This is a genomic window from Rhodoplanes sp., from assembly GCF_013377085.1.
Lineage (GTDB): Bacteria > Pseudomonadota > Alphaproteobacteria > Rhizobiales > Xanthobacteraceae > Rhodoplanes.
Genome location: NZ_JACAAX010000022.1, coordinates 1 through 56,382, shown reverse-complemented (window position 1 = coordinate 56,382; position 56,382 = coordinate 1). Strand labels below are relative to the sequence as shown.

The following is a 56,382-nucleotide window of genomic DNA, read 5'->3' as shown; positions in this document are numbered from 1 at the left end:
GTCGGCGAAGCCGAGGTTGCGACTTCACCCCACCCCGGTCGTCCGCTGCGGGGACGCCCGACCCTCCCCCTCCAGGGGAGGGTGAAGACGCGCGAGGCCTTCTCATGAGCCGCGTGCGAACCATCCCGGACGCCGTCACGATCGTGCAGACGGAGGCGGCGGACCCGAAGGTCTCGGCGTTCGTGTCGGCCAATGCCGGCTCGGGAAAAACTCACGTCCTGGCGCAGCGGGTGATCAGATTGCTGCTCGCCGGCGTCGATCCGGCCAAGATTCTCTGCATCACCTTCACCAAGGCGGCGGCCGCCAACATGGCGGAGCGGGTGTTCGGCCAGCTCGCCGGCTGGATTTCTCTGGACGACGCGGCACTCGACGCCAAGCTCCGCGCGCTCGGCGTCAAGACCATCTCGCCGAAGGAGCGCGAACAGGCGCGAAAGCTGTTCGCCGCGGCGCTCGATACGCCGGGCGGCCTCAAGGTCGAGACCATCCACGCCTTCTGCACGCGGCTGCTGCAGCGATTTCCGTTCGAGGCCGCCGTGCCGGCGCATTTTTCGGTGCTGGACGAGCGGGCGACCGACGAGCTGTTGGACCGCGCGACGCTCGGCGTTCTGCTGGACGCGACGACGGCACGCGAAACCGCGCTCGGCCGGGCGCTGAGCAATGCGCTTGCAGCGGCGGCCGACCAGACGCTGCGCGACCTGGTGCGCGAGGCGGTGTTCCGCCGCCATGCGCTGACCGGCTGGATCGAGTCCGCCGGCGGGCTCGATCAGGCCATCTCCGCGCTCTCGGCCGCGCTCGGCGTCGCGCCGGGCGAGACGCTCGCCGACATCGACAGAGCGATCGTCGAGGGACCGCTGTTGCCGTCGTCCGAATGGGCTGCGGTCGCTGCGGTATGCAACGGCGGCTCCAGCAACGACCAGAAGCAGGGCGCACGACTCTCGACCGCAGCGGCCGCCGCCGGGCCGGAGAGGCTGGAGGCCTATCTCGACGTGTTCCTGACCGGCAAGCGCGAGCCGCGCAAGGCGGTGGTCACCTCCACGCTCGCCAAGAAGCACCCCGGGCTCGCCGAGCGACTGATGCTGGAGCGCGACCGCGTCGTCGCGCTGGTCGCACGCCGCGCCGCCGCCATGTGCCGCGACCGCACTGCGGCGCTGGTCACCATCGCGACCGCCGTGATCGCCCGCTACGGCATCGAGAAGAACCGCCGCGGCCTCTTGGACTACGACGACCTGATCGACAAGACGCTCGCCCTGCTCGGCCACACGGCGCCCGGCTGGGTGCACTACAAGCTCGACCGCGCCATCGACCACGTGCTGATCGACGAGGCGCAGGACACCAGCCCGAAGCAGTGGGAGATCATCCGCCTGCTGGTCGCCGAGTTCACGGCCGGGGCCGGCGCGCGAGCGACCAGACGCAGCATCTTCGCGGTCGGCGACGAGAAGCAGTCGATCTTCTCGTTCCAGGGCGCCGTGCCGAAGGAATTCGCCCGCATGCGCCGCCACTTCGAGACGGCCCACAAGGCGAGCGGCCTGACCTTTCTCAGGCGCGACTTCAAGTTCTCGTTCCGCTCCGGCGCCAACATTCTGGGTGCCGTCGACGCCGTGTTCGAGACCCGCGAGATGTTTTCGAGCGTGACCTCGGACGAGGCCGGCGTGCCGCCGCACGAGCCGCTGCCCGACGCTGCGCCCGGCGTCGTCGAGCTTTGGCCGCTCACCCCGGCCGAGCCGCGGCCCGAGCAGGAGGGCTGGGACGCGCCCTTCGACGCCACCGTCGAGACCAGCCCGCAGGTGCGCCTCGCCAAACGCATCGCCGAGACGATCCGCGACGCCATCGCGCGGCGCGAGCCGGCCGGCCACGAGAACCGGCCGCTGCGCGCCGGCGACGTGCTGGTGCTGGTGCGCCAGCGCGGCGCCATGTTCCAGGCGGTGATCCGCGCCCTGGAAGAGGCCGGCGTGCCGGTCGCCGGCGCCGACCGGCTGGCGCTGACCGAGCATGTGGCGGTCGTCGACCTGATGGCGCTCGCCGACGCGATCCTGCTGCCGACCGACGATCTGGCGCTCGCCATCGCGCTGAAGAGCCCGCTGTTCGGCTTCGACGACGAGCTGTTGTTTCAGCTCGCGCGCGGCCGCGGAGGCTCGCTCCACGCCGCACTCCAAACAGCCGCCGAGGAAAGCCCGGCCTTCGCGGTCGCGGCGGCGTGCTTCGCCCGCTGCGCCGAGGCGGCGCGCCGGCACGGCCCGTTCGACTTCTTCTCCTGGCTGCTCGGCGCCGAGGGCGGGCGCGCCCGCGTCCTCGCCCGTCTCGGCAGCGAGGCGAACGACGCGCTCGACGAGTTCTTGGCGCTGGCGCTCGACTATGAGCGGCGCGAGACGCCTTCGCTGCAGGGCTTTGTCGCCTGGCTGCGCGCCGCCGAGAGCGAGATCAAGCGTGACATGGAGATCACCCGCGACGAGGTGCGGGTGATGACGGTGCATGGCGCCAAGGGTCTGGAGGCGCCGCTCGTCTTTCTGGCCGACACCACCCAGCCGCCCGCCGGCCCGCGGCCGCCGCGCCTGCTGACGCTGGCGCCCGACGGGGCGCCGCCCGACACGCCGGGCGCCATCGTCTGGGCCGGCCGCAAGGAGGCCGATCCGGCTGTCGTCGCCCGCGCCCGCGCCGCCGCCGCCAAGGAGGCCGAGGACGAGTACCGCCGGCTCCTCTACGTGGCGATGACGCGTGCCGCCTATCGGCTGATCGTCTGCGGCTGCGCCGGTGTGCGAAAGCCGCCCGAGGGCTGCTGGCACGACCTGATCAGGACGCAGCTCGCCGGCAAGCCGGGCGTCACCGAGGAGACGATCGAGGGCCACGACGCACCCGTGCACGTCTACCGCAAGATTTTGGGGCAGCCGCTTCCGGCACCCGAGCCGCCGGAACCGGCGACCGCCGAGCCGGCCGAGCCCGGCTGGCTGCGCGCGCCCGTTGTGGCGACGCCGCTCTCGCTCGCGCCGGTATCGCCGTCCCGGGTGCTCGACTCCGTCGCGCCCGCCCGCCCGCGCTCCGCCGACACGGAGCTCGTGCGGAAAGCCGCACGGCTGCGCGGAACGCTGGCGCATCGCCTGCTGCAGTCGCTGCCCGATCTGCCGCGCGAGGCCCGTGCCGCGGCGGCCGACGCCCTGCTGGCGCGCAACGCCACCGAGCTCGACGCGGCCGAGCGGGCACGGCTGCTCGCCCAGGCGCTGGCGATCCTCGACGACACGCGCTTCGCCGCGCTGTTCGGCCCCGGCAGCCGCGCCGAGGTGCCGATCGTCGGCCGCCTGATGCGACGCGAAGGGCCGCCCCTCCTCGTCTCCGGCCAGATCGATCGCCTCGCCGTGACGGACGATGCCGTGCTGATCGCCGACTTCAAGACGAATCGCCCGGCCCCGCGCCGGCTGGCCGACGCCCCGCCGGCCTATGTGGCCCAGCTCGCCCTCTACGGCGCCGTGCTGGCCTCGCTCTACCCCGGCAAGCCGGTCCGGGCCGCCCTGGTATGGACCGACACGCCTGATCTGATGGACGTTTCGGCGGAGAGCCGCGACGTCGTGCTGGCCCGTCTCGGGGTCGCGGCAGTGGCGCCTTGACGCATCCCGGGCGCGTTCATACGTTCAGGCCCGACAATCAAACGCGAACGAGGTATGGCATGGGCGTGACCAAGGTATCCGACCAGGACTTCGAGGCCGAGGTTCTGAAGTCGGACAAGCCGGTCGTGGTGGACTTCTGGGCCGAGTGGTGCGGCCCGTGCCGCATGATCGCGCCCGCCCTCGAGGAGATCGCCGGCACGCTCGCCGGCAAGGTGAAGATCGTCAAGCTGAACGTCGACGAGAACCCCAAGGTCGCGGCGCAGTACAACATCATGTCGATCCCGACCCTGATGCTGTTCAAGAACGGCGAGCTGTCGTCGCGCCAGGTCGGCGCCGCCCCCAAGCAGAAGCTCGAGCAATGGATCACGGCCGCCGTGTGAGCGGCGCGGCCGTCTCCCGGCTCCGTTTCACCTGACGAACCGACGGCCGGCGCTCGCGCCGGCCGTTCGCGTGCCGGGCCCCCTGGGCCGGAGCGGTGGGCGGAACGCTGTTGCAAATCCATCGCCTCGCCTATACTGCGCCCGAGACCCTGGGCCGCGTCCCGGGCGCGGCGTTATCCGACGATGCATTGCAGCACGAAAGACACGAACCATGGCGGTCGACGTGATCGCGGAACGCGACACCGAGGAGCAGATCATCCTGGTCGATGCCGACGACCGGCCGCTCGGTGTCGCCGGCAAGACCGAGGTGCATCGCCGAGGCCTGCCGCATCGCGCCATCTCGGTGCTGGTGCGCAATGCCCACGGCGACATGCTGGTGCAGCGGCGCAATCCGGCGAAGTACCATTCGGGCGGCCTGTGGGCGAACACCTGCTGCAGCCATCCGAGGCCGGGCGAATCGACGCTCGACGCGGCGCTGCGCCGCCTGCCCGAGGAGATGGGCTTCGTCTGCCCGCTGGTGCCGCTGTTCAAGACGCATTACCGCGCGACGCTGTCCAACGGCTTCATCGAGGACGAGCTGGTGCATGCCTTCGGCGGCACCTGGGACGGCGTGGTCGAGCCCGCCCCCGACGAGGTGAGCGAGTTCGCCTGGGTGCCGTTCGACACGCTGTTCGCCGACCAGCAGCAGCATCCCGAAAACTACGCCGTGTGGTTCCGCCACTACCTGAACACGCACCGCGACGAGATCGCCGCCTGGCTCGCCCGGCCGGCGTGACCTGACGACACGACGGCGCGATCCGATCGCGCCGCTCGTCCTCCCGACGCCACGCTGTCGCCCTCCGCGTCCCCTCCCCTGCCGCCACGTCCAAGCACCATCGAGGTCGGCCCCATGCGCACCGAGCTCGTCACAATACCGACCGACACGACGCCGCTCGACGGCGCCTTCCATTGGCCGGACGACCGGCCGATCCGCGGCGCCGTGCTGCTGTTCCACGGCAACACCATGAACTTCTACACCGGCGCGCCGCGCTTCCTGCCGCCCGTGCTGACGCGGCTCGGTCTCGCCTGCCTCGCCTTCAACCGCCGCGGCCACGACATCCTCGCCATCCGCGACAGCCGCGCCGCCGAGGGCGCCGCCTTCCAGCTCACCCACGAGGCGATCGAGGACAACCGCCTCGCCGCCGCGTGGCTTTCGGCCCGCGGCTACGACGCGCCGATCGTCATCGGCCACAGCAATGGCGGCATGCTGTCGGTGCCGCATGTCGTCGCCCACCCGAGAACGCCGTGCCTGGTGCTGCTCTCGGCCCATGCGGGCGGACGCCAGAACGAGCGGGTCGGCCAGATCGGCCTGTTCGCCGGCGACAAATTCGCCGAGATCAAGGCGCAGGCCGAGGCCTTGTGCGCGGCGGGGCGCGGGCGCGAGCTGATCTTTCTGCCGCATTGGTGGTACGTGACCTCGGCCGAGGCGTTCATCGACCGCACCACCCAAATGCCCTTCACGCTCGATCTGGCGCCGCAGATCAAATGCCCGGTGCTCTATGTGCGGGGCGACCAGGAGCCGGCCCAGCACTACCCGGCGGAAGCGTTCCGTGACCGGGCCGGCGGCCCGTGCGACGTCGAGATCGTCCCGAACTGCGACCACTTCTACAAGGGCCGCGAGGATGCGGTGGCACGCCTCGTCGCCGACTGGCTGGCGGCCAAGCTCGGCGTGCCGGCCGGCTGATACGTCACGGCCGGCGATGGACTTCGGGCTCGGTTTCCATCACGGTGCCGGCGGCCGCGATGCCCGCCCGGATCCGCAAGGGCCGGCCGCGCGGGCAGGCCCGTGGAGGCACGGTATGATCACCAGCGGCAATCTTTTCGCCGGATCGCAGGAGCGGCGATCCGAGGAAACCATCGCGACGCTGCTCGCCACCCCGGATCTGCGCATCGAGCGCATCGTCTCGCACGGCCAGGTGAACCCGCCGGGCTTCTGGTACGACCAGGGCTGGGCCGAATGGGTGGTGCTGCTCGCCGGCGCGGCAACGCTGCGGTTCGAGGGCGAGGCGACGCCGCGCGCACTTTTGCCCGGCGATTACGTGCATATTCCACCGCATGCGCGCCATCGCGTCGAGGCGACCGATCCGGAGCGCGCCACCGTGTGGCTCGCGGTCCACCATCGGTGACCTGCAGCTCGTGCGACGACCGGCGGCCGCCCCGCAAAAGCCCGTCATGCGCGGGCGAAGACCCGCGCATCCATCCGACTCGCAAAAAAGAGCTTGTCACAAGATCGATGGATCGCCGGGTCGAGCCCGGCGATGACGCCGAGTGCAATGGCACCGGCCGCCCGTTCTCTGCTCAGAACCAGCGTTCGGAGATCACCACGGTGTCGCCCGGGCGCACCGGCGTCAGCATCGGCCCCTTCAGGCGCACCGGGCCCTGCGGAGTCGGCCGGGTGATCTCGATCTCCCAGCGATAGGCGCGCGGCGTGAAGCCGCCCGCGATGGCGACCGCGGTCTCGGCCGTCATGTGCGCCACGAAGGGATACTGTCCCGGGAACGTCACCTCGCCGAGAATGAAGAACGGCCGATAGGCCTCGACCTCGACGGCGACATGCGGCTCGCGCAGATAACCGTCGCGCAGGCGCGACGCGATGGCACGCGAGAGATCGGCGGTGGTGCGCCCGCGTGCCGGCACGGCGCCGATCAGCGGCAGCGTCAGGCGCCCGGCGGCATCGACCGCATAGGTGTTGGTGAGCCCGTCCTGGCCATAGACCATGACGCGCAGCCGGTCGCCGGAATCGAGCGTGTAGGGCGGATCGGGATCGTCGGCCCTGACGAGCGCCGCGGCGACCGCGGGCGACGGACCGGGAACGGCGCCCGTCACGTCAGCGCCGGGGCCGCCATAGACGACCGCGTCGATCGACGGCGGGGGCGGCGGCGCCGAAGGCGCGAACAGACGGGGCGTGGTCATGCAGCCGGACACGGCCAGCGCGGCGAAGATCACAACGAGGGTACGAACGTGCCGCATGGGAATCCGGACAACCCTTGAACTCTACTGTCCGGATTAACGCCCTATTATCGTTAAAAAAGCCTAAGCGTGTGCGGGCTTTTTGGTGGCGGCCCGCGGCTTTCGCGCGCTGTTGCCGCGATGCGCGATTCCAGTACGGTGCCGCGGCGGGGCAGCAACATGGCGCCATAAAGCGCCGGCCGGGACAGGCCCCATAGGCGCAAAGTCAGTGCTGTGCTGAAGCCCCAGCACTCCGTCATTCCGGGGCGCCGCGCAGCGGCGAGCCCGGAATCCATACACGCAGACCGGGGTTATGGGTTCCGGGCTCGCGGCCTGCCGGCCGCGCCCCGGAACGACCAAGACCGTGAGTCGTCACGTCACTCGTCAAGTTTGCGCCTATGGGGACAGGCCCGGCTGCCGCGACGTGACGAGATGGCGGCGAGACGATGCGGCTCAGCCGGCCGGCACGCCGGCGCCGACCGGACAGCTCACGCCGGTGCCGCCGAGCCCGCAATAGCCGCCGGGATTCTTGGCGAGGTACTGCTGGTGATAGTCCTCGGCGAAATAGAACGGCGGCGCGTCGCGGATCTCGGTCGTGATCTTGCCGTGGCGGCTCGCGTCGAGCGCCGTCTGATAGGCGTCGCGCGACGCCTCGGCGGCGATGCGCTGCGCCGGCGACGTCACATAGATGCCGGAGCGATACTGGGTGCCGACGTCATTGCCCTGGCGCATGCCCTGGGTCGGGTCATGGCTCTCCCAAAACGTCTGCAACAGGCGCTCGTAGGAGATGCGGGCCGGATCGAACACCACGAGCACCACCTCGTTGTGGCCGGTGCGGCCGGAGCACACCTCCTCGTAGGTGGGATTGGGCGTGCCGCCGCCCGCATAGCCGACCGCCGTGACATGGACGCCGTCGCCGAGCTGCCAGAATTTTCGCTCGGCGCCCCAGAAGCAGCCGAGCCCGAACACCGCGGTTTCGAGGCCCTCCGGATACGGTCCCTGCAGGTCCCGTCCGTTGACGAAATGGTGCGGCGCCGTCGGGATCGGCCGCGCGCGGCCCGGCAGCATCTCGTCGGCGGCCGGCATCTCGGCTTTCTTGCGGAACAGGAACATCGCGGTCTCCTCTCGGTCCTATGCCTCGTCGTCGGACGTTTCGACGTCTTGCCGTCGGACCGACATATAGGAGGAGGTTCCAGGCCCGGCACCGGCGCGAAGATCACATCTTGATCAGCGCCCGGCTCGGGCCCTGGGCCGCCACCGGAAATCCTTTCGCGCGCGGGCGGTGCCACACTATGCTGCCGGCGCACGTCCGTGCCGCCCGCCCATTCCAACGAGGCGGGCGCGACAACTTCGGGAGAACGTCGATGCGCGCCCAGACGATCGCCTGCCTGGCGGCAGGTATCACGATGCTTGCGACCAGCACCCTCGCCCAGCAGCCGGCCCCCGCGCCGGCCCCGGCCCCTGCCCCGGCGGCCCCGCCGGCCCAGCCGCCCTCGGGAGGCACGCCCGACCAGATGCCGTTCGACATTCCCTACGGGCTCGCCATCAATCTCGAGCAGGCCAAGCAGGCCGTCGCGGCCGCCTCGGCCGAAGCCCGCAAGGGCGCCCGCACCTGGAAGCTGGCGATCACGGTGGTCGATCCCAACGGCGACCTGGTCTATTTCGAGCGAACCGACGGCACCCAGGTCGCCTCGGTGGGGGTCTCGCAGGGCAAAGCCCGCACGGCGGCGCGGTTCCGCCGCGAAACCCGCATCTTCTACAATGCGATGGAGACCGGGCACCCCTATGTCGCCACGCTCGACCCGACTTTGGTCGCCTCGCCGGGCGGCTTCCCGCTGATCACGGGCGGCAAGATCATCGGCGCGATCGGCTGCAGCGGCGGCACCGGCGACCAGGACGCGGCGGCATGCAAGGCCGGCGCCGAGACCATCAAGTAATACCAGCCTTCACACACTCCGACTCGTCATGCGCGGGCTCGACCCGCGCATCCATCGAAAAGAGCTTCTTTCGAAGCTCGATGGATTGCCGGGTCGAGCCCGGCAATGACGATGAAGGTCGAAGACAGCGACGGCTTGTATAAGGACCCCCGGACAACCCGATGACGGACCGCGGCGGCAACGCCGCGGTCACGACCCGGCGCCCGCCGAAGGCCAAATCAGGGGCGAATCGAACGCCTCAGCGCCGCGCGAAGCCGATCAGCGGCTTCTTCTTGCGCCCGAGCAGCACCAGCACCATGCCGACGACGCCGAGCACCAGCCAGGTCGGCGCGGTGAGCACCGTCAGCATGCCCGGATCCCAGACGGCCGGCGGCAGGTGTCGCTCGATCAGAGGCTGCAGCGCCTGCAGGCTTCCTGCATGGATGTCGTTCCAGGTCTCCCCGAACGGCTTGATCAGCACGACGCCGGCCGCAATCGATTTGGTGCCGTCGTAGATCAGGAAGATGAAGGCGGCGGCCAGAATCCAGAGGCCGAAGAATCGGAAGACGAAGCGGATCATGGGAGCGGCTGCGCTGGCGGGACGATGGACGGAGCATAGCGTGCGTCGCCAGGTTTCGACAGAGGGGCCGTTGACGGCGCGATATCGCCCTTTTATAAGCGTCGCTCACTCGGCGGCGCGTGGGCGTGCCGCAGAAGTTTTTGTGCGCCCCTGCAGAGCGTGGCGCCGAACCGGATAAAACGTCAGATGGCCAATACATCCTCCGCCAAGAAGGCCACCCGCAAGATCGCGCGTCGCACCGAGGTGAACAAGGCGCGGCGGTCGCGCATGCGCACCTTCGTCCGCAAGGTCGAGGACGCGCTTGCGAGCGGCGACAAGGCAGCCGCGACCGAGGCGCTGAAGGCGGCCGAGCCGATGCTGATGCGGGCCGCCCAGAAGGGCGTCGTCCACAAGAGCAGCGCCAGCCGCAAGGTGGCCCGCCTGACCCACGCGGTGAGAAAGCTCGCCTGATCGCGTCGTCGGACCGATACGACAGTTTCGGTGGCCGGGCTCGTCCCGGCCATTTTCGTTTCGGGGACATCGTTTCAGCGACGTCGTTTCAGGGGCCGGTGCTTCGGACCGCGGTCCGGGATGGCGTCTCCTCGAAACCGGAGGAACGAGACGGCGGGCATCGCCCGGTTGCCTCTTTTCGGCCGCCGATGCCTCGCCTCGGCTGGGCGTCGGGTGACCCACCGCTGCCCCGACACCGCACGAAAAACGGTTGACGGCCATGTGCCGGCCGCAGGCCACCGCTTGCCCGATCACCTTTTCGTTGCGATGATCCAAACATGCGTGGGGAGCCGCCGTCAGGCTGGCACCGAAGACCTTGAACGATGCGATTCCGCTCTGTTTTTCGGGCGGAACAACTCAGGGAAAGCGTTGCTGTTTGGCACCACCGTTACCGAGACGCAACGGTTTGATGTCCGAATTAACGAAGACTGCCCCCATAAGCAGTTTTACGTATATGCAGACGCCTCGCGGTCTCTCTTGAAAAGCCCCGATATTTCCGGGAGTTACCCTGCCCGAGCGCGCAAGGATTTTGAAGTATTAACAAGACGTTAATGGGAATGCCGGGAAGAGCACTCGGCATTTGGGACGCCACCGCCATCGGCCGCCGTCGCCAGACTGTGTGGCGACTGTCTCCCCTGGTCCGGCCGGTTTGTCACAGGACGATGAAATAACCCGCTCAGACAGGCAGTTGTGGTTTGCAAGAGGATTCGGCGCCGCTCCGGCGGTAGTCGGTACGGGGGACGCCGCCCAGCCGCCCCATCCAAGGCATTGCGAGGCCGGGGGGCCCTGTGTATTGGTGGGAGACAGGCCCCGCCGACAGGCGGGTTTCACGAAGAAGAGGTTGAGATCGTGAGTCACCGGCAAAGCGTTCACATGGGCGATGGATGTTCCAAGTAGAAATGCGAACGCGCTAGGAACTAGTACGGCGTATCAACCCGCCTTCTTGTACTTGAAATAATGGGACTGTACGACAACTGCCGAACCAACACTTCGGTGGCTGAGCGTGATTTCTGTGGCTTCGAGGCCGAACTACAGACAAAGTCCAGGGGCTAGCATGACGAAAATGTGGCAAAACCGTTTCGGTACCCAGTCGGTACCGAACCCCGCGGCCGCCGGCAGGTCCGGCTTCGCTCTCGCGATCTCCCCTCGGGACATCCCGCGCTCCCCCGCCTCCTCCTCGTCTCCTTCTTCCCGAAGGACGACGCTCTGGCCTCCCGGAAGCTGACCCGCAGCAGGCGCCGCCCGAGCCCGGAAACGAGGCGCGAGAGACGCTTTCGCTGATCCCCTGCGTGTGACCTGTCGGAGTGGCCGCTCTCGCGGCTCTCGACACGTGACCTATTGTTGTCCGCCCCGGGCGGAATGCGTGAGGCCATGTCGATGACGAACGACCACCACGAACATTGGACGCGGGTGAAGGGACGCCTGCGGGCCGAGGTCGGCGAGGACATCTTCTCGAGCTGGTTCGGCCGGATGGAGCTGGAGAGCGTGGAGAACGAGACGGTGCGGCTGTCGGTTCCGACCCGCTTCCTGAAGAGCTGGATCCAGTCTCACTATGCCGAGCGGGTGCTGGCCTGCTGGCAGGGCGAGGAACCCCTCGTCCGCCGCATCGACCTGTCGGTGCGCTCCGCCATGATGCGGCCGGCGGCGGCTGCCGCCCGGGTCGCCGGCGCTCCCGCGACCATGCGAATGGACCCCGTACCCACGACCTTCGGCGCGATGAACGGCCATACCGTCCTGTCGCACGGCGCCGCGCCTCACGGCGGCATGTCGCACGGCGGCAATTCTCACGGCGGCATGTCTCACGGCGCCATGTCCTACGCCGCCGCCTCGCATGCGACCTCGGCCCACGACGCCATCGGCGGCTCGCCGCTCGACCCGCGGCTCACCTTCGACAGCTTCGTGGTCGGCCGCTCGAACTCGCTCGCCCACGCCGCCGCCAAGCAGCTCGCCACCGCGCGCCGCGGCGACAACATGATGTTCAACCCGCTCTACGTCCATTCCGCGGTCGGGCTCGGCAAGACCCACCTGCTGCAGGCGATCGCCTGGACCGGCAATGCCGGCGGCGAGCGGCGCGTCCTCTATCTCACGGCCGAGAAATTCGTGTTCGGCTTCGTCTCGTCGCTGCGCACCCAGACGACCCTCGCCTTCAAGGAGGTGCTGCGGGCGACCGACGTGCTGCTGATCGACGACCTGCAGTTCCTGCAGGGGAAGTCGACCTTCGCGGAGTTCTCCCACACGCTCAACGCCATGATCGACGCCGGCCGGCAGGTCGTGGTGGCGGCCGACCGCCCGCCTCTCGACCTCGAAAACCTCGACGACCGGGTGCGCTCGCGCCTCGCCGGCGGCCTGGTGGTCGAGATGGGCTCGTTCGGCGAGGATCTGCGGCTCGAGATCCTGCAGTCGCGCGTCGCCTGCGCCCGCACCCATTACGCCGACTTCGACGTGCCGGCCCCGGTGCTGGCCTTCATCGCCAAGTCGGTGACCCACAACGGGCGCGACCTCGAAGGCGCGCTCAACCGTCTGCTCGCCCACAGCAAGCTGACCGGCCAGCCGATCACCATGGAGCTCGCCGAGCGCGAGATCCGCGATCTCGTCCGGCCGCAGGAGCCGCGCAAGGTCAAGATCGAGGAGATCCAGCGCATCGTCGCCCGGCGCTACAATGTCAGCCGCGGCGATCTCTTGTCCTCGCGCCGGACCGCCAATGTGGTGCGACCGCGGCAGATCGCCATGTATCTGGCCAAGACGCTGACGCTGCGCTCGCTGCCGGAGATCGGCCGGCGCTTCGGCGGCCGCGACCACACGACGGTGCTGCACGCCGTGCGCAAGATCGAGGGCCTGGTCGGCAACGACATGGCGCTCGCCGAGGAGATCGAGGCGATCAAGCGCGAGCTCCAGGAGTGATCGGCACGTCGGCGCCGCCCCAGGCCGGACCGTGATCGGGACATGATCGGCAACCACGAGGGCCGTGACCGCGGCCGGCTCGCGGGAGTATGATACCAGCGGGAGCAGATCCGACGACGCCCGCCGGCCTCCCGCCAACGCGAGAACCGGCCGATGCCGACGGACGAGACCGAGCCGCTTCATGCCTACACGCCGATCATCGAGATCGGCGGAAGCGGCCTCCTGTCGCGGGTCGATCCGCGCACCGCCACGCTGCTGTGGACCAGCGAGGAGGATCTGGGCGAGCCGAAGCCGACCAATGTCCGCGAGTTCAACCTGCGGGAGCTGTGGCAGCTCTGGCGGCGCGCTTGGCGCTACGAGATCGACACCATCGTGGTCTATCCGCCGACCCGCCATCCGCCGTGGCACTGGCGGCCGCTGCGCAGCGTCTTTCACCGGCCGATCGGGCCGTGGCGACGGTTCATCCGGCTGTTCGGCATCCAGGCGCTGCGCCTCCTGCCGCCGCGCATGTCGATCATCGTGGTCGACAGCGACGACATGCGCACGATCCCGCGCTGCAACGCCTTCCTGCTCGACCGCTGCACCTGGTACTTCAAGCGCGAGCTGCCGATCGACCGCTGGCAGGTGTTCCAGCGCACCGTCCATCCGGAGATGCCGTCGACGCGCTTCCGCAAAACGCCGCGCAACCGGCAGCGCATCGAGAAGCTGCGGCCGTGGGCGATCGGGCTCATGAGCGACACGCCGACCCTGCCGCCGATGGAGTTCCCCGAGAAAACCATCGGCCTGTTCGTCGCCACCGCCACCAACTCCTCGACGGTGCGGCCGGCCGGACTGGCGGAGCTGCGGGCACTCGCCGCCCGCCGCAAGGACATCGTCATCGCCGACGGAAGGCTGCTGCACGACGAGTTCATGCGCACCATGACGCAGTCATGGCTGACCTGGTCGCCCGAGGGCTTCGGCTGGGACTGCATCCGCACCTACGAGGCCGCCTCGGTCTACTCGATCCCGGTGATCAACCAGCCGACCATCGTGCGCTGCCGGCCGCTGCTGGAGGGCGTCCACGCGCTCCATTACGACGCCGACGTGCCGGGCAGCCTGACCCGCGTGGTCGAGGCGGCGCTCGCCGATCCCGAACGGCTGAAGCGGATCGCAACCGCCGCGCGCGAGCATGTCGCCACCCACCACGTGACGCCGTGGCGGCAGGCCGAGCAGCTCCTGGCCTATCGCTCGGGCCTCGAAACACCGCCGGGCGGCATCAGCCTGTGAGCCGGCCCGGACAGCGCAGTCGGCCGGGCGGCGCCGGCAGCCCCGGCGGAGACGCCGAATTCGCGGGATTGTCCGGGACTTCGGCATGGTTACGCTTGCCGAATCCGCGCCGGCGCGGCACTTTCCCCAGTCCCGGCGCGCCCCCGGCGCCCGTCCGGTTCCCGCGCGAGCGGGCGGCCCGTCCCGGGCTCGCCGGTTCGCGAGCGTATTCAGTCGAGCGGGGTTCCGCATGAAGGTCACGGTCGAGCGATCCGAGCTTTTGCGATCGCTGTCGCATGTCCACCGCGTGGTCGAGCGGCGCAACACCATCCCGATCCTCGCCAATGTGCTGATCCGCGCCGACCGCGCCGAGCTGGCCTTCAAGGCGACGGATCTCGATCTCGAGATCATCGAGACGATTCCCGCCGAGGTTTCGGGAGCCGGCGTCACCACGGTGCCGGCGCACATGTTCTACGAGATCGTCCGCAAGCTGCCCGAGGGCGCCCAGATCACGCTCGACGCCACCGGCGACCGCGCCGTGCTGGTGATCCGGGCCGGCCGCTCGAAGTTCACCCTGCAGACGCTGCCGGAAAGCGACTTCCCGGATCTCGCCGCGGGCGACATGACGCACGCCTTCATGCTGCCGGCCGCCGATCTCAAGCGGCTGATCGACAAGACCCAGTTCGCCATCTCCACCGAGGAGACGCGCTACTATCTCAACGGCATCTACCTGCATGTCGCCGGCCAGGGCGCCGGCGCGACGCTGCGCGCGGTGGCCACCGACGGACACCGGCTCGCCCAGGTGGAGTTTCCGGCCCCGGACGGCACCGAGGGCATGCCGGGCGTCATCATCCCGCGCAAGACGGTCGGCGAGGTGCACCGGCTGATCGAGGATCCCTCGGGCGAGGTGAAGATCGAGCTCTCCACCACGAAGATCCGCTTCAGCCTCGGCCCGGTGGTGCTGACCTCGAAGCTGATCGACGGCACCTTCCCGGACTACGGCCGCGTCATCCCGGCCGGCAACGACAAGCTCTTGGAGGTCGAGAAGCACGATTTCGAGCAGGCGGTCGACCGCGTCTCGACGGTGTCGAGCGAGCGTGGCCGCGCCGTGAAGCTCTCGTTGTCCGGCAGCAAGCTGGTCCTGTCGGTGACCAATCCGGACTCCGGCAGCGCCACCGAGGAGATCGAGGTCGGCTACGATTCCGACCCGCTCGATATCGGCTTCAACTCGCGCTATCTGCTCGACATCGCGGCGCAGATCGAGGGCGACACCGCGATCCTCAGGCTCGCCGACCCGGGCTCCCCGACGCTCATCCAGGACAAGGACGCCAAGGGCGCCCTCTATGTGCTGATGCCCATGCGGGTGTGAGGCGTGTTCCGGGTGATCAGCTCGGATCCAGGACAACTGACGTCAGCGCCCGGGGCTTCCCCCCACCCCCGACCCCTCCCCGCCGCTTCGCGGGGGGAGGGGAGCCGCAGCGCCGTCTTCTCCCCTCCCCCCGCTCGCGAAGCGAGTGGCGGGGAGGGGTCGGGGGTGGGGGGCAGCAGCCGAACTGATCAGCCGGAACGCCCATGAGGCGCGCAATCCCTGAGGCCGTCATGCCCAGCCTGGTGCCGGGCCATGACAGGGAACCGACATGATCGCCCCCCGCCTCACCCGCCTGAGCCTGACCGAGTTCCGGAGCTGGCGCACGGCGACGCTCGTCGTCGAGCGGCGGCTGGTGGTGCTCACCGGGCCGAACGGCGCCGGCAAGACCAACATTCTCGAGGCGATCTCGTTTCTGGCGCCGGGCCGCGGATTGCGCCGGGCGACGCTCGACGCGGTCGCCCGCGACGGCGGCCCCGGCACCTGGGCGGTCGCCGCCGAGGTCGAGGGCGCGCTCGGGCTGGCGACGCTGGGGACCGGACTCGCGACTCCGGCGGCCAGCGAGGGCGGCGGCGCGCGAAAATGCCGGATCGACCGCGAGCCGGTCGGCTCGGCCACCGCCTTCGCCGAGCATCTGCGCCTGGTCTGGCTGGTGCCGACCATGGACGGGCTGTTTCTCGGGCCCGCCTCCGAGCGGCGGCGGTTCCTCGACCGGCTGGTGCTCGCCGTGCATCCCGACCATGGCGGCCGCGTCTCGGCGCTGGAGCGCTCGCTGCGCGCCCGCAACCGGCTCCTGGAAAACCCCTCGCCCGACCCGCATTGGCTGGACGCGGCCGAGCACGAGACCGCCGAGCTCGCCGTCGCGGTGGCGGCGGCGCGCGCCGAGACCGTGCAGCGGCTCGCCGCCGCCCTTGCCGAGAAGCGCGACGGCCCGTTCCCCTCCGCCGGGCTCGCCCTCGACGGCTGGATGGAGGCCGAGGCGTTGGATCGCCCGGCGATCGAGCTCGAGGACCGCTACCGCACCCTGTTGCGCGAAAGCCGCGGCCGCGACGCCGCTGCCGGCCGCACGCTCGACGGCCCGCATCTCACCGACCTCGCCGTCCTGTTTGCCCCGAAGGGCATTGCGGCACGCGACGCCTCGACGGGGGAGCAGAAGGCGCTGCTGATCACCTTGGTGCTGGCGCATGCCAATCTGGTCGCCACCATGACCGGGATCGCCCCCGTGGTGCTGCTCGACGAGGTGGTGGCGCATCTCGATCCCGGCCGCCGCGACGCCCTGTTCGAGGCGCTGCAGGCGCTCGGCGCCCAGGTGTGGATGGCCGGCGCCGATCCGGCCGCCTTCACCGGCATCGCGGCCGACGCCGACGTGTTCGAGGTGGCGCCGAACCGGGTCGCCCGCACGCCCTGATGGGGGTGCGCGAATTCTTCGCTCATCGCGGTTTTTATCGGCAATTACCACCCGACAGCAGGCTTGCTGCGTCGCAACAACTGCACATTAGTTGCAGTCGACCATCGTCCTCGTAGGGTCCCCCGCAACGCTGCAACCCAGGCGCACCGGCCCGGCCGCAAGGCCGCCGCCCCCGTTGCGCGACGAGACCAAGCCCACGGAGATCGCATGAGCCTGCTCGAAACCCTGCGGCAGGAGCTGCCCGACTACGCCAAGGACATCAAGCTGAACCTCGGCTCGCTGCTCGGCCCGGGCGGCCTGCCCGAGCTGACGCCGGCGCAGCGTTTCGGCGCGGCGCTCGCGGCCGCCGTCGCGGCCCGCCAGCCTCGCCTCGCCGGCGCCGTCGAGGCCGAGGCCGCGACCGTGCTCGATGCCCCGACCGCCGAGGCGGCCCGCACCGCCGCCGCCCTGATGGCGATGACCAATGTCTATTACCGGGCCGTCCATATGGCCGGCGACGCCGACCTAGCCAAGCTGCCGGCGGGCCTGCGGATGAACGCCATGACCAAGCACGGCATCGCCCAGGCCGACTTCGAGCTGTTCGGCCTCGCCGCCTCGGCCGTGAAGGGCTGCGAGGGCTGCACCCGCGCCCATGTCGAGGGCGCCAGGAAGCACGGCGTCCCGCTTCCCGCCGTCCAGGCCGTGCTGAAGATCGCCGCCGTCATCCACGCCACCGCGACCGTCCTCGACGCCTGCCCGACCCCGGCCGAGACCGCCGCGCCGGCGCTCGCCTGACCCCCTCCCGAACTCCCGCAACAAGACAGGAAAGACCACCATGCTCACGGTAGGCGACAAGCTTCCGGCCTTCGACCTCCAGGCCGTCGTGTCCACCGACCCGGCGACCGCGTTCAAGCGATTCACCACGGCGAGCGACGCCGGCAAGTGGAAGATCCTGTTCTTCTGGCCGAAGGACTTCACCTTCGTGTGCCCGACCGAGATCGCCGCCTTCGGGGCGCTGAACGGCGAGTTCGCCGACCGCGACGCCGTGATCTACGGCGCCTCGACCGATAGCGAGTTCGTGCATCTGGCCTGGCGGCAGAACCACAAGGACCTGAAGGCCCTGCCCTTCCCGATGCTGTCCGACATCAAGCGCGAGCTATCGGCCGCACTCGGCATCCTGCATGCGGGTGAAGGCGTCTGCCTGCGCGCCACCTTCATCGTCGATCCCGAGGGCATCATCCGCTTCGTCTCGGTCAACGACCTCAGCGTCGGCCGCAATCCGCAGGAGGTGCTGCGCGTGCTCGACGCGCTGCAGACCGACGAGCTGTGCCCGTGCAACTGGCACAAGGGCGAGGCGGTCCTCAAGGTCGCCTGACGAAGACCGGACGCGAGATCGGGATGACCCGATTCGGCAGTCATTCCGGGACGGCGCGGTGCGCCGGACCCGGAATCCAGCCGAGACTGCCGAGTTCGCCGCTGGATTCCGGGTTCGCGGCTTCGCCGCGCCCCGGAATGACCGAGAGCTGATGATCCAGACCTCGGCTCACGCCGCCTCGGGCGTGCGACGCGCCGCGTCGAACACGCTGGCAAACTCGGCCAGCTCGTCGGCGGCGATGTCGCTGACGGCCCAGAAGGCCAGGCCGCCGTCGCTCCAGTGGCGGATGTTGAAGCCCTGCAGGGTCGATACGCCGGGCGACGTGTCGGCCGCGCTGCTCGGCTCGACGAACAGATTGACGACGTGCCGGCGGCGCTTGTAGACGATCGCCGCGACCGGCTTGCCGTCGAGATAATCCAGCCGCCCGCCCAGCAGCGTAAAACCCTTCGCCGTGAGGTCGACGACCGGCGGGGCGAGGTCGAGCCTGCCGTTGAACCACGGCTTCACGGTGTGGCGGTCGCTGGTCTCGACATCGGTGAGCCGAGTGCCCTGCAGAGAGCGCAGATGCGCCGAGACGAGATCGCCGTGCATCCGCTGGCCGCGATCGGACCGCACCAGCAGGACCAGTGCCGTGGCGGCGATGGCGCCCGAAAACACGCTGCCGAAGGCGAAGCCCTTGAGCAGCGTGCGCCGGTCGGTCGGTGCCGGCCGCGAGCGCGGCTGCGGCAGCGCCGCTTCGATGCGGCTGCGCAGGGCCGCCGGCGCCTCGCGCCGCAGCGGAACGTCCTGCAAGGCGCTGCGCAAAGCGCGAAGCTCGGCCAGCGCCGCCGCGCAGCGCGGGCATGAGGCGAGATGCCGCTCCACCTCGCGGGCATGGCCGGCGTCGAGCTCGCCGTCGACGAGCGCGTGCAGCAGCAGATCGGCGTCCTCGCAGGTCATGGGGTCTGCTCTTTCTGATCGGCGCCGAGCCAGGCGGTGCGCAGCAGCGCGCGGCCGCGGGCGAGCCGCGACATCACGGTCCCGACCGGCACGCCGACGATCTCGGCGATCTCGCGATAGGACAGGTCGTTGATCTCCCGCAGCACGATCACCTCGCGGAACGCCAGCGGCAGCGCATCGACCAGCGCCCGCACGGCGTCGGCGTCGCGCCGGCGCAGCATCTCGCCCTCCGGCGTCTCGCGCGCGTCACTCCACAGCGGCGCGGCATCATCGGTCGGCTCGTCCGCGACGCCGACCTCGCGCGACGGCTGCCGCGCGCCGCGGCAGACATTGCGCAGGATTGCGAACAGCCACGGCCGGATGTCGTCGCCGCGGAACGTCTCGAAATGGCGGAGCGCGCGCAAAAAGCAGTCCTGCGTCGCATCGTCGGCGTCGGCGGCATCGCGCAGCAGGTGGCGGGCGAGCGTGTAGACCTCGTCGAGATGCGGCAGAGCGAGCGCCCTGAAGCGCCCGGCCGTGCCGCTGTCGTCGTCGTCACGCCGACCCTGCATGGCCGTCGACTCCGCCCCACCCTCCGCTCGTTCCCGCGCCAGCGGGAACCCAGGCGTCTTGCCTTGCGGCCCCTGGGTCCCCGCTTGCGCGGGGACGAGCGGACTTGGTGCCCGATTTGAAGCAGGCGACTTTGAAGCGAGCGACATGGGCTCTAGCTCTAGCTCCGGCCCGCCTCCACCACGATGGTCGCGTGCATGTGGGGATGCAACGAGCAAAAGTAGTCGAAGGTGCCCGGCGTCGTGAACGTGAAGGCGAAGCTGTCGTCGGTGTCGAGCGCCTTCGACCGGAACGCCTTGCCGGTCGCCACCACGGTGTGCGGGATGTCGTCGGCATTGGTCCAGGTCACGGTGGTGCCGGGCGCGACGGTGAGGCGGTCCGGCGAGAAGGTGAAGTTGTCGATCGACACCTTCGCCGCGGCCGGTGCACTCGTCTCGCCGCGGGCGGCAGGTGCGGCCAGCGCCAAGCCGAGCAGCACGGCGACACCGAAGCGGCGCAGCACGCTTTTTGAAACCTCCGTTCGCGACGTCATGGTCGGCCTCACGCCAGCGTCTGGTCGATGATGGCGAGGCGCTGCTCGCCGCGCCGAAACGTGACGCTCGACAGGCCCAGCTTGGTGCGCAGCTTGTCGTCGGCGACCTTCAGGGGACCCGGCGACGGCGCGGCGCCGGGCGCCGGCTGCGGGAACGCGGTCGAGCACGCCGTGTGGAACGTCACGTTGCCCTCGACCTTCTGCATCACCTGGTGGATGTGGCCGTTGAGCACCGTGACCGAGCCGAAACGGGCGAGCAGCGACAGCGCCCGGCCGCCGTCGTCGGTGCCCCAGCCCCAGGCCGGATAGACGGCCCACAGCGGGATATGGGCGAACACCACGATCGGCGTCTCGGCCGAGCGGCCGGCGAGATCGTCGGCGAGCCAGGCGAGCTGGTCGGGTCCGAGATTGCCGAGCCCGCCCGACTTGAGGTCGACCACGTTGACGAGCCCGATGAAATGCACGCCGGAGGCGTCGAGACTGTACCAGCCCGCCCCCTTGGTGCCGCGTCCGTAGCGCTCGCGATAAAGCTTCGCCTCCTCGTCGATGACGTCGTGCTCGCCCGGCACGTAATGCACGTCGAGCCGCGCCCCGCCGATGATGTGATCGGCGTCGTCGAACTCGGCCGCCTTCGACAGATGCGTAATGTCGCCGGTGTGGATCATGAAGGCGGGCTTGGCCGGCAGCGCCTTGACGCGGCCGATCGCCTCCTCGAGCGTGCGGCTGGTGGCCGGATTGGCCGCCTTGTCGAAACCGATATGGCTGTCGCTGATCTGCAGGAAGGTGAGACCGTCCTGACCCGACGTTTGGGACTGCGTCTGGGCTTGTGCCTGGTCGATCAGGCCGAGCGCGCGCGGCACCCCGCCCGAGACGGTCCACAGCACGCCGGTGCCGGCCCAGGTCATGCATTCGAGAACCTTTCGGCGAGTCTGGCCGTCACCCGTGACGGTGTCGCGGTCATGCCTGGTCATGGCTCGTCTCCCGTTGCGCCCGAATGAGCGTTGCAAGGAGGAGATCGGACGGGACGCTGGTTTATTCCCGCCGCGCGGGCCGGCGCGCAAGGTGGCCCTTGGTTACCGTTTTGGCGTTGCGGCGGCGGCCCGTGATTCGGTGCGTCGAAGCGCCCCGGCGCGGCCGCCGGACAGCCGCCGAACAGCCTTGATTTTCCTTGGTCGGACAACCATTTATCGAATGGCACAATATCCTGTACGCGCCTCTGCTTTCGTGCCACACCGAGGCCGCGACATCCCCCGTTTCCAGGACGCTTCCAAAGCGCGTTGGCATGGACGAACCGATCATTCCCCAGATCCCCTCCGACGGGTCCGACTACGGCGCGGAATCGATCCAGGTCCTCAAGGGCCTCGACGCCGTGCGCAAGCGCCCGGGCATGTATATCGGCGACACCGACGACGGCTCCGGCCTGCACCACATGGTGTACGAGGTCGTCGACAACGCCATCGACGAGGCGCTCGCCGGCTACGCCAGGCTGGTCACGGTCACGCTGAACGCCGACGGCTCGGTGACGGTGACGGACGACGGCCGCGGCATTCCGACCGACATCCACAAGGGCGAGGGCGTCTCGGCGGCCGAGGTCATCATGACCCAGCTCCACGCCGGCGGAAAATTCAACCAGAACTCCTACAAGGTCTCGGGCGGCCTGCACGGCGTCGGCGTCTCGGTCGTCAACGCGCTGTCGAGCTGGCTCAAGCTGACCATCTGGCGCGACGGCCAAGAGCACACGATGGAGTTCCGCCACGGCGTGGCGGTGGCGCCGCTGGCGTTGACGGGCGAGGCCGCGGGCAAGCGCGGCACCGAGGTGACGTTCCTGCCGTCGACCGAAACCTTCACCATGATGGAGTTCGACTGGGCGACGCTGGAGCATCGCCTGCGCGAGCTCGCCTTCCTGAACTCGGGCGTCCACATCGTGCTGACCGACCGCCGCCACGCGGTCGAGCGGCGCGAGGAGATGGTCTACGACGGCGGCGTCGAGGCGTTCGTGCGCTATCTCGACCGCAACAAGAAGCCGCTGGTGCCCGCCCCGATCATGATCAAGTCGACGCGCGACGGGATCGAGGTCGAGTGCGCGCTGTGGTGGAACGACGGTTATCACGAAGCCGTGCTGTGCTTCACCAACAACATCCCGCAGCGCGACGGCGGCACCCATCTGGCCGGCTTTCGCGGCGCGCTGACCCGCCAGATCACCGGCTATGCCGAGGCGGGCTCCAAGAAGGAGAAGGTGGCGCTCACCGGCGACGACTGCCGCGAGGGCCTCACCGCGGTGCTCTCGGTGAAGGTGCCGGACCCGAAGTTCTCGTCGCAGACCAAGGACAAGCTGGTCTCCTCCGAGGTGCGCCCGGCCGTCGAGGGCGTGCTCAACGAGGCGCTCGCCGCCTGGTTCGAGGAGCATCCGAGCGAGGCCCGGGTCATCGTCGGCAAGGTCGTGGAGGCGGCGACCGCTCGCGAGGCGGCGCGAAAGGCGCGCGAGCTGACGCGGCGCAAGGGCGCGCTCGACATCGCCTCGCTGCCCGGCAAGCTCGCCGACTGCCAGGAGCGCGACCCGGCGAAGTCCGAGCTGTTCATCGTCGAGGGCGACTCGGCCGGCGGCTCCGCCAAGCAGGGCCGCAACCGCGAGTTCCAGGCCGTCCTTCCGTTGCGCGGAAAGATCCTGAACGTGGAGCGCGCCCGCATCGACAAGATGCTGTCGAGCCAGGAAATCGGCACGCTGATCACGGCGCTCGGCACCGGGATCAGCGAGGAGTTCTCGGCCGACAAGCTGCGCTATCACAAGATCATCATCATGACGGACGCCGACGTCGACGGCGCCCATATCCGTACGCTGCTGCTGACGTTCTTCTATCGGCAGATGCGCGAGCTGATCGAGCGCGGCCACATCTACATTGCGCAGCCGCCGCTCTACAAGGTGAACCGCGGCAAGTCCGAGCAGTATCTCAAGGACGAACGTGCGCTCGAGGACTATCTGATCTCCACCGGGCTCGACGAGGCGGTGTTCCGCGCCCATTCGGGCGAGGATCGCGCCGGCGCCGACCTGCGCCTGCTGATCGACCAGGCCCGCACCGTGCGCGGCGTGCTGGCCAGCCTGCACAGCCGCTACAAGCGCGCCGTGGTCGAGCAGGCGGCGATCGCCGGCGTGCTCAGCCCGGCCATCGTCGGCGACCCCGAGAATGCCGACCGCGCGGCGCACTACATCGCGCGGCGGCTCGATGCGCTCGCCGACGAGACCGAGCGCGGCTGGGAGGGACGTTTCAGCGAGGGCGAAGGCTTCCTGTTCGAGCGCACCGTGCGCGGCGTGAAGGAGGTCGCGATGATCGACGGCGCTCTGCTCGGCTCGGTCGAGGCCAAGAAGCTCGACGATCTCGCGCCGCTGCTCCAGCAGGTCTACCCCAGGCCCGGCGCGCTCCGCCGCAAGGGCGAGGAGACGCCGATCCACGGCCCCATCGACCTGATCGAGGCGGTGATCGCGGCCGGCCGCAAGGGCGTCGCGCTGCAGCGCTACAAGGGCCTGGGCGAGATGAACCCCGAACAGCTCTGGGTGACCACGCTCGACGTCCACGCCCGCTCGCTCCTCCAGGTGAAGATCAAGGAGGTCGACGAGGCCGAGGACATCTTCACCAAGCTGATGGGCGACGTGGTCGAGCCGCGCCGCGAGTTCATCCAGGAGAACGCGCTGGCCGCCAGCGTCGACATCTGAGGCGGACAATAGGCATCATCGGTCGGCGAAGCCCCGCAGCCGCGTCGTCCTGCGGCCGCCGTGTCAGGCCGCCTCGATCCAGCGCGAGGCGCAGGGGCGGCGGATGATCGACACCGCGGTGCCGTGCGGCCCGCTGATGGCCTCCATGCGGGCATCGAGCCGCCGGCCGAGCGCCTCGACCAGCCGCAGGCCGATGCCCGGCCTCGCCTCGCCGCGCGCGCCGGGATCGTGGCCGGCGCCGTTGTCGGACACCGAGAGCCGCCAGCCCCCGTCGACGACCTCGTAGGCGATGGCGATGTCGCCCTCGGGCATGCCGAAGAAGGCGTGCCGCAGTGCGTTGCCGACCAGCTCGGCGACCATCAGGCCGATCGTGTCGGCCTCGCCGGCCGACACCGTGGCCCTGCCGGCCGCGACTGCAAGCGCCACCCGGCAATGGCCGCCGGATGCAGCGGCGAGACCTTCGCACAGCCGCGACAGATAGGGGCCGACCGCCACCGGCTCGCCGTGGCCCACCGCCTCGGCCTGGTCGTGGACGGCGGCGATCGCCAGCACGCGCCGATGTGCGGCCTGGAGCTGCAGCCGGGCCTCCTCGGACAGCACCGTGTCGGCCTGCAGGCGCAACGCGGTCGCGACCGTGTCGATGGCCTCGGCGACGCCGTGCCGGGCCTCCTGCATCAGCATGTCGTTCTGCCGGCGCAGCTCGCGCACGGCCTGCGCGGCGGCCCTCAGTGCGGTGACGTCCTCCAGGGTGAGCAGGATCAGCGGCGCGGCCCGGCGGCCGTCCGGCAGCGTGCGGACGTCGACCAGGAGCGTGCGGCGCTCGCCATTGGCCAGCTCGAGCTCGAGCTCGTGGGCGTCGATGGCCGACCGCTGCGGCAGCAGCACGTCGAGCAGGAAGCGCAGCTTGGCGAGGCTCGTCGGGTCCCTGGTCAGGGCATAGACGGAGCGGCCGACGACCGCCTCGGGCTGCGTCTCGAAGCCGGCGTGGAACGCGCGGTTGGCGGAGACGATCCGCCGCTCGCCGTCGAGGATCAGCACGGGCGCCCGGACCGTGTCCGCGATCGTCCGGGCCAGGGCTGGCGCGTCGTCCACGGACGCGAACTGATCGAAACAGGTCATCGGTGTCTCCTGGGGCGGCGGAGCATCGCAGGCGTGCGAGAGGCAGGCATACGACAGCGCGGCTATGGCCGTGTCGTCACGAACGAGGTCGAGAAGGCGACAACGGCAGACGCGACCAGCGCGACCAACACGCGCGGAAGCTTACGCGACGATGAACGCAGACCTGATGACACGCAGACCCGAAAAACGCAGCCCTGAAGCGCCCTCCCGGACGCGCTGTCGGCGAACGGCTTCGACGGGACTGAACCGAGGTGCCGTCGGCTTCGCCGGTTTTTTCTGTTCGTTACGGTCCTGAGAATAGGAGAAATACTAAGCGGTCACATCCGTACAACTTCTGAGATTAGTATTGCGAGGCAAGGCCTTAGTCTAGCCTCGGCATGATGGAACATCACCACATGCGACAGTCACGTCGTACAAAATTCACGGCATACGACAGTCGATGGAGTTGCGGCGTCGCTGGAGCGTGCTCCGATCGGTCGGTACGAAACACGCTCCCGACTTGTCGAGGTGATGATTTTTCTGCGGCGACCCTGTCCCCCGCCCCCGCATCAAGCCCGAGGACCAGCTTCGCCGGACAATCCTCTATCGCTCCACCCGAACGGCCACCTCGTTGCGACGTAGCATCGGCAGCGTCCAGGGCGGGTCGTAGAACTGGGCGACCGGCGGGCCGACGATCCGCCAGTCGGTGGTGCCGAGGATACGCCGCAGCAGCCGCGCCTGATGGTGCACCGCCTCGACGCTGGTCGCCCCCGAGAAGACGATCACGGCCACGGTCTCGGCCGGCACGTCGACGATGGCGATGCCGGCGTCGTCCGGCACCGGCAGGGTGTCGCGGGTGTATTCGCCCGGCATCGTGAACCGGATGGTCCAGCCCTGCTCGCTGCCGCCGCGCGGCCCGGCCGGTATCGGGGCGACCGGCATCTGCGCCACCGGCGCCGTCATGGCGATCTTTTCCGACCCGACGGACCCGGCCGGCGCCTGCGCCACCGGCGCCGTCATGGCGATCGACTGCCGCGCCGTGTTGGCACCGAAGATGAAGCGGGCGAGCCGGCGGAAGCCGGCCGAGCGCGCCTCGGTCTCGTCGCCCTCGACGATGACGTCCGCGGCGAGACGCGGCTCGTAGCGGCGGACCTCGACGGCACCGCCGATTCGCTCGACGACCGCGAATCGCGGCTCCTCGGTGCCGGAGCGAATGCCGACCACCCCGGCAGCCCCCTGGACGATGGACGAAATCAGCGACATGGCCCGGCTCCTTCGGCCTCGATCCGCCCCCCTGCGGAGGGCCGTATTTTGTACGTCGGGCGCCTCCGGGACTCTACTTATGGAGGGAGGTCGGCCGACGGTAGTCCCGACACCCGAGGAATCCCCGCCATGCGGTCGGCCGGCTGGACCGCCGTTTGGAATTTGTTAACCATAACAAGGCAAATCGGACATGGCATTTCCGTCCGATGGTCAAACCCGCCAGCACCGTTTTTCAGAACTCCATGACGATGCATCCCGACGACCTGCTGTCCCTTCACGCCGAAAGCCGGGCCCTGCTGGCGCAGAGCCGCCGGCTTCGCTCGCTGTCCGAGCAGTTCCGCATCGAAGCGGCCGAGCTGCGCGCCCGCAGCCGCGCCGTGCGGTCCGGCCACCTGCCGCGGCCCGACCACGCCTCGTCCTACCAGTCGTCGCCGTCGCCCTGATCCTGGCGGCCTCGTTCCGCAGGCGTCCCGGTCAGGCCGGCGCGCGCGGTCCCGTGCCGGCCCCGGTCGCCGCCAGGGCCGCGGCGATCTCGGCGAGGTCCTGTTCCGTCAGCACCAGGGTGGCGGCATCCCGCCAGCCGTCGACCTGCGCCGGGGTGCGGGCGCCGACGATCGCCGCCGTCACGCCGGTCCAGGACAGCGTCCAGGCGATCGCCACCGACGCCACAGTGGTGCCGTGCCGGCCGGCGATCGGCATCAGGGCATCGGCCAGCGCCAGGTTGCGGGTGAGCTTCTCGCCGGTGAACTCGGCATGTCGCGAGCGCCAGTCGTCTGCCGGCAGCGCGCCGGCGCGCGCGGCCGTGAAGCGGCCGGTGAGCAGGCCGGACTGCATCGGGCTGTAGACGATCACGCCGGTGCCGGCGCCGTGGCACCAGGGCAGCTCGGCCGCGGCGACGTCGCGGCGGATCAGCGAGAAGGGCGGCTGCAGGGTGTCGACATGGCCGAGCCGCTCGGCCACGGCGAGCTGCGCGGCGTCGTGGTTGGACAGGCCGACGGCCCGCACCTTGCCCTCCCGCTTCAGGTCCAGGAGCGTCTGCCAGTATGCCTCCAGGGGCGTGCCGTCGGCGGCCGGCCAGTGCATCTGGTAGAGGTCGATGCGCTCCACCCCGAGCCGCTTCAGCGAGGCCTCGCATTCGCGCCGCAGGCTCGCCGGCGCCCCCACCCGGGCCGCCAGCTTGCGCGGCTCCTGCGGGTCCCAGACCTGGCCGCATTTGGTGAACACATAGGGCCGCTCGGACACCGGGATGGGCTTCAGCGCCTCGCGCACCACCTCCTCGGAATGGCCGAGCCCATAGACGGCGGCGGTGTCGATCCAGTTGATGCCGCGCGCCACCGCATGGCGGATCGCCGCGACCGACTCGCGGTCGTCCTGGGCGCCCCAGCCGACCGCCCAGTCGGGTCCGCCGATCGCCCAGGCGCCGAAGCCGACCCGGGTGATCTCCATGTCGGTACGGCCGAGCTTTCGGGTGGGCAGGGGCGCGGAGGCAGCGGCCGGTGCGACCGGGCCGAGGGTGTCCTGGCTGGGCATGGAAAACTCCTTGCGGACCGCACCATAGAACGCACCGCCCGCCCTTCAACCGGCCCAGCCCGCGGGACCGGCATGCGGCGCGACACACTCCGCGTCCACCCCATTGGCCGGCGGCCCCCGCAGGCGCTAAACACGGGCGCTCTCGCGGCGGATCGCCGGCGCGGGGATTTGCGACGACCACCTCGGAAAGCCGCCATGCCTCAAGCTCCCGGATCTCGCGCTCCCGGCACCCTGTCGGGCCGCGCCATCGTGACCATCATCGGCGCGGACCGCGTCGGCATCATCGCCGGCATCTCCACCGTGATCGCCGACGCCGGCGTCAACATCCTCGACATCAGCCAATCGGTGATGCGCGACTTCTTCACCATGATCATGATGGTGGATCTCGGCGCCTCCGACGTCTCGTTCGACGCATTGCGCGAGCGGCTCGTCCGCAAAGGCGAGGAGCTCGGGGTGCGGGTCGAGATCGAGCGCGAGGAGATCTTCAAGGCGATGCACCGGGTCTGAGGAGCCTACGCGCGATCGTCCCGCGGTCATTCCGGGGCGCGCTGAAAGCGCGAACCCGGAATCCAGCGGCCAACTCCGAGCGTGTGGCTGGATTCCGGGTCCGCACGCTCGCGCGTGCGGCCCGGAATGACGGCCAGACAATTCACCGGATCTGATACGAGGGGCGCAAGCCATGAAACATCTCGGCTTCTCGGGAGAGGAAATCCTCGAGACCATCAACATGGTGCGGACCGAGAAGCTCGACATCCGCACCGTCACGGTCGGCATCAGCCTGTTCGACTGCGTCGCCGGCGACGGCGCGACCTTGTGCGACAACATCTACGACAAGGTGACGCGGATCGGCCGCGACCTCACGCGGGTCAGCGCCGAGATCGCCCGCGAGTTCGGCATCCCGATCGTCAACAACCGCATCGCCGTGACACCGGTGTCGCTGATCGCCGGCCGCTGCGATGCCGCCGCGCTGACCCGGGTCGCCGAGACGCTCGACCGCGCCGCCCACGCGCTCGGCGTCGACTTCATCGGCGGCTTCTCGGCCCATGTCGAGAAAGGCATGACCCGGATCGACGCCGGCCTGATCGAAGCGCTGCCGACCGCGCTCGCCGCGACCAAGCGGGTCTGCGCCTCGGTCAATGTCGGCTCGACCCGGGCCGGCCTCAACATGGACGCCATCGCCGCCATGGGCCGCACCGTCAAGGCGATCGCCGCCGCGACGGCGGCGCAGGACTCGATCGGCTGCGCCAAGCTCGTCGTGTTCTGCAATGCCGTCGAGGACAACCCGTTCATGGCCGGCGCCTTCCACGGCGCCAGCGAGGCCGACTGCGTGGTGAATGTCGGCGTCAGCGGGCCTGGCGTGGTGCTGCGCGCCATCGAGGAGGCCGGCGACGTCGACTTCGGCGCGCTGACGGCGGTGATCCGCCGCACCGCCTTCAAGATCACGCGGGCCGGCGAACTGGTGGGCCGCGCCGCCTCGGCCCGGCTCGGCATCCCGTTCGGCATCGTCGACCTCTCGCTCGCCCCGACGCCGGCCGAGCGCGACAGCGTCGCCCGCATCCTCGAAGCGATCGGCCTGGACGGCGTCGGCACCCACGGCTCGACGGCGGCGCTGGCGCTCTTGAACGACGCCGTCAAGAAGGGCGGCGCCATGGCGTCGAGCTATGTGGGCGGCCTCTCCGGGGCGTTCATCCCGCTCTCCGAGGACGCCGGCATGATCGAGGCGGCGGCCCGCGGCACCATCACGATCGACAAGCTGGAGGCGATGACCTCGGTCTGCTCGGTCGGGCTCGACATGATCGCGATTCCCGGCGACACGCCGGCCGAGACGCTGTCCGCCATCATGGCCGACGAGGCGGCGATCGGCATGATCAACCGCAAGACCACGGCCGTGCGGGTGATCCCGGTGGCCGGCAAGGGCGTCGGCGACTGGGTCGATTTCGGCGGGCTCCTGGGGCGCGCCCCGATCATCCCGGTGCACACGATGTCGAGCCGGCGCTTCGTCGCCCGCGGCGGCCGCATCCCATCGCCCCTGCAGGCGCTGATCAACTGAAGACGCCCGGCGTGACCAACCGGTGCGCACCGGAACAGCAAATTGCTGTCAGGTCGGGCTCGACTCTTTATCGAGCCTTAAGCAGAATGTGTGATCATCATCGATCCTGAGCCGGATGTCGGCACCACGCCGACATCGGGTGCGGGCCTCTAGCCCACAATCCGGTGGTGGCGGTCGCTCTGACTGTGCCGGAGCGCATCCGTCCAAAAGCCCCCGAGGCGTGGGAAGTCGGCCGGAGGCGGTTCTAGAACGCCCCTGGCGGGCCGATCCACCGTCGACGAGACGTTCTTGTCGCGGAGGCTGTCGTAACTCCATCCCGGAGCGCATCGGCGGGACCCGGATCCAATCGCGAGATTGGCAGTCCGGGTCATCGTGCGCGGAATCGCGCGGCGACACGGCAAGATTAATCAAACAACGCAATCGCAGCCGCTCGTCCCCGCGAAAGCGCTAAGGCATCGCTTGCCATGCATGAGAGCCGTCATGCGCGGGCTTGACCCGCGCATCCATCTCAAACGAGACGAGGTCTTGTCCGTCAGAATGATGGATCGCCGGGTCGAGCCCGGCGATGACGCCGGGGAAGCGCCGCCGCCTCACCGTCCCGGCAGCACCAGGAATTTCGGCTTGGCCGGCAGCGTCGTCTTGGAGACCACGACCGACGGCGTGTCGGCGGTCTCGACGTCCCAGAGCGAGCGCACCCGCTCGAGGAAACGGTCGAGCGTGGCGCGGCCGAAGAAGTGCATCGGGATCATCAGCGGCGCCTTCAGGGATTGCAGCACCTCGATCATGCCGTCGAGGTCGAGCGTGTAGCTGCCGTCGACCGGCACCAGCACGACGTCGACCCGGCCGATCTCGGCGAGCTGCTGCTCGGTCAGCGTATGGTGCAGATGGCCCAGATGGGCGATGCACAGCGAGCCCGCCTCGACGATGAAGATCGAGTTGCCGTGCCGCTCCGTGCCGCCCGACCAGTCGCGGATGTTGGTGGCGACGCTGCGCACATGGACGTCCTGATAGCCGAGGTCGTGCGCGGTCGGCTTGCCGTCCTCGCGCCAGCCGTGCAGCACGAAGCGGATGCCGGGGTCGGGCGCCAGCGTGTAGTGGGTCGAGTGCGCCCGGTTCATGGTGACGATGTCGGGGACCACGGGCGGCTTGACGTAGTCGTTGTAGTCGGTGGCGACCCGCACCAGCCGGGGGCTCTCGATCAGGAAGGTCGAATGGCCGACGAAGGTGAGCCGCACCTCGTCGGGCGCGAGCGCGACCGGGCGGAACGCCGCCGGCAGCACGCGGGGCGGCGCTCCGGAGACCAGACCCGGGCAGGTTTCCTCGCGGGCGGGGGGCGGTGCGGCCGGAGCGGCCGGCTGGGCGACGGCGGGCGAGGACAAGGCGAAGGCGAGCGGGGCGAGCAGGCAGGCGAGCAGGGTGGCGGCCGCGATCGCGGGCCGCCGGCAGTCGGGGGTCGAAGGCATGCGGGCTCCATCGGTCTTTCGACCCAGCATAACCCGAGCCGGGGGACGGACGGAAAGCCTTGCGAACACAAACCGCTGATTGCGTGTGCCGAAACGCGAAACGGGCCGGCGCCGCGCCGCGGCACCCGCCCGTTCGATAGCGCCGCGAAGCGTGGAGGATCAGCGCGCCAGGATCAGGCCGCGCGACGTCACCACGATCCAGCGGCCGTCCTGCTTGCGGATGCCCTCGATGCGGCCGACGCCCGGCAGCGTGTCGCCGGTCTCGACCTCGATCAGGCCGTAGCGGCCTTCGATCAGTGCGATGCCGCGGCGCACGTCGCGCACCACCCAGCCGTTGACGACCGCAGGCGCGGGCGGCCGCGGATCGCCGAGCGCGGCCGTGATGTCGGCGGAGGCGACCGTGGTCGGCGCCACCAGCGCGGGCGCCGGCGGAGAAGCCGGCGGGGCCGCGGCCTGTGCGCTCGATGCATAAACCGTGGCGGGTTGGGCCGCCTGGGCTGCGGCAGCCTGCGCCTGGAGGGTCGTGGGCTGGCCCGCGGGAGTCTGGGGCGCCGCCGCCTGTGCGGTGCGGCGCTCCAGCCGTTCGATCGCCTCGCCGAGCTTGGTGAGCTTCTGGGCGGGCTCGGCCTGGGCCTTCTCGGCCCGCTCCATGCGGTCGGTCAGCTTGGCGGTCTGGGTCTGCAGCGCCTTGGACGAGTTCTCCAGGCTGGTGCGCAGCCCGGTCACGTCGCGCTGCAGTTCCGCGACCGTCGCCTTGAGGGCGCCGTCGTCGGGCGCCGCGCGCACGATGGGCGTCGGATCATTCGACACCTTGGTGGCCGCGAAGGTGCCGGCGAGCGCACCGAACGAGGTCGCCACCGCGATCACGGCCGCGACCTTCATGTAGGGCGGCACCTGGAACGAGAAGCGCCGCCGCGGCGTCTCGTCGTCGATGTCGATGGTGTCGGCGGTGCGCCAGCCGTCGTGCTCCACGGCAGGGGCGGCCGGGATCGGCAGGCCGTCGCGGCCGGCGTTGCGAGCGGCGCCGTCGGGCCTGGGCAGCCGCGCCTGGCGCGCCGACTGCGAGCCGATCCTGGGCGTACTCGCCTCGGCGCCGGGCCGGCCCGCGCTCTGCTGCGCGCCGATGTCCTGCTCGTCGCTCAGATCCTGGTGATCCTGTGGGCCCAGATCGTGCTGACCCATATCGTGCTGGCCCATGGCGGGGCTCCACCTCGAATGCTCGTCGGACGGCTTAGACAACCGTTAACGATGTCCGCTTACCAAATGGTTACGGTTCCTTCCTCGCAGCCCGCTGCGGCCGAATAGCGGCCGGGCCATGGCGGATCGTGGCGCCCGCGCGGCACCTCCGAGGATGCTGAAAAAACCGTTAAGCGAGCAGACCGTTAGGCGAGCAGCGAGACGCGACCAGAGCGTTACGGGAGCAGCCCGTTGTCGCGGGCGAGCTCCTCGAGCGACGCCTCGGGGCGGGCGCCGAGATGCTGGATCACCTCGGCCGCCGCCAGCGCGCCGAGCCGGGCCGCGTCCTCGTTCGACTGCCCGCGGGCGAGGCCGAACAGGAAGCCGGCCGCGAACAGATCGCCGGCCCCGGTGGTGTCGACCACGCGCTCGACCGGGAAGGCCTTCACGGCCTCGGTGTTTTCGCGCGACACCACGAGGCAGCCCTTCTCGCTGCGGGTGATGGCGGCGAGGCGCGCGTCACGCCGCAGCGCCGCGAGCGCCGCGTCGAAATCCGCCGTCTGATAGAGGCTGTGCAGCTCGGCCTCGTTGGCAAACACGAGGTCGACGGTGCCGGAGCGCATCAGGTGCAGGAACTCCTCGCGCCAGCGATCGACGCAGAACGAATCCGACAGCGTCAGCGCCACCATGCGGTCGGCGCCGTGGGCGATCTCGGCGGCTTTCAGGAAGGCGTTCTTGGCGTTCTCCGGATCCCACAGATACCCTTCGAGATACGTGATCGCCGCGCCCGCCACCGCGTCGGCGTCGATGTCGTTCGGATGCAGATCCTGGGCCGCGCCCAGATAGGTGTTCATGGTGCGCTCGCCGTCCGGCGTCACCATGATGAAGCAGCGCGCCGTCGCCGGCCCGTCGGCCGCCGGCCTCGTGTCGAACGCCACTTTCGCGGCGCGGATGTCGTGGCCGAACACGGTGCCGAGCGGATCGTCCTTTACTTTTCCGACGAAGGCGGCGCGCGCGCCAAAACCGGCGACGCCGACGATGGTGTTGGCGGCCGAGCCGCCGGAGATTTCCACGGCCGGCCCCATCGCGGCATAGACGGCCTCGGCGCGGGGCTCGTCGATCAGGGCCATGCCGCCCTTGCGCATGCCGTGCGCGACCAAAAAGTCGTCCTCGGCGCGGGCGATGACGTCGACGATGGCATTGCCGATTCCGAGGACGTCGTAGCGAAGAGCCGTCATGGCGAAACTCGTGATTGGCCGGTCCGTGGCGCGCGCCGCGCTTGCCGGGACCGTGCGATTGCGCTTACGAGATGAAACGGCGCGAGCGCCCGACCGGGCGCGCCGTGCCGAATGCTGGGCGGCGCACTATACCGACGAGCCGCCGCGTTTCAACGCCGGCGCGTAGCCCGTCCGCCGGGCCGCCGAGCCAGGAGTGCGGAGACCGGACGGGATGGCAAGACCGGACTCCGCCGCCGGCCGGACGCTCGCTCGAAAAGTCGGCACGGTCGGCGGCGCGACGCTCGCCTCGCGCCTGCTCGCCTTTTTGCGCGATGCCGGGATCGCGGCGCTGCTTGGCGCCGGGCCGATGGCGGACGCCTATTTCGCCGCCCTGCAGGTGCCGAACCTGTTTCGCCGGCTGCTCGCCGAGGGCGCGCTGAACGGCGCCTTCGTGCCGCTCTGGCTGCGGCTGCGCGAGCAGCAGGGGGCGGACGAGGTGAGACAATTCGGCGAGGGCGCGCTCGGCCTGATGGCCGTGGTTCTGGGCGCCGCGACGGTTCTGCTGATTCTGCTCGCGCCGCTCGTCGTGCAGGTGATCGCGCCGGGCTTTGCGGCCGACGGCGCGCGCTTCGATGCGGCCGTGTCGCTGGTGCGGCTGTCGGCGCCCTATGTGGCGATCGCCGGCTGCGTCGCCGTGCTCGGCGCGATCCTCAATGCCGAGGGCCGCGTGACGGCGGTGGCGTTCGGCCCGATCGTCTTCAACGGCGTGCTGATCGCCGCCGTGGCCGGCCTGCTGCTCGGCGGGTCGGCGGCCACGGCGCATGCCGGTGCCGTGCTGGCGCTGGCGATCGTCGCCGCCGGGGTCGCCCAGACGGTGCTGATCGGCGGTGCCGCGATGCGGCTCTCCGTGCGTCCGCGCCGACCGAGCCTGACGCTCTCGCCCGCGCTGCGCCGCCTGTTCGTGCTGGCCGGTCCGGGGCTGGTCGCCGGCGGCATTCCGCAAATCACCTTGATGGCCGGCGCCATGATCGCCTCGCCCTCGCCCGCCGCGGTGTCGTGGCTCTACTACGCCGACCGCCTCTACGAATTTCCGCTCGGCGTCGTCTCGGTGGCGATCGCCGCCGTGATGGGCCCGGTGATCGCGACGCGCGTGCGCACCGGGACCGGCCCCGAGATCGCCGCCGTGCAATCGCGTGCCATGGAGCTGGCGCTCGGCCTGGCGCTGCCTTCGGCCGCCGCCTTCGTGCTGCTCGCCGAGCCCATCGCCCGCGCCCTGTTCGAGCGCGGCGCCTTCTCGCCGCACGACACAAGGATGGTCGCGGCGGCGCTGGCGGCGATCGCGGCCGGCCTGCCCGGCCATGTCGCCGAGAAGGTTTTCGGGGCCGTCTCGTTCGCCCGCGAGGACACCCATACGCCGATGTGGTCGGCGCTCGCCGGGCTCACGGCAGCGACCATGGCCGGGCTCATGCTGTTCCCGCACTACGGCCATGTCGGCGTCGCCGCTGCGATCGCCACGGCCGGCTATGTCGGGGCCGGCGTGCTCGCCGTGGTGCTGGCGCATCGCGGCTGGCTGCGCTTCGACGCCGCCGCGGCCGGACGGGTGGCCCGCATTTTCCTGTCGACCGTGGCGATGGTGCTCGCGCTGGTCGCCGCCCGGATGCTCGCCGACCGGGCCGGCGTGCCGGCCGGAACGCTCGGACGCTTCGCCGTGCTGGCCGGCCTGCTCGGCGCCGGGTTCGCGGCCTATCTGGCCGCCCTGCAGGCGCTCGGGGTGGTGCGCGGCACCGAGCTTCTGGCGGCGCTTCGCCGGCCGCCGCCCGTCGCGCCCTGACGGGCCTTTCCGACCGACGGCCCTTGCGCCCGGACGCCCCGGCGTGGCACACCGCCGCCGCGACCTCAAGGAGTATTCGATGGCGTTCAACGAACGGGTGTTTTCCGGTGTACAGCCGACCGGCAACCTGCATCTCGGCAATTATCTCGGCGCCATCGTCAACTTCGTGAAGCTGCAGGCGACCCACGACTGCATCTATTGCGTGGTCGATCTGCACGCCATCACGGTGTGGCAGGATCCCGCCGAGCTGCGCAAAAGCATCCGCGAGGTGGCCTCGGCCTTCATCGCCGCCGGCATCGATCCCAAGGCCCACATCGTCTTCAACCAGAGCCAGGTGCCGGAGCACGCCGAGCTCGCCTGGGTGTTCAACTGCGTGGCCCGCCTCGGCTGGCTCAACCGCATGACCCAGTTCAAGGAGAAGGCCGGCAAGGACCGCGAGAACGCCTCGGTCGGGCTCTATGCCTATCCGAGCCTGATGGCGGCCGACATTCTGGTCTACCGCGCCACCCATGTGCCGATCGGCGAGGACCAGAAGCAGCACCTCGAGCTGACCCGCGACATCGCGCAAAAATTCAACAACGATTTCCGGACACAGATCGAAGCCGCGGGATTCGCCGACGGCCTGTTCTTCCCGATGGCCGAGCCGCTGATCACGGGCCCGGCGACGCGCGTCATGAGCCTGCGCGACGGCACCAAGAAGATGTCGAAGTCGGACCCGTCCGACAATTCGCGCATCAATCTGGCCGACGACGCCGACACCATCGCCCAGAAGATCAGGAAGGCGAAGACCGACCCGGAGCCGCTGCCGAGCGAGGAGAAGGGGCTCGAGGGGCGCGCCGAGGCCGACAACCTGGTCGGCATCTATGCGGCGCTGGCCGGCGAGCAGAAGGCCGCCGTGCTGTCGCAGTTCGGCGGCGGCCAGTTCTCGGCCTTCAAGGCCGCCCTGATCGACCTCGCCGTCGCCAAGCTCGGCCCGATCGGCGCCGAGATGAAGCGCCTCACCGACGACGTCACGTATATCGACGGCATTTTGGCCGACGGCAGCGCCCGCGCCCGCGTGCTGGCGGCCGAGACCATGCGGTCCGTCAAGGAGATCGTCGGTTTCGTCGGGCGCTAGCGCTCTTTTCACCTCCCCTTGGAGGGGGGAGGTCGACGGACGCAGTCCGCCGGGAGGGGGTGATCGGCGAAGCCGACGTTTGTGGCCTCACCCCACCCCGGTCGTCCGCTGCGCGGACGCCCGACCCTCCCCCTCCAGGGGAGGGTGAGCGGCGCCACCTTGTGCCGGCCGGGTCCGCCGTGGCAGATTCGGTCCCGGAGGTGGGCGGCGCCGGGACGCCGTCCGAAACAAGCCATGAGCCGGAAGCGCCGCAGCTACGAGGCCGGGCACAAGCCGAAGTTCCTCGTGGTCATCGACGAGACGCCGGAATGCGACCGCGCCGTCTATTTCGCCGCGCGGCGCGCCGGGCGGACCAATGCCGGCATGCTGATGCTGCGGGTGATCGAAACGCAGGATCGGGCGCCGCAGTGGCTCGGGGTCGCCGACATCATGCGGGCCGAGCAGCGCGAGGAGGCCGACGCCATGCTGGCGCGCTTCGCGGCGCGCGCCAACGGCATCGCCGGAATCACGCCGGAGCGGATCGTTCGCGAGGGCGATCCGGCCACCGAGATCACCCGGCTGATCGACGAGGACGAGGACATCGCCGTGCTGGTGCTGGCCGCCGGCGACGACAAGGAGGGGCCGGGGCCGCTGGTCACCGGCCTGACCAAGTCGGCCGGGTCGTTCCCGATCCCGATGGCGATCGTGCCCGGACACCTCTCGGACGACGACCTCGACGCCATGACGTGAGGCCCCGGATCGGCTCCGAAAGGCAGCCGCGCGGGGGGGCCCCACCCGAAACGACCAGCGACCGAGACAGCGGGACGGTTGACGCCCGCCGGTCGAAGGGACATCTCTTTCGGGTCATGATGCACCCGCTGCGGCCTTGAACCGTGGCCGAGGAGAGACGCGATGTTCATCCAGACCGAATCGACCCCCAATCCCGCCACCCTGAAGTTCCTGCCGGGCCGGACCGTGCTGCCCTATGGCACGCTCGAGTTCCGCAGCAAGGCCGAGGCCGACGCCTCGCCGCTGGCGCAGCGCCTGTTCGACGTGCCGGGGGTGGCCGCCGTGTTCTTCGGCTCCGACTTCATCGCCGTCACCAAGACCGACAGCGAGTGGCAGCACATCAAGCCGGGCGTGCTGGGCGTCATCATGGAGCATTTCATGACCGACGCGCCGGTGATGGCCGAGGAAGGCCACACCCAGACGGACGACGAATTCTACGACGAGAAGGACACCGAGACGGTCGAGCTGATCAAGGACCTGATCGAGACGCGGGTGCGGCCGGCGGTCGCCAATGACGGCGGCGACATCACGTTCCGCGGCTTCGAGAACGGCGTCGTCTATCTGGCCATGAAGGGCGCCTGCTCGGGCTGCCCGTCCTCGACCGCGACGCTGCGCCACGGCATCCAGAACCTCTTGCGGCACTTCGTGCCCGAGGTGATCGAGGTGCGGCCGGTGTGAGCCGCCAAAGTCGTAGGGTGCAATGAGCGGAGCGAATTGCACCGATCATGACTGCGGCGCACAAGTCGTTTACGCGGCGCAATTCGCTCCGCTCATTGCACCCTACGCCGCCAGCCTGATCGTCCGGGCGGCCCCGGCGCCGAGGCCCGACAGGATCGCGGCCAGCCCCAGCGCGGCGTGCCAGACGGCGACCGCGCCCCAGCCGGCGGCGTCGTGGATCAGGCCGACGGCGAACGGGCCGAGCACGCCGCACAGCGTATAGCCGACGCCCTGGGCGAGACCCGACAGCCGCGCCGCCACCTGCGGGTCGCCGGCACGCAGCACGATGAAGGTCAGCGCCATCCCGAAGGCGCCGCCCTGCCCCAGCCCGAGCACGATCGAGCACAGCGGCAGCGACCACGCCGGCGCCACCACGTAGCCGGCGAGCCCGGCGATGATCAGCAGCACAGTTCCGACCGCGATGGCGCGCTGGTCGCGCAGCCGGCCGCCCAGAACCGGGGCGAGAAAGCCGCTCGGCATCTGCGACAGGTAGGACAGCGCGACCACGGCGCCGGCCGCCACCGGATCGAGCCCGCGCGCCTCCAGCATGCTGGGCGCCCAGGCGAAGGTCGAGTAGGCGAGCGAGGAGACCAGCCCCAGGAAGGACGTCACCTGCCAGGCGAGCGCCGAGCGCAGCAGGCCGGGCCGATGCGGCTGACGGCCGATCCGGGCCGGCACGGTGCCGGCGAGCTGCGGCACCAGCGCGCCGGCGGCGAGCAGCGCCGAACAGCCCCACACCATCAGGGCCCACCGCCAGCTCCCACCGAAAGCCGTTGCGAACGGCACGGCCGTCGCCGTCGACAGCGCCGCGCCAAAACCGATCGCCATGGTGTAGAGGCCCATCATCAGGCCGACCCGGTGCGGAAAGTCGCGCTTGACCAGCACGGGCGCCAGCACGCCGAGCAGGCTCATCGCCGCCCCGATCCCCACCGTGCCGAGATAGAGCGGCGCGATCCCGGCGCCGCGCAGCGCGCAGCCGGCGGCGATCCCGAGCAGCGCCCCGAACAGCACCGCCTCGACCCCGAAGCGGCGGACCAGCGGCGGCGCCAGCGGCCCGAACAGGCCGAGGCACACCACCGGCGCCATGGTCAGCACCCCGACGGCGAGGCCGGAGAGGTCGAAGTCATGCCGAATCGCCCCGATCAGCGGACCGACGCTGGTGATCGCCGGCCGCAGGTTCATGCCGATCAGCAGAACGGCGGCGACGCCCCAGGCGGGATGCAGCCGCAGCGCCGCGACGCCGCGGTGGGCCGGCGTGTCGCTCCGGGGGCCGGGCGTGGGGTCCATGGGCGTCCTCGGGGGAAGGTCGGGCGCGGACCGTGACCCGGGCAAGGCCCCGGCGCAAAGAAAATTCGCGCCCGCGATCGGAACCGCGAGCCGCGACCGTGGCCGGCGGCCGCCCGCGCCGGGCGGGATGCTGCCCTGCCGGCGGGCCGCCGCTTGAACAGCTTGCGGAATCCGCCCCGGAGCGGCAGGCTGGCAAAAATTCCCCCGGAGCGAAGCGGAGCCGATATCCCCGATGCGTTTGCTCGCCATCGATACCGCCCTGGCTGCCTGCTCCGCGGCGGTGTTCGATCTCGTCCGCGGCGGCGTGCTGGCGCACGAATCGGTGCCGATGGAGCGCGGCCACGCCGAGGCCCTGATGCCGATGATCGCCCGCATGATGAGCGAGGCCGATCTCGAGTTCACGGATCTCGACCGTATTGCCGTGACGATCGGGCCGGGCAGCTTCACGGGCCTGCGGGTCGGCGTCGCCGCGGCCCGCGGCCTCGCGCTCGCCGCCAACAAGCCGATCGTCGGCCTGACCACGCTGGCGGCGTTTGCGGCGCCCCATATCGCCAGCGACGACCGCTCGCCGCTCCTCTCGGTGATCGATGCCCGCCACGAGCAGGTCTACATGCAGCTCGTCGGCGAGGGCGGCCGGGCGATCATTCCGCCCCGCATCGCCAGCGTGCGCGAGGCGGCCCGGATCGCCACCGCCGCCCCCACCCGCATCGTCGGCTCGGCCGCCGGCCTGCTCTATGCCGCCTGGATGACGGGCGCCCGACCACCGCTCTGCGTCGACACCACGCCGGCGCCCGACATCGACTGGGTGGCGCGGCTCGGTGCCGTCGCGGCCGAGACGATGGCATCGCCGAAACCGCTCTACCTGCGCGCGCCCGATGCGCGGCCGCAGGACGGAGCCCGCCTCGCGAGGCGCTGATGGAGCTGGTCCGCCGATGGTGGAAAGGCGGTGATGCCCGGCTCGGCGCAGCGGAGCTCGCCGATGCCGCCGGGCTCGCCGTGTTGCATGCCGATTCGTTCCGCCGCGGCTGGAGCGAGGAGGAGTTCGCCCGCCTGCTCATCGACCGCAACATCATCGCCGATGTCGCGATGGTGGGCGAGGCGCTGGCCGGCTTCGTGATGTCGCGCTGCGCCGTCGAGGAGGCCGAGATTCTCTCGGTGGCGGTGGCGCCGGGCCGCCGCGGCCGCGGCATCGCCGGCCGGCTGCTGGCCGTCCATCTCGGCCGGCTGGCGGCGGCCGGGATCGAGCGGGTCTTTCTGGAGGTCGACCAGGACAACGCCCCGGGCCGCCGGCTCTATGCCGCGGCCGGCTTCCGCGAGGTCGGCCGCCGGCCGGGCTACTACGCCCGCCCCGGCGGGCCGCCGGCCGTCGCCCTGGTATTGCGGCGCGATCTGGCTTGACCTCGCTCAATGGACGATGCATCCGGCGGCTCCTATGATCCGGCCGCCCGGCAGGGTCGAACGGCGGAGCGGCGGGTGAACGAGCAGACCTCTACCAACATCGAAGCGCAGTGCGTCTCCAAGGGCATGCGGATGACCGAGCAGCGGCGGGTGATCGCCCGCGTGCTGGCGCAGTCGGACGACCATCCCGACGTCGAGGTGCTGTATCGCCGCTGCGCCCTGATCGACCCGCACATCTCGATCTCGACCGTGTACCGCACCGTCAAGCTGTTCGAGGACGCCGGCATCATCGAGCGCCACGATTTCCGCGAGGGGCGCGCCCGCTACGAGCAGATCCGCGAGAGCCACCACGACCACCTCGTCAACCTGCGCACCGGCGAGGTCATCGAGTTCCAGTCGGAGGAGATCGAGCAGCTTCAGCGCGAGATCGCGCGCCGGCTCGGCTACCGGCTGATCGACCATCGCCTCGAGCTCTACGCGGTGCCGCTGGACGACAAGGCCGCCTCGTGATGCTCCGGCTCGCCGTCACGGCGGCGGGGTTTGCGCTCGCGACGGTCGCGCTGCTGCCCTTCCAGTGGGTGTCGGTACGCTTCTCACTGCCGCTGCGGCGCCTGATTCCCCCCCTGTTCCACCGCATCGTCTGCCTGCTGTTCGGCGTGCGCGTTCACGAGATCGGCCGGCCGGCCACGCAGCGACCGCTGCTGATCGTCTCGAACCACGCCTCGTGGCTCGACATCGCCGTGATCACGTCGCGGCTGCCGGTGGTGTTCGTCGCCAAGAGCGAGATCGCCTCCTGGCCGCTGTTCGGGCTGTTCGCCAAGCTGCAGCGCTCGGTGTTCGTCGACCGGGCGCGCCGCCACAAGACCCGCGACGTCAATGCCGAGATCGCCCGAAGGCTGGCCGAGGGCGACCCGGTCGTGCTGTTCGGCGAGGGCACGTCGAGCGACGGCAACCGGGTGCTGCCGTTCCGCTCCGCTCTGATCGGGGCGGCCGGCGAGGCGCTGGCCGAGGCCGACCATGCGGCGCCCGTCACCATCCAGCCGTTGTCGATCGCCTATACGGGCTTCCAGGGCCTGCCGATGGGGCGCCAGCACCGGCCGGTGGCCGCTTGGTACGGCGCCGCCGACCTCGTCCCCCACCTCCTTCATATCGGCCGCCATGGCGGGCTCGACGTGACGGTGACCTGGGGCGAGCCGCTCCGCTTCGGCGAGGGCTCGGAGCGCAAGGCCGTGACCCGCGCGCTGGAGGAGAGCGTGCGCCGCCTCACCACCGACGCGCTGCGGGGCCGGAATACGGGACGGCGGGCACGCCGACAAGACCTCGCCACAAGCCTCCAAGGTGCTGATTAAATTTGATTTTTATCACCCTCGCCCGGCAATCCCGTCGCCTGCCATTCCATTTTCGGCAAAAAGCCGCTAGACGAAGCGGTGAGCACACGGCGCCGCGGACCCGCGATCGAGGCGGGCGTACAGGGTCTTCCGTCCGGGTCACCGGGCGGTCGCGACGGGGTTTCCGGTGGATCGGTGCGCGAAAAGACGGCTGGCGCGATGGCACGGCGCCGTCCGCGCACTACATGGGCCACGAGGGGCGGCGGCGACCATGACGACCGCGCGCCCGGAGAAGACGTCGAGGCAATGTCGAGCGTGACCAGCGGCCCGCGCAAGCTCTACGTGAAGTCGTACGGCTGCCAGATGAACGTCTACGATTCGCAGCGCATGGCCGACGTCCTGGCGCGCGAGGGCTATGTCGAGACGGCCGCGCCCGACGACGCCGACCTCCTGGTGCTCAACACCTGCCATATCCGCGAGAAGGCCGCCGAGAAGGTCTATTCCGAGCTCGGCCGCCTGCGCGTTCTCAAGGCGGCCGCCGCCCGCGACGGCCGGCGCCTCACGGTCGCGGTCGCCGGTTGCGTCGCCCAGGCCGAGGGCGAGGAGATCATCCGCCGGGCGCCCGTGGTCGACCTCGTGGTCGGACCGCAGAGCTATCACCGCCTGCCCGACCTGGTCGCCCGCGCGGAGCGCGACGGCCGGGTCGTCGACACCGAGTTTCCGGCCGACGACAAGTTCGACCACCTGGCGGCTCCGACCTCGGCCGCGACAAGGGCGCGGGGCGCCGCCGCCTTCGTCACCGTGCAGGAGGGCTGCGACAAGTTCTGCACCTTCTGCGTCGTGCCCTATACGCGGGGCGCCGAGTTTTCGCGGCCGGTTCAGAAGATCGTCGCCGAGGTCGAGCGCCTCGCCGACGCCGGCGTGCGCGAAATCCGGCTGATCGGCCAGAACGTCAATGCCTGGCACGGCGACGGACCGGACGGCCGCGCCTGGACGCTGGCGCGCCTCCTCTATCGGCTGGCCGAGATCCCCGGCGTCGCCCGGCTGCGCTACACCACCAGCCACCCGCGCGACATGGATGCGGACCTGATCGCCGCCCATGGAAACCTGCCGGCCCTGATGCCGCAGCTCCATCTGCCGGTGCAGTCGGGTGCGGACCGCGTGCTCGCCGCGATGAATCGCCGGCACGACTGCGCCGGATATCTCGACGTGATCGCCCGCCTGAAGGCGGCACGGCCCGACATTGCGCTGTCGTCGGACTTCATCGTCGGCTTCCCGGGCGAGACCGAGGCCGAGTTCCGCGACACGCTCGCGCTGGTCGACGCGGTCGGCTTCGCCGGCGCCTACTCGTTCAAGTATTCGCCGCGGCCCGGCACGCCGGCCGCCGACAGCGACGCGCAGGTGCCGGAGGCCGAGAAGACCGAGCGCCTCGCCCGCCTGCAGGCGCGCATCGACCACCACGCGGGCGCCTTCAACGCGGCGACGGTCGGCCGCACGGCCGAGATCCTCTTGGAACACCCCGGCAAGCATGCGGGCCAGATGGTCGGCCGCTCACCCTGGATGCAGGCCGTGCAGGTCATGGCCCCGACATCGTCGCGGGGCCAGATCGTGTCCGTGCGAATCAGCGGAACCGGCACCAACAGCCTGTACGGCACGCTTCTCGCAACGCCCCGGCCCGACGACGCGGCGCCGTGGCAGGACGATTCTCTCCGCAGCGAGCCCGTGTGCGTCGCCGGCGCAGGACCCTGACACCACCGTGCCAAGACGCGACCCCGACACCCCATCGCTGATGCCGCCCGCCGAGGAGGCACAGATGGTGCTCGCCTTCGACGACAATCGGCTGGCGCTCGCGCTGTTCGGCCAATACGGCCAGAACCTCGCGCTGATCGAGCGCCGGCTCGGCGTGACGGCCGATTCGCGCGGCAACCACGTCACGCTCGGCGGCCCGCGCGACGCCTGCGAGCAGGCGCGCCGCGTGCTGGAGACGCTCTACGAGCATCTCTCGCAGGGGCACGATCTCGGCCAGGGCGACGTCGAGGGCGCCATCCGGCTCGCCATCGCCCAGGGCTCGCTGTTCGACTACGCCGACGCCTCGGGGCGCGCGAGCTTCGAGGAGATCAACCTGCGCAAGCGCCTGGTGCGGGCCCGCACGCCGGGACAGGATGCCTATATCCGGGCGCTGCGGCGCCACGCGCTGGTGTTCGGCGCCGGCCCGGCCGGCACCGGCAAGACCTGGCTCGCCGTCGCCCAGGCGGTGGCGCTGTTCGAGCGCAAGGAGGTCGACCGCATCATCCTGTCGCGGCCGGCCGTCGAGGCCGGCGAGCGGCTGGGCTTCCTCCCGGGCGACATGCGCGAAAAGGTCGATCCCTATCTGCGGCCGATCTACGATGCCCTGTTCGACCTGATGGATGCCCGCATCGTCGAGCGCGCCCTGCAGACCGGCGAGATCGAGATCGCGCCGCTCGCTTTTATGCGCGGCCGTACGCTCGCCAACGCGGCCGTGATCCTCGACGAGGCGCAGAACACCACCTCGATGCAGATGAAGATGTTCCTCACCCGACTGGGCGAGAACGCCCGCATGATCGTCACGGGCGATCCGAGCCAGGTCGATCTGCCGCCTGGCCAGACGTCGGGCCTCTCGGAGGCGCTGCGCCTGCTCGCCGATGTCGAGGGCGTCGGCACCGTGACGTTCAGCAACGAGGACGTGGTCCGCCACGAGCTGGTCGCCCGCATCGTCGCCGCCTATGACCGCGCCGGCGCATCCGCCGAGCGCCCGGCGCCGTCCGGCGAACGCGGCAACCGCAAGCGCGAGGGCGGCGCATGACGATCCAGCACGACGCCGGCTCGCCCGCGGTTCTCCTGGAGGAGACGCTCGACGTCGTCCTCGAGTCGCCCCTCTGGCAGGACGCGATGCCGGCCGCCGAGACCGTCGTCCGCCGCGCCGTGGCGGCGACCTTGCCGTCCGAGTTCCGCGGTGCCGAGCTTTGCGTGATGCTCGGCGACGATGCCGCCGTCCGCGACCTGAATTCCCGCTACCGCGGCCGCGACTCCGCCACCAATGTGCTATCGTTCCCGGCCTTGCGCGACGGCACGCCGACGGCGGCCGGCTCCGCGCTGCCGACCCTGCTGGGCGACGTGGTGATCGCGTTCGAGACCGTCCGGGCCGAGGCGGAGAGCGAAGGAAAATCGTTGGACCATCACCTGTCCCACCTGGTCGTGCACGGCGTTCTCCACCTGCTCGGCTACGACCACGAGACCGACGCCGAGGCCGACCTCATGGAGGGTCGCGAGCGGGACATCCTGGCGTCGCTCGCCGTCCCCGATCCCTATGCCGGACGCGAATGCGCCTGACCGCCACCACCATGCCCGACGACCCGCCCAGTCGAAGCGATCCGAACGAGCCGGCGAGCGACCGCCGCACCGTCACGGCAAGCGACCCCCACACCCTCGTGGCGGGCGACTCGCACACCGTCATGGCGGGAGACTCCCGCGCCCTGCCGGTGCCGGCCTTGCGCGGAGAGGTGCTTCCGCGCGAGACCAGCGAAGGCTGGGTGCAGCGCATGCTGCGCGCGCTGTTCGGCTGGAAGCCCGGCTCGGTACGCTCCGACATCGCCGTGCTGCTCGACGGCAGCGCGCCGGCCGACAGCGGCTTCTCGCCGGAAGAGCGGGCGATGCTCAAGAACATCCTCGATCTGCGGGAGCGGCGCAGCGAGGACATCATGGTGCCGCGCGCCGACATCGTCGCGGTCCACCAGGACATCGCCGTCGGCGAGCTCGTCAAGGTGTTCGAGAATGCCGGCCATTCGCGGCTCGTCGTCTATGACGACACGCTCGACGATCCGGTCGGCATGGTGCACATCCGCGACCTCCTCGCCTTCATGGCGACGCGGGCGGCGGTGCCGCCGCCGAGCAGCAAGCGCAAGAAACGATTCCCGGCCGATCTCGATCTGCGCGCCATCGATCTCGCAATGCCGCTGTCGCAGACCAAGATCATCCGCACCATCCTGTTCGTGCCGCCGTCCATGCCAGCGCTCGACCTGCTCGCCAAGATGCAGGCGACCCGGGTGCACCTGGCGCTGGTGATCGACGAATACGGCGGTACCGACGGCATCATCTCGATCGAGGATCTGGTCGAGCAGATCGTCGGCGACATCGAGGACGAGCACGACGAGGAGAGCGTCCGCACCGTGGTGCGCCAGCCGGACGGCTCGTTCCTGGCCGATGCGCGCGCCCCGCTCGAGGACGTGGTCGCCACTGTCGGCACCGAGTTCGACGTCGGCGACGCCGCCGAGGAGGTCGACACGCTGGGCGGCTATCTGGTCACCCGGGTCGGCCGCGTGCCGGTGCGCGGCGAGATCGTGCCCGGCCCCGAGCCGTTCGAGATCGAGGTGCTCGACGCCGATCCGCGCCGCGTCAAGCGGGTGAAGATCTCCCGCAGCAAACAGCGCCGCAACGCCCGCGAGCAGAAGCGCGAGCCCGAGGAGGGCGGCCGCGGCCCGCATCGCGATGCCGCAGCCGAGACGCCGCCCGACGGGGCGGCCCCGCCGGCCTCCGGCCCACGCGGCCCGGCCCAGCCGTGAACCTCGCCCGGGTCGCCCAGCCGATCGTCCTCGCCTGGGGGGTGAGACGGGCCCTGATCGCCGTCCTGGCGGGGGCCGCCTCGACGCTCGCGATGGCGCCCCTGCATGCCTGGCCCGCCCTCTTCATCACCTTCCCGCTGGTGGTCTGGCTGATCGACGGCGCCGGCGCCGGCCGCTGGAACGGGGTCGGTGCCGCCGCCGCGGCGGGCTGGTGGTTCGGCTTCGGCTATTTCCTCGCCGGGCTGTACTGGATCGGCGCCGCCTTCCTGGTCGACGCCGACAAGTTCGGCTGGCTGCTGGTGCCTGCCGTGCTGGTCCTGCCGGCCGGGCTCGCCGTGTTCATGGCGGCGGGATTTGCGCTCGCCCGGTTCCTGTGGACGCCCGGCCCGGTCCGCGTCGTCACCCTGGCGGCGGCGCTCACATTGAGCGAGTGGCTGCGCGGCCATGTGCTCACCGGCTTCCCGTGGAACGCCTTCGGCTACGCCTTCGCCGAGCCGCTGGCGCTCGCGCAGGGCTTTGCGCTGGTCGGCCTGTGGGGCATGACGTTCCTGGCCGTGCTGGTGTTCGCCACGCCGGCCGTGCTGGCCGACGAGCCGGCCGACACGCCGCGGCCCTGGCTGCTGCCGTCGATCGCCGGCGCCCTCCTGGTGGCGCTCGCGGCGTTCGGGATCGCCCGGCTCGCCACCACGCCCACCACCTTCGTCGATGGCGTGCGGCTGCGCCTGATGCAGCCCAACATTCCGCAGGACCAGCGCTTCACCTACGCCGCCAAGGCCGACGTGATGCGGCGCTATCTGACGCTGTCGAACCGGGCGACCGGCGAGCGCTCGCGCGGCGTCGCCGACGCGACTCACCTGATCTGGCCCGAATCGGCCTTCCCGTTCTTCGTCGCCCGCGAGCCCGACGCGCTCGCCTCGATCGCCGACCTGCTGCCCGAGGGCACCGTGCTGATCACCGGTGCGGCGCGGCTCTCGGAGACGTCGCGGCCGGGCAATATCGAGGCCTACAACTCGGTCTACGTATTCGACCACGCCGGCTCGATCCTGTCGCTCTACGACAAGGTGCATCTGGTGCCGTTCGGCGAATACGTGCCGTTCCGCGGCCTGCTCGCCCGGCTCGGCATCGAGCAGCTCGTGCGGATCCCGGGTGGCTTCCTGGCCGGAGACCGGCTACGCAGCATCGCGACGCCGCAGGCGCCGCCCTTCGTGCCGCTGGTCTGCTACGAGGCGATCTTCCCGCATGCCGTGCTGCCGCGCGGCGAGCGGCCGGGCTGGCTTCTCAACCTGACCAACGACGCCTGGTTCGGCATCACGCCCGGCCCCTGGCAGCACCTGCTGCAGGCCCGCATGCGCGCCGTCGAGGAAGGCCTGCCGCTGGTGCGCGCCGCCAACACCGGGATCTCGGCCGTGATCGACCCGGTCGGCCGCACCGTGGCGCAGCTCGCCCTCGGCCGCGAGGGCGTTCTCGACTCCGACCTGCCGGGGCGGCTGTCGGCACCGCTCTATGCCCGAACCGGCGACGCACCGGCGGCCGCCGTGGTGGTGCTGGCCCTGATCGGCGCCGCCTGGCGGCGAAGGCGCCGCCGGACCTGACTGCCTCCCGGCAGGCGAGTGTCCCGGCCCAAATGCGCGCCTGATCGCCGGACAGACTTCGTATATCGCGTGTGGGGAGCGTGCGACCGCCGCCCCCGCGTCAGTTTGACACAGCCAACAGAGGTACCACGGTGCCTATTAAGCTGTTTTCACCCTTGGGGGCCGCCTTAAACGGCGAAGTTCGGCTGTCGACAGCCGTACCGTGTGCATACCAGTCTTGCGTCAGAAGCGGCCAAAACTAGCGCAATTACAGGTACCATCCTGCTGACAGGGCGCCGCGAGAAGGATACACAGCCTGCGTACAACCGGCGCCCACCGCGCTGCCCGAAATCCAGCCTCCAGGCAAATTCCCCGCGGTCCAACAGGCTTTAGCGGATAGACGTGGACCGATTGATCAAGCAAGTTACAGCATTGTTCATTAACTTGCATTGGTAAGCCCTCACAAACGAGGGTAGTGTTCATTTATTCCCATTCGAGTCGATTTCATTTCTGTTTTGAGGGTGACTGGAACAGCTATGCAATCCTGTGATTGCACAGCTTGGACTTTCGGCGGTAACACGTGGCGGCGGGGACATGAGGAGAGAGAGAAAATGATAGCCAAGAAGGCTCCGAACCCCATCGACAAACATGTCGGGAGCCGTGTCCGTATGCGCCGCATGATGTTGGGAATGAGCCAGGAGAAGCTCGGTGACGCGCTGAGCCTGACGTTCCAGCAGGTGCAGAAATACGAGAAGGGGACCAACCGGATCGGCGCGAGCCGTCTCCAGCAGATCGCCCATATCCTTCAGGTGCCGGTCGCCTTCTTCTTCGAGGGTGCCCCCGATCTCGGCGACGGCCCGGTCAACGGTCTCGCCGAGGCCCCGTCCCCGGCCTACATCTCCGACTTCCTGGCGACCTCGGACGGCCTCGCGCTGACCAAGGCCTTCATGCGCATCCGCGACGCAAAGCTGCGCCGGCGCATCGTCGACCTGGTCGAGCAGATCGCCGTCGAGCCAGTCGAAAACGGCAACGGTGGCGTCGAGCACTGACCAGCGGCGTCCTCCGACCCGCCCCCACCGCGAGACACGACCCCCGGCGCGCCCCAGTGGCGCGCCGTTTTCGTTCTGCAGCGCGTGCGGCAAAAGTGGATTGCGATTTTGCGTCAGAACGTGCGCAAGGATTCTAAAGACTCTAGAGCTGGAGCGTTATCTTCACCCGAACCGGTTCCCACCTCGCTTGAAAACGCTCTCGGGCCGCCCCATCGGCGCGGGCCGAGCCGTCACGTTATATCCTCTGCATCTTGACCGGGCAGGGGTACGCTGCAAGAACAGGCGCCGATTTGAACGACGCGGAGGTCCGCGTCCCGGGCTGGAGAGTCAACGTGTCCCGCGCGAGCTATCTATTCACCAGCGAATCCGTGTCGGAAGGCCATCCCGACAAGGTCTGCGACCGCATCTCCGACGAAATCGTCGACCTGTTTTTCCGAGAAGGCCCGATTGCCGGCATCGATCCGTGGCAGCTCCGCGTCGCCTGCGAGACGATGGCGACCACCAACCAGGTTGTAATCGCCGGTGAGACCCGTGGGCCGAAGTCGATCACGGCCGATCTGGTCCGCCACGTCGCCCGTCTGGCGATCCGCGACATCGGCTACGAGCAGGACGGCTTCCACTGGGAGAAGGCCGACATCAAGGTGCTGCTGCACCCGCAGTCCGCCGACATCGCCCAGGGCGTCGACGCCGCCGGCAACAAGGACGAGGGCGCCGGCGACCAGGGCATCATGTTCGGCTATGCGTGCCGCGAGACGCCCGAGCTGATGCCCGCGCCGCTCTATTACGCCCATCGCATCCTCAAGCTGATGTCAGAGGCGCGGCGCAGCGGCGAGACCGAGGCGCTCGGCCCCGACGCCAAGAGCCAGGTGACGGTCCGCTACGAGAACGGCAAGCCGGTCGAGGTCACCCAGATCGTGGTGTCGACCCAGCATCTCGACGAGAAGCTGTCGTCCCACGACATCAAGGCGATCATCGAGCCTTACGTGCTCAAGGCGCTGCCGTCCGGCTGGATCACCAAGCAGACCACCTGGCATGTCAACCCGACCGGCAAGTTCGTCATCGGCGGCCCGGACGGGGACTGCGGCCTGACCGGCCGCAAGATCATCGTCGACACCTATGGCGGCGCGGCTCCGCACGGCGGCGGCGCCTTCTCGGGCAAGGACCCGACCAAGGTCGACCGCTCGGCCGCCTATGCGGCGCGCTATCTCGCCAAGAACGTCGTCGCCGCTTCGATCGCCGAGCGCTGCACCATCCAGCTCGCCTATGCGATCGGCGTGGCGAAGCCGCTGGCGCTCTATGTCGACCTGCACGGCACCGGCCACGACGTCAGCGAGGCCAAGGTCGAGAAAGCGCTGAGCGAGGTGATGGACCTCACGCCGCGCGGCATCCGCGAGCATCTCGGCCTCAACCGGCCGATCTATGCCCGCACCTCCGCCTACGGCCATTTCGGCCGCGCCCCGGAGGCCGACGGCGGCTTCTCGTGGGAGCGCACCGACATCGTCGAGGCGATCCGCAGCGCCGTCGCCTGAGGCGATCGCGACTCGCGTCGGACGATCGAGACAGCCGACGGAGCGGATGCGCTTCGTCGGCTTTTTCGTCGCCGGACGGCACCATGGTGGACCTGCATGGACGGTGATCCGAAGCCGCCGGACGTCTCGGCGCCGCGTGCCTTTTTCGGCCGCCGCAAGGGCCACACCCTGCGCCCCCACCATGCCGACCTCATCGCCACCCTGCTGCCGCGCCTCGCCGTCGACCTGTCGGCGCCGCCGCCGATGCCGCTCGGCGCCCTGTTCGATCCGCCCCGCCCCCGCATGCGCCTGGAGATCGGCTTCGGCGGCGGCGAGCATCTGGCCGCCGAGGCAGTCGCCGATCCGGCCGCCGGCTTCGTCGGCTGCGAGCCCTTCGTCAACGGCATGGCGCAGGGCCTCGCCCTGATCGAGCGCGACAACCTCGCCAATGTGCGCCTTCACCACGGCGACGCCGCCGACCTCATCGCCTGGCTGCCCGACGCCTCGCTGGCGCGGATCGACCTGCTCTATCCCGACCCGTGGCCGAAGCGCCGACACTGGAAGCGCCGCTTCGTTCAGGACGACAGCGTCACTTGGCTCGCCCGGGTGCTGGCCGACGGGGCCGAGTTCCGCTTCGCCTCCGACTGGGCCGACTATGCCGCCTGGACGCTCGAGCGCCTGCTGCGCTGCCCGGACTTTTCCTGGACGGCCGAGCGGGCCGACGACTGGCGCAAGCCCTGGGCGGGCTGGACCCGTACCCGCTACGAGGCCAAGGCGATCCGCGAGGGCCGCACGCCCTGCTACCTGGTGTTTCGGCGCGTTTCGCGCAATTGAATCCGTCTCGCACGGGCTCGACCCGCGCATCCATCGCTCTTCAAAAAAGACTGTCTCGCAGAGAGATGGATCGCCGGGTCAAGCCCGGCGATGACAGGGAGAGCAGGTCTTGGGCGCCCAGGCGAGCGCCTGCTCGAGCCGGTCGTTGCCCCAGAAGAGCTCGCCGTCGGCGGTGACGAAGCTCGGCGCGCCGAACAGCCCCAGCCGCTGGGCCTCCGCCGTCTCGTCGCGCAGGCGCGCCTTGGCGGCAGGGCCGGCGGCCTCCGCCAGGACCGCGGTGGCATCGACCCCGAGCTGCGACAGCAGCGCCGTGATGACGTCGGGGTCGTCGATCGCCCGCCCCTCCCCGAGCGCCGCCCGAAAGACCGCGACGCAGAACGCCTCGCCCCAGCCACGATCGCCCGCCCCATCGGCACCCAGGCCGACCAGGGCGACCCGGGCCGCCAGCACGCTCTTCGCCGGAAAAGCCGGCGGCCGGCGCAGCGGCAGGCCGAGATCGGCGCAGACCCGCTCGAGGTCGCGCCACATATAGCGGCCCTTGGCCGGGTAGATGTTGAACGGCGAGGTGTCCCAGCCCTGCGCCTTGAAGATCGGGCCGAGCAGGAACGGGCGGAAGCGCAAGCGGACCCCGGCTGCTTGCGCCAGCGGGCCGATCCGCACCAGGGCCGGATACGAATAGGTCGAGGCGAACTCGAACCAGACGTCGAGGCACGGCGGCGCATCAGCGTTCGAAGGCGCCGGGACGAGGGCCATGTCGGTCTCCGAAGGCGATCGGCCGGGGACGACCTGTCCCGCGGTCCTGCCTTGATGGCATACCGCCCCGAGGCGGGCGACCCCCGCGATCGGCGACCGCCTGACCTCCGGAACGGATGCCGGCGGGCTTCCTCTTGCGAAATCGGCGCCACCCGCTATATTCCGGCGTGTCTGAGGACACCTCATAACGGTCGGATATCCGAACGGTTGGTGAGAGTGGGGCCCGCCCGGGACCCGCTCTTTTTTGTTACTTGCGTGATCGACGTTGTCGTCGCGACACGCCGCCCGGGCAAGATTTACGAGGATCTGCTGGTCGGGACATGACGGAGACGATCGACAGCGCAATGGTCGAGGGCGTCGTGATCGAGAGCGCGCTCGACGAGCCGCGCCTGATCGCGGAGAGCGGGCTCGCGGCCCGGGTCGCCGCTGTCGTCGTACCGGTGCTGACCGAGCTCGGCTTCCGGCTGGTGCGCGTGAAGATTTCCGCGATCGACGGCTGCACCGTACAGGTGATGGCGGAGCGGCCCGACGGCACCATGCAGATCGACGACTGCGAGGCGGTCTCGCGCACCCTGTCGCCGGTGCTCGACGAGGTCGACCCGATCGATCGCGAATACCGGCTGGAGGTCTCCTCCCCCGGTATCGACCGACCGCTGGTGCGGCTGTGCGACTTCCTGCGCGCCGAGGGCCACGTCGCCAAGATCGAGATGGCGGTGGCGGTCGGCCGCCAGAAGCGTTTCCGCGGCACGCTGGCCGGGGTGGACGGACGCGCGGCCCGTCTCCATATCGAGCAGGCGGACGGCGCGACCGAGGACGTGCTGCTGCCCATCGAGGACATGCAGGACGCCAAGCTGGTGCTCACCGACGCGCTGGTCGCGGAGGCGTTGCGGCGCGCCAAGACCGAAGAGAAACGCGGCAAGGCCGACGAGAGAGAAGCGCGCCGCGAGCGGACGGCGCGCCGCAAGGACCGTATCGCATCCCGCAATTCTTCCCACGACGGGGGGGCCTCGGCGCAAAAGCCGGCTCCTCCGCGTCCCGACGGAGACTGATCCATGGCTGTCGTCAGCGCCAACAAGCTCGAGCTTCTGCAGATCGCGGATGCCGTCGCGCGCGAGAAGTCGATCGACCGCAGCATCGTCATCCAGGCCATGGAGGACGCGATCGCCAAGGCGGCGCGCTCGCGCTACGGCAGCGAGACCGACGTCCACGCCGAGATCGATCCCAAGAAGGGCGAGCTCCGCCTCGCCCGCCACATGCTGGTGGTCGAGACGGTCGAAAACCCGGCCAACCAGATCAGCCTCGACGACGCCCGCAAGCACAATCCCGCCGCCCAGGTCGGCGACACCATCGCGGACACGTTGCCGCCGCTCGAATACGGGCGCATCGCCGCCCAGTCGGCCAAGCAGGTGATCGTGCAGAAGGTGCGCGAGGCCGAGCGCGACCGGCAGTACCAGGAGTACAAGGACCGCATCGGCGACATCGTCAACGGCGTCGTCAAGCGGGTCGAGTACGGCAACGTCGTCGTCGATCTCGGCCGCGGCGAGGCGATCGTGCGGCGCGACGAGATGCTGCCGCGCGAGGTGTTCCGCAACGGCGACCGCATCCGCGCCTACATCTACGACGTCCGCCGCGAGCCGCGCGGTCCGCAGATCTTTTTGTCCCGCACCCATCCGCAGTTCATGGCGAAGCTGTTCACCCAGGAGGTGCCGGAGATCTACGACGGCATCGTCGAGGTGAAGGCGGTGGCCAGGGATCCGGGATCGCGGGCAAAAATCGCCGTGATCTCGCGCGACTCGTCGGTCGACCCGGTCGGCGCCTGCGTCGGCATGCGCGGCTCGCGCGTGCAGGCCGTGGTGAACGAGCTGCAGGGCGAGAAGATCGACATCATCCCGTGGTCGCCCGACATCGCGACCTTCGTGGTCAACGCGCTCGCCCCCGCCGAGGTCGCCAAGGTGGTGCTCGACGAGGACAAGGAGCGCATCGCCGTGGTGGTGCCGGACCAGCAGCTCTCGCTCGCCATCGGCCGGCGCGGCCAGAACGTCCGCCTCGCCTCCCAGCTCACCGGCTGGGACATCGACATCCTCACCGAGCAGGAGGAGTCGGAGCGCCGCCAGGCCGACTTCGAGAAGCGCTCGAAGCTGTTCATGGAGGCGCTGAACGTCGACGAGGTGGTCGGCCAGCTCCTCGCCTCCGAGGGATTCACCTCGGTCGAGGACCTCGCGGCCGTCGACGAGAAGGAGCTCGCCACCATCGAGGGCTTCGACGAGGAGACGGCGCAGGAGCTGCAGACCCGCGCCCGCGAATACCTCGCCCAGATCGAGGCCGAGTACGACGCCAAGCGCACCGAGCTCGGCGTCGCCGACGAGGTGCGCGAGGTGCCGGGCGTCACCGGGCGGATGCTGGTCGCCTTCGGCGAGAACGGCGTCAAGACGGTCGAGGACCTCGCCGGCTGCGCCACCGACGACCTCGCCGGCTGGACCGAGCGCAAGGACGGCGAGACCAAGCGCGAGGCCGGCATCCTGGACGGCTTCGAGCTCAGCCGCGACGACTGCGAGTCGATGATCATGCAGGCCCGCGTCAAGGCGGGGTGGATCAGCGAGGCCGATCTCGCCCGGCCGGAGCCCGAGGAAACCGCCGAGGGCGACGGCGAGGACGAGGGTGCCGAGGCGCCGCAGGCCTGACAGGAGAACCGCGATCACGATGCTGGCCCGGATGGACGACGAGGGACTGCAGGACGAGGAGCTGCTGGACGCGGGGCCGCGCGGCGCCGCGGCCGAGCGGGAGCGGCTGTGCGTCGCCACCCGCACGGTGCGGCCGACCTCGGCGCTGATCCGCTTCGTCGCCGGTCCGGACGGCCACGTGGTCCCGGACATCAAGCGCAAGCTGCCCGGCCGCGGCGCCTGGGTCACGGCCGCCCGCGGCGCCGTGGCCGCGGCCGTCAAGCAGGGCGCTTTCCGTAAGGCGTTCAAAGGGAAGGCGACTGTCGGTCCCGACCTCGCCGAGGCGACCGAGCGGCTGCTCGCCCGTGCCGTCGTCGATGCGCTGGCCATCGCCCACAAGGCCGGGACCGTGGTGGCGGGCTACACCAAGGTCGAGGCGGCGCTCGCGTCGGGCGCTCCGGTCGGCCTGGTTCGGGCCCACGACGCGCGCCCCGACGGCGCCCGCAAGATCGACGCCGCCGCCGACCGCCGGCCCGGCGCGACAGACCTGCAATTACCGGTGATCGACTCGTTCGAATCTGCCGAATTGGATTTGGCACTCGGGCGGGCAAATGTGATACATGCTGCACTCCTGCCCGGGCGCGCCAGTGAAGCGGTCCTGGGGCGTTGGCGCATGCTCGAACAGTTCCGAACAGGTGTCCCCGACGCGCGGGACGACAGGCAGACGGCCGAACCATCGGCCCGAGACTAGGATCGTAATGACTGATACGAAGAACCCCGGCGAGAAGACGTTGTCGGTCGCGCAGCCGAAGACGCTGACGCTCAAGCGCAGCGGCGTCGAGCAGGGCGTCGTGCGCCAGAGCTTCAGCCATGGCCGCACCAAGTCGGTCGTGGTGGAGAAGGTCAAGCGCCGCGCCCCCGGTCCGGAACCGAAGTCCGATTCGCCGCCGCCACAGCAGAGCCACGCGCCCGCGCGCAGCCAGCCCCGCCCGCCGGGTGGCGCCGGCCCGCGCCCATCGGGCGGCGGAGGATCGCGGCCGTCCGGCGTCGTTCTGCGCACCCTCACCGAGGAGGAGCGATCGGCCCGCGCCCATGCGCTCGCCGACGCCAAGGTGCGTGAGGCCGAGGAGCGCAAGACCGCCGAGGAGGAGGCGCGCCGCCGCAACGAGCGCGAGGCCGCCGAGCGCCACGAGCGCGAGGCCGCCGAGGCCCGCAAGCGCGAGGAGGACGAC

Annotated in this window: 52 protein-coding genes; 37 read left to right on the top strand and 15 right to left on the bottom strand. The window is 70.2% G+C overall.

What is annotated here, in order from left to right:
- Positions 1-104 precede the first annotated feature (104 nt).
- The 5 genes from addA (at position 105) to HXX10_RS16325 (ending at position 6,141) form a co-directional block, all read left to right on the top strand.
- Positions 105-3,596, top strand: a complete 3,492-nt coding sequence (addA, locus tag HXX10_RS16345; protein WP_296523829.1) for a double-strand break repair helicase AddA — start codon at positions 105-107, stop codon at positions 3,594-3,596.
- Complete coding sequence (trxA, locus tag HXX10_RS16340) at positions 3,593-3,976, top strand: thioredoxin (protein ID WP_296523828.1); 384 nt, start codon at positions 3,593-3,595, stop codon at positions 3,974-3,976. Before addA ends, trxA begins: the two co-directional genes overlap by 4 nt.
- Positions 3,977-4,187: 211 nt before the next feature.
- The gene (idi, locus tag HXX10_RS16335) at positions 4,188-4,751 is read left to right on the top strand and encodes an isopentenyl-diphosphate Delta-isomerase (protein WP_296523827.1); all 564 of its coding nucleotides are present in this window, start codon (positions 4,188-4,190) and stop codon (positions 4,749-4,751) included.
- A 114-nt stretch (positions 4,752-4,865) separates the two neighbouring features.
- Positions 4,866-5,699: an alpha/beta hydrolase gene (locus tag HXX10_RS16330; RefSeq protein ID WP_296523826.1), complete on the top strand. Its 834-nt coding sequence runs from the start codon at positions 4,866-4,868 to the stop codon at positions 5,697-5,699.
- 115 nt (positions 5,700-5,814) lie between these two features.
- Entirely contained in the window at positions 5,815-6,141 is a 327-nt protein-coding gene (locus HXX10_RS16325; protein WP_296523825.1) for a cupin domain-containing protein, read from the top strand.
- A gap of 172 nt (positions 6,142-6,313) precedes the next feature.
- Here HXX10_RS16325 and HXX10_RS16320 read toward each other — a convergent pair whose 3' ends face one another.
- A complete protein-coding gene (locus HXX10_RS16320; RefSeq protein ID WP_296523824.1) occupies positions 6,314-6,985 on the bottom strand; it encodes a polysaccharide biosynthesis/export family protein in 672 nt (223 codons plus the stop codon).
- 432 nt (positions 6,986-7,417) lie between these two features.
- Complete coding sequence (gene msrA / locus HXX10_RS16315; protein ID WP_296523823.1) at positions 7,418-8,077, bottom strand: peptide-methionine (S)-S-oxide reductase MsrA; 660 nt, start codon at positions 8,075-8,077, stop codon at positions 7,418-7,420.
- Positions 8,078-8,328: 251 nt separating this feature from the next.
- On the opposite strand from msrA, the gene HXX10_RS16310 reads away from it, so the two are divergent.
- Entirely contained in the window at positions 8,329-8,901 is a 573-nt protein-coding gene (locus HXX10_RS16310; protein WP_296523822.1) for a heme-binding protein, read from the top strand.
- 238 nt (positions 8,902-9,139) lie between these two features.
- Here the strand turns inward: HXX10_RS16310 and HXX10_RS16305 are convergent, their stop codons facing one another.
- Positions 9,140-9,460 carry a hypothetical protein gene (locus HXX10_RS16305; RefSeq protein ID WP_296523821.1) on the bottom strand — a complete coding sequence of 107 codons (321 nt, stop codon included), beginning with the start codon at positions 9,458-9,460 and terminating at the stop codon, positions 9,140-9,142.
- Positions 9,461-9,646: 186 nt separating this feature from the next.
- Here HXX10_RS16305 and rpsT point away from each other — a divergent pair, with 186 nt between their 5' ends.
- The 7 genes from rpsT (at position 9,647) to HXX10_RS16270 (ending at position 18,223) form a co-directional block, all read left to right on the top strand.
- Positions 9,647-9,910 carry a 30S ribosomal protein S20 gene (gene rpsT / locus HXX10_RS16300; protein ID WP_296523820.1) on the top strand — a complete coding sequence of 88 codons (264 nt, stop codon included), beginning with the start codon at positions 9,647-9,649 and terminating at the stop codon, positions 9,908-9,910.
- Positions 9,911-11,326: 1,416 nt separating this feature from the next.
- Positions 11,327-12,850 carry a chromosomal replication initiator protein DnaA gene (gene dnaA / locus HXX10_RS16295; RefSeq protein WP_296523867.1) on the top strand — a complete coding sequence of 508 codons (1,524 nt, stop codon included), beginning with the start codon at positions 11,327-11,329 and terminating at the stop codon, positions 12,848-12,850.
- A gap of 153 nt (positions 12,851-13,003) precedes the next feature.
- On the top strand, positions 13,004-14,116 hold the full coding sequence (locus HXX10_RS16290; protein ID WP_296523819.1) for a glycosyltransferase: 1,113 nt from the start codon (positions 13,004-13,006) through the stop codon (positions 14,114-14,116).
- A 229-nt stretch (positions 14,117-14,345) separates the two neighbouring features.
- Complete coding sequence (dnaN, locus tag HXX10_RS16285) at positions 14,346-15,464, top strand: DNA polymerase III subunit beta (protein ID WP_296523818.1); 1,119 nt, start codon at positions 14,346-14,348, stop codon at positions 15,462-15,464.
- Positions 15,465-15,732: 268 nt separating this feature from the next.
- Entirely contained in the window at positions 15,733-16,869 is a 1,137-nt protein-coding gene (gene recF, locus HXX10_RS16280) for a DNA replication/repair protein RecF (protein ID WP_296523817.1), read from the top strand.
- A gap of 207 nt (positions 16,870-17,076) precedes the next feature.
- Positions 17,077-17,643: a carboxymuconolactone decarboxylase family protein gene (locus HXX10_RS16275; protein WP_296523816.1), complete on the top strand. Its 567-nt coding sequence runs from the start codon at positions 17,077-17,079 to the stop codon at positions 17,641-17,643.
- Positions 17,644-17,683: 40 nt separating this feature from the next.
- A complete protein-coding gene (locus HXX10_RS16270; protein ID WP_296523815.1) occupies positions 17,684-18,223 on the top strand; it encodes a peroxiredoxin in 540 nt (179 codons plus the stop codon).
- A gap of 168 nt (positions 18,224-18,391) precedes the next feature.
- Here HXX10_RS16270 and HXX10_RS16265 read toward each other — a convergent pair whose 3' ends face one another.
- From HXX10_RS16265 to HXX10_RS16250, 4 genes are all read right to left on the bottom strand, one after another.
- On the bottom strand, positions 18,392-19,162 hold the full coding sequence (locus HXX10_RS16265) for an anti-sigma factor (protein WP_296523814.1): 771 nt from the start codon (positions 19,160-19,162) through the stop codon (positions 18,392-18,394).
- Positions 19,159-19,713 carry a sigma-70 family RNA polymerase sigma factor gene (locus HXX10_RS16260; protein ID WP_296523813.1) on the bottom strand — a complete coding sequence of 185 codons (555 nt, stop codon included), beginning with the start codon at positions 19,711-19,713 and terminating at the stop codon, positions 19,159-19,161. Before HXX10_RS16260 ends, HXX10_RS16265 begins: the two co-directional genes overlap by 4 nt.
- A 158-nt stretch (positions 19,714-19,871) precedes the next feature.
- Positions 19,872-20,243 carry a cupredoxin family copper-binding protein gene (locus HXX10_RS16255; protein WP_296523812.1) on the bottom strand — a complete coding sequence of 124 codons (372 nt, stop codon included), beginning with the start codon at positions 20,241-20,243 and terminating at the stop codon, positions 19,872-19,874.
- Between the two features lie 8 nt (positions 20,244-20,251).
- On the bottom strand, positions 20,252-21,214 hold the full coding sequence (locus tag HXX10_RS16250) for a metallophosphoesterase (RefSeq protein ID WP_296523811.1): 963 nt from the start codon (positions 21,212-21,214) through the stop codon (positions 20,252-20,254).
- 311 nt (positions 21,215-21,525) lie between these two features.
- On the opposite strand from HXX10_RS16250, the gene gyrB reads away from it, so the two are divergent.
- Positions 21,526-23,952, top strand: coding sequence for a DNA topoisomerase (ATP-hydrolyzing) subunit B (gene gyrB, locus HXX10_RS16245; RefSeq protein ID WP_296523810.1), 2,427 nt, complete (start codon positions 21,526-21,528; stop codon positions 23,950-23,952).
- Positions 23,953-24,015: 63 nt separating this feature from the next.
- On the opposite strand, the gene HXX10_RS16240 is transcribed toward gyrB, so the two are convergent.
- A complete protein-coding gene (locus HXX10_RS16240; RefSeq protein ID WP_296523809.1) occupies positions 24,016-25,071 on the bottom strand; it encodes an ATP-binding protein in 1,056 nt (351 codons plus the stop codon).
- 582 nt (positions 25,072-25,653) lie between these two features.
- A complete protein-coding gene (locus HXX10_RS16235) occupies positions 25,654-26,313 on the bottom strand; it encodes a heme-binding protein (protein ID WP_296523808.1) in 660 nt (219 codons plus the stop codon).
- Positions 26,314-26,555: 242 nt separating this feature from the next.
- Between HXX10_RS16235 and HXX10_RS16230 the strand changes: the two genes are divergently transcribed.
- The gene (locus HXX10_RS16230; protein WP_296523807.1) at positions 26,556-26,756 is read left to right on the top strand and encodes a hypothetical protein; all 201 of its coding nucleotides are present in this window, start codon (positions 26,556-26,558) and stop codon (positions 26,754-26,756) included.
- Positions 26,757-26,787: 31 nt separating this feature from the next.
- Here HXX10_RS16230 and HXX10_RS16225 read toward each other — a convergent pair whose 3' ends face one another.
- On the bottom strand, positions 26,788-27,843 hold the full coding sequence (locus HXX10_RS16225) for an aldo/keto reductase (RefSeq protein WP_296523806.1): 1,056 nt from the start codon (positions 27,841-27,843) through the stop codon (positions 26,788-26,790).
- A 195-nt stretch (positions 27,844-28,038) separates the two neighbouring features.
- Between HXX10_RS16225 and HXX10_RS16220 the strand changes: the two genes are divergently transcribed.
- A complete protein-coding gene (locus HXX10_RS16220) occupies positions 28,039-28,350 on the top strand; it encodes an ACT domain-containing protein (RefSeq protein ID WP_296523805.1) in 312 nt (103 codons plus the stop codon).
- A gap of 172 nt (positions 28,351-28,522) precedes the next feature.
- On the top strand, positions 28,523-29,893 hold the full coding sequence (locus tag HXX10_RS16215; RefSeq protein ID WP_296523804.1) for a PFL family protein: 1,371 nt from the start codon (positions 28,523-28,525) through the stop codon (positions 29,891-29,893).
- Between the two features lie 590 nt (positions 29,894-30,483).
- Here HXX10_RS16215 and HXX10_RS16210 read toward each other — a convergent pair.
- The 3 genes from HXX10_RS16210 to HXX10_RS16200 all read right to left on the bottom strand — a co-directional run bounded on the left by HXX10_RS16210 (position 30,484) and on the right by HXX10_RS16200 (position 33,770).
- Positions 30,484-31,356: an MBL fold metallo-hydrolase gene (locus HXX10_RS16210; protein ID WP_296523803.1), complete on the bottom strand. Its 873-nt coding sequence runs from the start codon at positions 31,354-31,356 to the stop codon at positions 30,484-30,486.
- Between the two features lie 159 nt (positions 31,357-31,515).
- A complete protein-coding gene (locus HXX10_RS16205; RefSeq protein ID WP_296523802.1) occupies positions 31,516-32,553 on the bottom strand; it encodes a hypothetical protein in 1,038 nt (345 codons plus the stop codon).
- 215 nt (positions 32,554-32,768) lie between these two features.
- Positions 32,769-33,770 carry an adenosine kinase gene (locus HXX10_RS16200; protein ID WP_296523800.1) on the bottom strand — a complete coding sequence of 334 codons (1,002 nt, stop codon included), beginning with the start codon at positions 33,768-33,770 and terminating at the stop codon, positions 32,769-32,771.
- 211 nt (positions 33,771-33,981) lie between these two features.
- Here HXX10_RS16200 and murJ point away from each other — a divergent pair, with 211 nt between their 5' ends.
- From murJ to HXX10_RS16180, 4 genes are all read left to right on the top strand, one after another.
- Positions 33,982-35,580 (top strand): murein biosynthesis integral membrane protein MurJ, encoded by a 1,599-nt coding sequence (gene murJ / locus HXX10_RS16195; RefSeq protein WP_296523798.1) that lies wholly within the window; start codon positions 33,982-33,984, stop codon positions 35,578-35,580.
- 79 nt (positions 35,581-35,659) lie between these two features.
- On the top strand, positions 35,660-36,697 hold the full coding sequence (gene trpS / locus HXX10_RS16190; RefSeq protein WP_296523793.1) for a tryptophan--tRNA ligase: 1,038 nt from the start codon (positions 35,660-35,662) through the stop codon (positions 36,695-36,697).
- Positions 36,698-36,931: 234 nt separating this feature from the next.
- Entirely contained in the window at positions 36,932-37,426 is a 495-nt protein-coding gene (locus HXX10_RS16185; RefSeq protein WP_296523792.1) for a universal stress protein, read from the top strand.
- 162 nt (positions 37,427-37,588) lie between these two features.
- Positions 37,589-38,143, top strand: a complete 555-nt coding sequence (locus HXX10_RS16180; protein WP_296523791.1) for a NifU family protein — start codon at positions 37,589-37,591, stop codon at positions 38,141-38,143.
- A 102-nt stretch (positions 38,144-38,245) separates the two neighbouring features.
- Here HXX10_RS16180 and HXX10_RS16175 read toward each other — a convergent pair whose 3' ends face one another.
- Positions 38,246-39,469: an MFS transporter gene (locus HXX10_RS16175; RefSeq protein ID WP_296523790.1), complete on the bottom strand. Its 1,224-nt coding sequence runs from the start codon at positions 39,467-39,469 to the stop codon at positions 38,246-38,248.
- Between the two features lie 232 nt (positions 39,470-39,701).
- On the opposite strand from HXX10_RS16175, the gene tsaB reads away from it, so the two are divergent.
- From tsaB to HXX10_RS16115, 12 genes are all read left to right on the top strand, one after another.
- Positions 39,702-40,385, top strand: coding sequence for a tRNA (adenosine(37)-N6)-threonylcarbamoyltransferase complex dimerization subunit type 1 TsaB (gene tsaB, locus HXX10_RS16170; protein WP_296523789.1), 684 nt, complete (start codon positions 39,702-39,704; stop codon positions 40,383-40,385).
- Positions 40,385-40,867 carry a GNAT family N-acetyltransferase gene (locus HXX10_RS16165; RefSeq protein WP_296523788.1) on the top strand — a complete coding sequence of 161 codons (483 nt, stop codon included), beginning with the start codon at positions 40,385-40,387 and terminating at the stop codon, positions 40,865-40,867. The genes tsaB and HXX10_RS16165 overlap by 1 nt, the downstream gene beginning before the upstream one ends.
- 126 nt (positions 40,868-40,993) lie before the next feature.
- Positions 40,994-41,377 carry a Fur family transcriptional regulator gene (locus HXX10_RS16160; RefSeq protein ID WP_296523866.1) on the top strand — a complete coding sequence of 128 codons (384 nt, stop codon included), beginning with the start codon at positions 40,994-40,996 and terminating at the stop codon, positions 41,375-41,377.
- A complete protein-coding gene (locus HXX10_RS16155) occupies positions 41,377-42,216 on the top strand; it encodes a 1-acyl-sn-glycerol-3-phosphate acyltransferase (RefSeq protein ID WP_296523865.1) in 840 nt (279 codons plus the stop codon). The genes HXX10_RS16160 and HXX10_RS16155 overlap by 1 nt, the downstream gene beginning before the upstream one ends.
- Positions 42,217-42,501: 285 nt before the next feature.
- On the top strand, positions 42,502-43,944 hold the full coding sequence (gene miaB / locus HXX10_RS16150) for a tRNA (N6-isopentenyl adenosine(37)-C2)-methylthiotransferase MiaB (RefSeq protein WP_296523787.1): 1,443 nt from the start codon (positions 42,502-42,504) through the stop codon (positions 43,942-43,944).
- A 40-nt stretch (positions 43,945-43,984) separates the two neighbouring features.
- Positions 43,985-45,019: a PhoH family protein gene (locus HXX10_RS16145; protein ID WP_296523864.1), complete on the top strand. Its 1,035-nt coding sequence runs from the start codon at positions 43,985-43,987 to the stop codon at positions 45,017-45,019.
- Positions 45,016-45,546, top strand: coding sequence for an rRNA maturation RNase YbeY (gene ybeY, locus HXX10_RS16140; protein ID WP_296523786.1), 531 nt, complete (start codon positions 45,016-45,018; stop codon positions 45,544-45,546). Before HXX10_RS16145 ends, ybeY begins: the two co-directional genes overlap by 4 nt.
- A gap of 122 nt (positions 45,547-45,668) precedes the next feature.
- Positions 45,669-46,775, top strand: coding sequence for a hemolysin family protein (locus tag HXX10_RS16135; RefSeq protein WP_296523863.1), 1,107 nt, complete (start codon positions 45,669-45,671; stop codon positions 46,773-46,775).
- The gene (gene lnt, locus HXX10_RS16130; RefSeq protein WP_296523785.1) at positions 46,772-48,367 is read left to right on the top strand and encodes an apolipoprotein N-acyltransferase; all 1,596 of its coding nucleotides are present in this window, start codon (positions 46,772-46,774) and stop codon (positions 48,365-48,367) included. The genes HXX10_RS16135 and lnt overlap by 4 nt, the downstream gene beginning before the upstream one ends.
- Positions 48,368-48,960: 593 nt before the next feature.
- Positions 48,961-49,395: a helix-turn-helix domain-containing protein gene (locus HXX10_RS16125; RefSeq protein WP_367141989.1), complete on the top strand. Its 435-nt coding sequence runs from the start codon at positions 48,961-48,963 to the stop codon at positions 49,393-49,395.
- Positions 49,396-49,727: 332 nt separating this feature from the next.
- Positions 49,728-50,924, top strand: a complete 1,197-nt coding sequence (gene metK, locus HXX10_RS16120) for a methionine adenosyltransferase (RefSeq protein WP_296523783.1) — start codon at positions 49,728-49,730, stop codon at positions 50,922-50,924.
- Between the two features lie 96 nt (positions 50,925-51,020).
- Complete coding sequence (locus HXX10_RS16115) at positions 51,021-51,737, top strand: tRNA (guanosine(46)-N(7))-methyltransferase TrmB (protein ID WP_296523782.1); 717 nt, start codon at positions 51,021-51,023, stop codon at positions 51,735-51,737.
- A 78-nt stretch (positions 51,738-51,815) separates the two neighbouring features.
- Here HXX10_RS16115 and HXX10_RS16110 read toward each other — a convergent pair whose 3' ends face one another.
- Positions 51,816-52,490 (bottom strand): 2-hydroxychromene-2-carboxylate isomerase, encoded by a 675-nt coding sequence (locus HXX10_RS16110; protein ID WP_296523781.1) that lies wholly within the window; start codon positions 52,488-52,490, stop codon positions 51,816-51,818.
- 320 nt (positions 52,491-52,810) lie between these two features.
- Here HXX10_RS16110 and rimP point away from each other — a divergent pair, with 320 nt between their 5' ends.
- The 4 genes from rimP to HXX10_RS16090 form a co-directional block, all read left to right on the top strand.
- Positions 52,811-53,539: a ribosome maturation factor RimP gene (gene rimP, locus HXX10_RS16105; protein ID WP_296523780.1), complete on the top strand. Its 729-nt coding sequence runs from the start codon at positions 52,811-52,813 to the stop codon at positions 53,537-53,539.
- Positions 53,540-53,542: 3 nt separating this feature from the next.
- Positions 53,543-55,171: a transcription termination factor NusA gene (gene nusA / locus HXX10_RS16100; RefSeq protein ID WP_296523779.1), complete on the top strand. Its 1,629-nt coding sequence runs from the start codon at positions 53,543-53,545 to the stop codon at positions 55,169-55,171.
- 19 nt (positions 55,172-55,190) lie between these two features.
- A complete protein-coding gene (locus HXX10_RS16095; protein ID WP_296523778.1) occupies positions 55,191-55,901 on the top strand; it encodes an RNA-binding protein in 711 nt (236 codons plus the stop codon).
- Positions 55,902-55,908: 7 nt separating this feature from the next.
- Positions 55,909-56,382 (top strand): translation initiation factor IF-2 associated domain-containing protein (locus tag HXX10_RS16090; protein WP_296523777.1); only part of this gene is annotated, 474 nt, incomplete at its 3' end.

Bases quoted from the DNA above. Each gene is read 5' to 3' on its own strand.
- HXX10_RS16115 (WP_296523782.1), top strand. From the start codon at position 51,021: ATGGACGGTGATCCGAAGCCGCCGGACGTCTCGGCGCCGCGTGCCTTT.
- HXX10_RS16275 (WP_296523816.1), top strand. From the start codon at position 17,077: ATGAGCCTGCTCGAAACCCTGCGGCAGGAGCTGCCCGACTACGCCAAG.
- HXX10_RS16175 (WP_296523790.1), bottom strand. From the start codon at position 39,469: ATGGACCCCACGCCCGGCCCCCGGAGCGACACGCCGGCCCACCGCGGC.
- HXX10_RS16320 (WP_296523824.1), bottom strand. From the start codon at position 6,985: ATGCGGCACGTTCGTACCCTCGTTGTGATCTTCGCCGCGCTGGCCGTG.
- rimP (WP_296523780.1), top strand. From the start codon at position 52,811: ATGACGGAGACGATCGACAGCGCAATGGTCGAGGGCGTCGTGATCGAG.
- HXX10_RS16225 (WP_296523806.1), bottom strand. From the start codon at position 27,843: ATGCCCAGCCAGGACACCCTCGGCCCGGTCGCACCGGCCGCTGCCTCC.
- tsaB (WP_296523789.1), top strand. From the start codon at position 39,702: ATGCGTTTGCTCGCCATCGATACCGCCCTGGCTGCCTGCTCCGCGGCG.
- HXX10_RS16180 (WP_296523791.1), top strand. From the start codon at position 37,589: ATGTTCATCCAGACCGAATCGACCCCCAATCCCGCCACCCTGAAGTTC.
- HXX10_RS16220 (WP_296523805.1), top strand. From the start codon at position 28,039: ATGCCTCAAGCTCCCGGATCTCGCGCTCCCGGCACCCTGTCGGGCCGC.
- HXX10_RS16155 (WP_296523865.1), top strand. From the start codon at position 41,377: ATGCTCCGGCTCGCCGTCACGGCGGCGGGGTTTGCGCTCGCGACGGTC.
- HXX10_RS16095 (WP_296523778.1), top strand. From the start codon at position 55,191: ATGCTGGCCCGGATGGACGACGAGGGACTGCAGGACGAGGAGCTGCTG.
- HXX10_RS16230 (WP_296523807.1), top strand. From the start codon at position 26,556: ATGACGATGCATCCCGACGACCTGCTGTCCCTTCACGCCGAAAGCCGG.
- HXX10_RS16325 (WP_296523825.1), top strand. From the start codon at position 5,815: ATGATCACCAGCGGCAATCTTTTCGCCGGATCGCAGGAGCGGCGATCC.
- HXX10_RS16265 (WP_296523814.1), bottom strand. From the start codon at position 19,162: ATGACCTGCGAGGACGCCGATCTGCTGCTGCACGCGCTCGTCGACGGC.
- HXX10_RS16110 (WP_296523781.1), bottom strand. From the start codon at position 52,490: ATGGCCCTCGTCCCGGCGCCTTCGAACGCTGATGCGCCGCCGTGCCTC.
- gyrB (WP_296523810.1), top strand. From the start codon at position 21,526: ATGGACGAACCGATCATTCCCCAGATCCCCTCCGACGGGTCCGACTAC.
- HXX10_RS16215 (WP_296523804.1), top strand. From the start codon at position 28,523: ATGAAACATCTCGGCTTCTCGGGAGAGGAAATCCTCGAGACCATCAAC.
- HXX10_RS16250 (WP_296523811.1), bottom strand. From the start codon at position 21,214: ATGACCAGGCATGACCGCGACACCGTCACGGGTGACGGCCAGACTCGC.
- ybeY (WP_296523786.1), top strand. From the start codon at position 45,016: ATGACGATCCAGCACGACGCCGGCTCGCCCGCGGTTCTCCTGGAGGAG.
- HXX10_RS16135 (WP_296523863.1), top strand. From the start codon at position 45,669: ATGGCGGGAGACTCCCGCGCCCTGCCGGTGCCGGCCTTGCGCGGAGAG.
- HXX10_RS16160 (WP_296523866.1), top strand. From the start codon at position 40,994: ATGCGGATGACCGAGCAGCGGCGGGTGATCGCCCGCGTGCTGGCGCAG.
- nusA (WP_296523779.1), top strand. From the start codon at position 53,543: ATGGCTGTCGTCAGCGCCAACAAGCTCGAGCTTCTGCAGATCGCGGAT.
- HXX10_RS16200 (WP_296523800.1), bottom strand. From the start codon at position 33,770: ATGACGGCTCTTCGCTACGACGTCCTCGGAATCGGCAATGCCATCGTC.
- HXX10_RS16165 (WP_296523788.1), top strand. From the start codon at position 40,385: ATGGAGCTGGTCCGCCGATGGTGGAAAGGCGGTGATGCCCGGCTCGGC.
- miaB (WP_296523787.1), top strand. From the start codon at position 42,502: ATGTCGAGCGTGACCAGCGGCCCGCGCAAGCTCTACGTGAAGTCGTAC.
- HXX10_RS16145 (WP_296523864.1), top strand. From the start codon at position 43,985: ATGCCGCCCGCCGAGGAGGCACAGATGGTGCTCGCCTTCGACGACAAT.
- recF (WP_296523817.1), top strand. From the start codon at position 15,733: ATGATCGCCCCCCGCCTCACCCGCCTGAGCCTGACCGAGTTCCGGAGC.
- rpsT (WP_296523820.1), top strand. From the start codon at position 9,647: ATGGCCAATACATCCTCCGCCAAGAAGGCCACCCGCAAGATCGCGCGT.
- dnaA (WP_296523867.1), top strand. From the start codon at position 11,327: ATGACGAACGACCACCACGAACATTGGACGCGGGTGAAGGGACGCCTG.
- HXX10_RS16210 (WP_296523803.1), bottom strand. From the start codon at position 31,356: ATGCCTTCGACCCCCGACTGCCGGCGGCCCGCGATCGCGGCCGCCACC.
- idi (WP_296523827.1), top strand. From the start codon at position 4,188: ATGGCGGTCGACGTGATCGCGGAACGCGACACCGAGGAGCAGATCATC.
- murJ (WP_296523798.1), top strand. From the start codon at position 33,982: ATGGCAAGACCGGACTCCGCCGCCGGCCGGACGCTCGCTCGAAAAGTC.
- HXX10_RS16330 (WP_296523826.1), top strand. From the start codon at position 4,866: ATGCGCACCGAGCTCGTCACAATACCGACCGACACGACGCCGCTCGAC.
- HXX10_RS16240 (WP_296523809.1), bottom strand. From the start codon at position 25,071: ATGACCTGTTTCGATCAGTTCGCGTCCGTGGACGACGCGCCAGCCCTG.
- addA (WP_296523829.1), top strand. From the start codon at position 105: ATGAGCCGCGTGCGAACCATCCCGGACGCCGTCACGATCGTGCAGACG.
- HXX10_RS16205 (WP_296523802.1), bottom strand. From the start codon at position 32,553: ATGGGCCAGCACGATATGGGTCAGCACGATCTGGGCCCACAGGATCAC.
- HXX10_RS16305 (WP_296523821.1), bottom strand. From the start codon at position 9,460: ATGATCCGCTTCGTCTTCCGATTCTTCGGCCTCTGGATTCTGGCCGCC.
- HXX10_RS16255 (WP_296523812.1), bottom strand. From the start codon at position 20,243: ATGACGTCGCGAACGGAGGTTTCAAAAAGCGTGCTGCGCCGCTTCGGT.
- HXX10_RS16260 (WP_296523813.1), bottom strand. From the start codon at position 19,713: ATGCAGGGTCGGCGTGACGACGACGACAGCGGCACGGCCGGGCGCTTC.
- HXX10_RS16310 (WP_296523822.1), top strand. From the start codon at position 8,329: ATGCGCGCCCAGACGATCGCCTGCCTGGCGGCAGGTATCACGATGCTT.
- HXX10_RS16235 (WP_296523808.1), bottom strand. From the start codon at position 26,313: ATGTCGCTGATTTCGTCCATCGTCCAGGGGGCTGCCGGGGTGGTCGGC.
- trpS (WP_296523793.1), top strand. From the start codon at position 35,660: ATGGCGTTCAACGAACGGGTGTTTTCCGGTGTACAGCCGACCGGCAAC.
- HXX10_RS16290 (WP_296523819.1), top strand. From the start codon at position 13,004: ATGCCGACGGACGAGACCGAGCCGCTTCATGCCTACACGCCGATCATC.
- msrA (WP_296523823.1), bottom strand. From the start codon at position 8,077: ATGTTCCTGTTCCGCAAGAAAGCCGAGATGCCGGCCGCCGACGAGATG.
- HXX10_RS16185 (WP_296523792.1), top strand. From the start codon at position 36,932: ATGAGCCGGAAGCGCCGCAGCTACGAGGCCGGGCACAAGCCGAAGTTC.
- HXX10_RS16270 (WP_296523815.1), top strand. From the start codon at position 17,684: ATGCTCACGGTAGGCGACAAGCTTCCGGCCTTCGACCTCCAGGCCGTC.
- dnaN (WP_296523818.1), top strand. From the start codon at position 14,346: ATGAAGGTCACGGTCGAGCGATCCGAGCTTTTGCGATCGCTGTCGCAT.